This is a genomic window from Stenotrophomonas sp. SMYL8, assembly GCF_036320065.1.
In the GTDB taxonomy this organism is placed as follows: Bacteria; Pseudomonadota; Gammaproteobacteria; order Xanthomonadales; family Xanthomonadaceae; genus Stenotrophomonas; species Stenotrophomonas maltophilia_A.
In genome coordinates this window covers 11,233-67,758 of record NZ_JAWIRR010000021.1, presented here as the reverse complement: position 1 = coordinate 67,758, position 56,526 = coordinate 11,233, and the positions used below count along the sequence as shown (strand labels likewise).

The 56,526-nt window shown below is 67.9% G+C and carries 52 protein-coding genes (1 of these 52 only partly in view); 15 read left to right on the top strand and 37 right to left on the bottom strand.

The genetic code is table 11. The features are described from left to right. Window positions 1-469, top strand: the 3' portion of a protein-coding gene (locus V3B25_RS15870; RefSeq protein WP_329810977.1) for a slipin family protein. Its footprint begins 656 nt before the window's first position; the window shows 469 of its 1,125 coding nt (coding positions 657-1,125); its start codon lies beyond the left edge, outside the window; it ends in the stop codon at window positions 467-469. 56 nt (window positions 470-525) lie between these two features. Next, a complete protein-coding gene (locus tag V3B25_RS15865; protein WP_329810976.1) occupies window positions 526-1,746 on the top strand; it encodes an RtcB family protein in 1,221 nt (406 codons plus the stop codon). 164 nt (window positions 1,747-1,910) lie between these two features. Here the strand turns inward: V3B25_RS15865 and V3B25_RS15860 are convergent, their stop codons facing one another. Together V3B25_RS15860 and V3B25_RS15855 are read right to left on the bottom strand one after the other, a co-directional pair. Then, window positions 1,911-2,816 (bottom strand): NAD(P)/FAD-dependent oxidoreductase, encoded by a 906-nt coding sequence (locus V3B25_RS15860; RefSeq protein ID WP_329810975.1) that lies wholly within the window; start codon window positions 2,814-2,816, stop codon window positions 1,911-1,913. Further along, window positions 2,806-3,261, bottom strand: coding sequence for an Rrf2 family transcriptional regulator (locus tag V3B25_RS15855; RefSeq protein WP_033833804.1), 456 nt, complete (start codon window positions 3,259-3,261; stop codon window positions 2,806-2,808). The genes V3B25_RS15860 and V3B25_RS15855 overlap by 11 nt, the downstream gene beginning before the upstream one ends. Window positions 3,262-3,444: 183 nt before the next feature. Here V3B25_RS15855 and V3B25_RS15850 point away from each other — a divergent pair, with 183 nt between their 5' ends. Continuing rightward, window positions 3,445-5,565: a methyl-accepting chemotaxis protein gene (locus V3B25_RS15850; protein ID WP_329810974.1), complete on the top strand. Its 2,121-nt coding sequence runs from the start codon at window positions 3,445-3,447 to the stop codon at window positions 5,563-5,565. A 197-nt stretch (window positions 5,566-5,762) separates the two neighbouring features. On the opposite strand, the gene V3B25_RS15845 is transcribed toward V3B25_RS15850, so the two are convergent. Further along, window positions 5,763-6,665: a LysR family transcriptional regulator gene (locus V3B25_RS15845; RefSeq protein ID WP_100469913.1), complete on the bottom strand. Its 903-nt coding sequence runs from the start codon at window positions 6,663-6,665 to the stop codon at window positions 5,763-5,765. 107 nt (window positions 6,666-6,772) lie between these two features. Between V3B25_RS15845 and V3B25_RS15840 the strand changes: the two genes are divergently transcribed. Together V3B25_RS15840 and dkgB are read left to right on the top strand one after the other, a co-directional pair. Next, a complete protein-coding gene (locus V3B25_RS15840; protein ID WP_049424175.1) occupies window positions 6,773-7,987 on the top strand; it encodes an MFS transporter in 1,215 nt (404 codons plus the stop codon). Window positions 7,988-8,075: 88 nt separating this feature from the next. After that, on the top strand, window positions 8,076-8,885 hold the full coding sequence (gene dkgB / locus V3B25_RS15835) for a 2,5-didehydrogluconate reductase DkgB (RefSeq protein WP_329810973.1): 810 nt from the start codon (window positions 8,076-8,078) through the stop codon (window positions 8,883-8,885). A gap of 113 nt (window positions 8,886-8,998) precedes the next feature. Here the strand turns inward: dkgB and V3B25_RS15830 are convergent, their stop codons facing one another. After that, a complete protein-coding gene (locus V3B25_RS15830; RefSeq protein ID WP_049424178.1) occupies window positions 8,999-9,706 on the bottom strand; it encodes an alpha/beta hydrolase in 708 nt (235 codons plus the stop codon). A gap of 138 nt (window positions 9,707-9,844) precedes the next feature. Here V3B25_RS15830 and V3B25_RS15825 point away from each other — a divergent pair, with 138 nt between their 5' ends. Then, the gene (locus V3B25_RS15825) at window positions 9,845-10,225 is read left to right on the top strand and encodes a YbjQ family protein (RefSeq protein ID WP_329810972.1); all 381 of its coding nucleotides are present in this window, start codon (window positions 9,845-9,847) and stop codon (window positions 10,223-10,225) included. A gap of 63 nt (window positions 10,226-10,288) precedes the next feature. Here V3B25_RS15825 and V3B25_RS15820 read toward each other — a convergent pair whose 3' ends face one another. Both V3B25_RS15820 and mgtE read right to left on the bottom strand, forming a co-directional pair. Further along, window positions 10,289-13,009, bottom strand: coding sequence for a bifunctional acetate--CoA ligase family protein/GNAT family N-acetyltransferase (locus V3B25_RS15820; protein WP_329810971.1), 2,721 nt, complete (start codon window positions 13,007-13,009; stop codon window positions 10,289-10,291). Window positions 13,010-13,152: 143 nt separating this feature from the next. After that, complete coding sequence (gene mgtE / locus V3B25_RS15815; RefSeq protein ID WP_201117637.1) at window positions 13,153-14,523, bottom strand: magnesium transporter; 1,371 nt, start codon at window positions 14,521-14,523, stop codon at window positions 13,153-13,155. A 344-nt stretch (window positions 14,524-14,867) separates the two neighbouring features. Here mgtE and V3B25_RS15810 point away from each other — a divergent pair, with 344 nt between their 5' ends. Next, on the top strand, window positions 14,868-16,646 hold the full coding sequence (locus tag V3B25_RS15810; protein ID WP_071228580.1) for a monovalent cation:proton antiporter-2 (CPA2) family protein: 1,779 nt from the start codon (window positions 14,868-14,870) through the stop codon (window positions 16,644-16,646). Between the two features lie 74 nt (window positions 16,647-16,720). Here the strand turns inward: V3B25_RS15810 and V3B25_RS15805 are convergent, their stop codons facing one another. The 28 genes from V3B25_RS15805 to V3B25_RS15670 all read right to left on the bottom strand — a co-directional run bounded on the left by V3B25_RS15805 (window position 16,721) and on the right by V3B25_RS15670 (window position 44,171). Further along, the gene (locus V3B25_RS15805) at window positions 16,721-20,059 is read right to left on the bottom strand and encodes an ankyrin repeat domain-containing protein (RefSeq protein WP_329810970.1); all 3,339 of its coding nucleotides are present in this window, start codon (window positions 20,057-20,059) and stop codon (window positions 16,721-16,723) included. Next, a complete protein-coding gene (locus tag V3B25_RS15800; protein ID WP_107431495.1) occupies window positions 20,052-20,312 on the bottom strand; it encodes a YcgL domain-containing protein in 261 nt (86 codons plus the stop codon). Before V3B25_RS15800 ends, V3B25_RS15805 begins: the two co-directional genes overlap by 8 nt. 160 nt (window positions 20,313-20,472) lie before the next feature. After that, complete coding sequence (locus tag V3B25_RS15795; protein ID WP_010482305.1) at window positions 20,473-20,913, bottom strand: hypothetical protein; 441 nt, start codon at window positions 20,911-20,913, stop codon at window positions 20,473-20,475. 62 nt (window positions 20,914-20,975) lie between these two features. After that, a complete protein-coding gene (locus V3B25_RS15790; protein ID WP_032129167.1) occupies window positions 20,976-22,214 on the bottom strand; it encodes a beta-ketoacyl-ACP synthase in 1,239 nt (412 codons plus the stop codon). After that, window positions 22,214-22,945, bottom strand: coding sequence for a 3-ketoacyl-ACP reductase FabG2 (locus V3B25_RS15785; RefSeq protein WP_329810968.1), 732 nt, complete (start codon window positions 22,943-22,945; stop codon window positions 22,214-22,216). Before V3B25_RS15785 ends, V3B25_RS15790 begins: the two co-directional genes overlap by 1 nt. Beyond that, on the bottom strand, window positions 22,942-23,397 hold the full coding sequence (locus tag V3B25_RS15780; RefSeq protein ID WP_032129169.1) for a dehydratase: 456 nt from the start codon (window positions 23,395-23,397) through the stop codon (window positions 22,942-22,944). The genes V3B25_RS15785 and V3B25_RS15780 overlap by 4 nt, the downstream gene beginning before the upstream one ends. Further along, window positions 23,394-24,578 (bottom strand): beta-ketoacyl-ACP synthase, encoded by a 1,185-nt coding sequence (locus V3B25_RS15775; protein WP_012512463.1) that lies wholly within the window; start codon window positions 24,576-24,578, stop codon window positions 23,394-23,396. Before V3B25_RS15775 ends, V3B25_RS15780 begins: the two co-directional genes overlap by 4 nt. Then, window positions 24,575-25,132, bottom strand: a complete 558-nt coding sequence (locus tag V3B25_RS15770) for a DUF3261 domain-containing protein (RefSeq protein WP_329810967.1) — start codon at window positions 25,130-25,132, stop codon at window positions 24,575-24,577. The genes V3B25_RS15775 and V3B25_RS15770 overlap by 4 nt, the downstream gene beginning before the upstream one ends. Further along, window positions 25,120-26,370 carry an NAD(P)/FAD-dependent oxidoreductase gene (locus V3B25_RS15765; protein ID WP_132811020.1) on the bottom strand — a complete coding sequence of 417 codons (1,251 nt, stop codon included), beginning with the start codon at window positions 26,368-26,370 and terminating at the stop codon, window positions 25,120-25,122. Before V3B25_RS15765 ends, V3B25_RS15770 begins: the two co-directional genes overlap by 13 nt. A 52-nt stretch (window positions 26,371-26,422) precedes the next feature. Then, complete coding sequence (locus V3B25_RS15760; protein ID WP_329810966.1) at window positions 26,423-28,798, bottom strand: hypothetical protein; 2,376 nt, start codon at window positions 28,796-28,798, stop codon at window positions 26,423-26,425. Beyond that, entirely contained in the window at window positions 28,770-29,393 is a 624-nt protein-coding gene (locus V3B25_RS15755) for an outer membrane lipoprotein carrier protein LolA (protein ID WP_193391272.1), read from the bottom strand. Before V3B25_RS15755 ends, V3B25_RS15760 begins: the two co-directional genes overlap by 29 nt. 2 nt (window positions 29,394-29,395) lie before the next feature. Next, window positions 29,396-29,827 carry an acyl-CoA thioesterase gene (locus tag V3B25_RS15750; RefSeq protein WP_049424196.1) on the bottom strand — a complete coding sequence of 144 codons (432 nt, stop codon included), beginning with the start codon at window positions 29,825-29,827 and terminating at the stop codon, window positions 29,396-29,398. Then, complete coding sequence (locus tag V3B25_RS15745; protein ID WP_049424198.1) at window positions 29,814-31,364, bottom strand: aromatic amino acid ammonia-lyase; 1,551 nt, start codon at window positions 31,362-31,364, stop codon at window positions 29,814-29,816. The genes V3B25_RS15750 and V3B25_RS15745 overlap by 14 nt, the downstream gene beginning before the upstream one ends. Then, window positions 31,354-32,295, bottom strand: coding sequence for an acyltransferase (locus V3B25_RS15740; protein ID WP_049424200.1), 942 nt, complete (start codon window positions 32,293-32,295; stop codon window positions 31,354-31,356). Before V3B25_RS15740 ends, V3B25_RS15745 begins: the two co-directional genes overlap by 11 nt. 1 nt (window position 32,296) lies before the next feature. Next, window positions 32,297-33,067 carry a glycosyltransferase family 2 protein gene (locus V3B25_RS15735; protein WP_329810965.1) on the bottom strand — a complete coding sequence of 257 codons (771 nt, stop codon included), beginning with the start codon at window positions 33,065-33,067 and terminating at the stop codon, window positions 32,297-32,299. Then, window positions 33,057-34,742, bottom strand: coding sequence for an AMP-binding protein (locus V3B25_RS15730; protein ID WP_329810964.1), 1,686 nt, complete (start codon window positions 34,740-34,742; stop codon window positions 33,057-33,059). Before V3B25_RS15730 ends, V3B25_RS15735 begins: the two co-directional genes overlap by 11 nt. Next, window positions 34,735-35,286 carry a hypothetical protein gene (locus tag V3B25_RS15725; protein ID WP_071228594.1) on the bottom strand — a complete coding sequence of 184 codons (552 nt, stop codon included), beginning with the start codon at window positions 35,284-35,286 and terminating at the stop codon, window positions 34,735-34,737. The genes V3B25_RS15730 and V3B25_RS15725 overlap by 8 nt, the downstream gene beginning before the upstream one ends. 22 nt (window positions 35,287-35,308) lie before the next feature. Then, window positions 35,309-35,566, bottom strand: a complete 258-nt coding sequence (locus V3B25_RS15720; protein WP_006402206.1) for an acyl carrier protein — start codon at window positions 35,564-35,566, stop codon at window positions 35,309-35,311. Window positions 35,567-35,583: 17 nt separating this feature from the next. Continuing rightward, window positions 35,584-35,841 (bottom strand): phosphopantetheine-binding protein, encoded by a 258-nt coding sequence (locus tag V3B25_RS15715; protein ID WP_005411610.1) that lies wholly within the window; start codon window positions 35,839-35,841, stop codon window positions 35,584-35,586. After that, window positions 35,828-36,625, bottom strand: coding sequence for a lysophospholipid acyltransferase family protein (locus V3B25_RS15710; RefSeq protein ID WP_006402207.1), 798 nt, complete (start codon window positions 36,623-36,625; stop codon window positions 35,828-35,830). The genes V3B25_RS15715 and V3B25_RS15710 overlap by 14 nt, the downstream gene beginning before the upstream one ends. Then, on the bottom strand, window positions 36,618-37,361 hold the full coding sequence (locus tag V3B25_RS15705; RefSeq protein ID WP_329810963.1) for a beta-ketoacyl synthase chain length factor: 744 nt from the start codon (window positions 37,359-37,361) through the stop codon (window positions 36,618-36,620). Before V3B25_RS15705 ends, V3B25_RS15710 begins: the two co-directional genes overlap by 8 nt. Before the next feature lie 218 nt (window positions 37,362-37,579). After that, window positions 37,580-38,593: a cytochrome d ubiquinol oxidase subunit II gene (gene cydB, locus V3B25_RS15700; RefSeq protein ID WP_005414876.1), complete on the bottom strand. Its 1,014-nt coding sequence runs from the start codon at window positions 38,591-38,593 to the stop codon at window positions 37,580-37,582. A 1-nt stretch (window position 38,594) separates the two neighbouring features. Continuing rightward, complete coding sequence (locus tag V3B25_RS15695; RefSeq protein WP_201117652.1) at window positions 38,595-39,992, bottom strand: cytochrome ubiquinol oxidase subunit I; 1,398 nt, start codon at window positions 39,990-39,992, stop codon at window positions 38,595-38,597. Window positions 39,993-40,120: 128 nt separating this feature from the next. Then, the gene (locus V3B25_RS15690; protein ID WP_329810962.1) at window positions 40,121-41,320 is read right to left on the bottom strand and encodes an ABC transporter permease; all 1,200 of its coding nucleotides are present in this window, start codon (window positions 41,318-41,320) and stop codon (window positions 40,121-40,123) included. A gap of 1 nt (window position 41,321) precedes the next feature. Next, entirely contained in the window at window positions 41,322-42,617 is a 1,296-nt protein-coding gene (locus V3B25_RS15685; RefSeq protein WP_329810961.1) for an ABC transporter permease, read from the bottom strand. Between the two features lie 321 nt (window positions 42,618-42,938). Continuing rightward, window positions 42,939-43,154, bottom strand: a complete 216-nt coding sequence (locus tag V3B25_RS15680) for a hypothetical protein (RefSeq protein WP_012512479.1) — start codon at window positions 43,152-43,154, stop codon at window positions 42,939-42,941. Next, window positions 43,151-43,804, bottom strand: coding sequence for a sigma-70 family RNA polymerase sigma factor (locus V3B25_RS15675; RefSeq protein ID WP_049424215.1), 654 nt, complete (start codon window positions 43,802-43,804; stop codon window positions 43,151-43,153). Before V3B25_RS15675 ends, V3B25_RS15680 begins: the two co-directional genes overlap by 4 nt. A gap of 37 nt (window positions 43,805-43,841) precedes the next feature. After that, complete coding sequence (locus tag V3B25_RS15670; RefSeq protein WP_005414880.1) at window positions 43,842-44,171, bottom strand: hypothetical protein; 330 nt, start codon at window positions 44,169-44,171, stop codon at window positions 43,842-43,844. A gap of 167 nt (window positions 44,172-44,338) precedes the next feature. On the opposite strand from V3B25_RS15670, the gene V3B25_RS15665 reads away from it, so the two are divergent. Genes V3B25_RS15665 through hemF form a run of 6 tightly spaced genes read left to right on the top strand, consistent with a single transcriptional unit; the run spans window position 44,339 to window position 51,478 of the window. Then, window positions 44,339-46,708: a S9 family peptidase gene (locus V3B25_RS15665; protein ID WP_329810960.1), complete on the top strand. Its 2,370-nt coding sequence runs from the start codon at window positions 44,339-44,341 to the stop codon at window positions 46,706-46,708. Beyond that, a complete protein-coding gene (locus V3B25_RS15660) occupies window positions 46,705-47,124 on the top strand; it encodes an NUDIX domain-containing protein (RefSeq protein ID WP_049424219.1) in 420 nt (139 codons plus the stop codon). Before V3B25_RS15665 ends, V3B25_RS15660 begins: the two co-directional genes overlap by 4 nt. A gap of 30 nt (window positions 47,125-47,154) precedes the next feature. Beyond that, complete coding sequence (locus tag V3B25_RS15655; RefSeq protein WP_049398641.1) at window positions 47,155-47,715, top strand: hypothetical protein; 561 nt, start codon at window positions 47,155-47,157, stop codon at window positions 47,713-47,715. A gap of 36 nt (window positions 47,716-47,751) precedes the next feature. Then, entirely contained in the window at window positions 47,752-48,873 is a 1,122-nt protein-coding gene (locus V3B25_RS15650) for a hypothetical protein (protein ID WP_049424222.1), read from the top strand. A gap of 37 nt (window positions 48,874-48,910) precedes the next feature. After that, the gene (locus V3B25_RS15645; protein WP_329810959.1) at window positions 48,911-50,527 is read left to right on the top strand and encodes a hypothetical protein; all 1,617 of its coding nucleotides are present in this window, start codon (window positions 48,911-48,913) and stop codon (window positions 50,525-50,527) included. A 54-nt stretch (window positions 50,528-50,581) separates the two neighbouring features. Continuing rightward, window positions 50,582-51,478, top strand: a complete 897-nt coding sequence (hemF, locus tag V3B25_RS15640; protein WP_049424225.1) for an oxygen-dependent coproporphyrinogen oxidase — start codon at window positions 50,582-50,584, stop codon at window positions 51,476-51,478. A gap of 83 nt (window positions 51,479-51,561) precedes the next feature. On the opposite strand, the gene V3B25_RS15635 is transcribed toward hemF, so the two are convergent. Then, window positions 51,562-52,041 carry a YetF domain-containing protein gene (locus tag V3B25_RS15635; RefSeq protein WP_049424227.1) on the bottom strand — a complete coding sequence of 160 codons (480 nt, stop codon included), beginning with the start codon at window positions 52,039-52,041 and terminating at the stop codon, window positions 51,562-51,564. 328 nt (window positions 52,042-52,369) lie between these two features. Further along, window positions 52,370-55,144, bottom strand: coding sequence for a DNA polymerase I (gene polA, locus V3B25_RS15630; protein WP_329810958.1), 2,775 nt, complete (start codon window positions 55,142-55,144; stop codon window positions 52,370-52,372). A gap of 98 nt (window positions 55,145-55,242) precedes the next feature. Between polA and V3B25_RS15625 the strand changes: the two genes are divergently transcribed. After that, complete coding sequence (locus V3B25_RS15625) at window positions 55,243-55,527, top strand: DUF2782 domain-containing protein (RefSeq protein WP_005411628.1); 285 nt, start codon at window positions 55,243-55,245, stop codon at window positions 55,525-55,527. Window positions 55,528-55,661: 134 nt separating this feature from the next. Here the strand turns inward: V3B25_RS15625 and V3B25_RS15620 are convergent, their stop codons facing one another. Continuing rightward, window positions 55,662-56,108: a universal stress protein gene (locus tag V3B25_RS15620; RefSeq protein ID WP_005411629.1), complete on the bottom strand. Its 447-nt coding sequence runs from the start codon at window positions 56,106-56,108 to the stop codon at window positions 55,662-55,664. 184 nt (window positions 56,109-56,292) lie between these two features. Here V3B25_RS15620 and V3B25_RS15615 point away from each other — a divergent pair, with 184 nt between their 5' ends. Beyond that, entirely contained in the window at window positions 56,293-56,439 is a 147-nt protein-coding gene (locus V3B25_RS15615) for a hypothetical protein (protein WP_193391270.1), read from the top strand. Window positions 56,440-56,526: the final 87 nt, after the last annotated feature.

Sequence of the window (56,526 nt, the reverse complement as noted above, 5' to 3'; positions counted from 1 at the left end):
CCCGGTGCGTGCACACCGCACGCTCAGCAATGCCGACGAGTTCGTCTACCGGCAGCTGCAGTTCGGCCTGCGCCAGGCGATTGCCGCGCGCAGCCTGGACGAGCTGCTGGGTGACAAGGCGGCACTGGACGGCGAGATCGCCGCCCATGTGCAGGCGGCGATCGAGGGCCACGGCGTGCGGCTGCTCGGCGTGGGCATCAAGGACGTGATCCTGCCGGGTGAGATGAAGGAGATCCTCAACGGTGTGGTGCTGGCCGAGAAGCAGGCCCAGGCCAGCGTGATCCGTCGCCGCGAGGAGGCCAACGCCACGCGTTCGCAGCTCAACACCGCAAAGCTGATCGAGGACAACCCGGTGCTGATGCGCTTGAAGGAGCTGGAGGCACTGGAGAAGGTCACCGAGAAGATCGACAAGCTCACCGTGTTCGGCGGCCTGGATGGCGTGCTGAAGCAGTTGGTGACGATCAGGTAGGGGGTCGCGGCGGCGCAGGGACGCGCCGCCGGCCCATCAAGGACAAACACGAAGACATGGACACTCAACAGAACTATCAATGGCTGCACGCCGAGGGCACCACGCCGATCAAGGGCTGGATCAACGGTGTGCCGCTGGAAGCGCAGGCGCATGAGCAGCTGCGCAACATCGCCGCGATCCCGTTCGTCGGGCCGTGGGTGGCCGTGATGCCGGACGTGCACCTGGGCAAGGGCGCGACCGTGGGCTCGGTGATCCCGACCCGCGGTGCGATCATCCCGGCCGCGGTCGGCGTCGACATCGGCTGCGGCATGGCGGCGGTGCGTACCACGCTGCGTGCCAACGACCTGCCCGATGACCTGCGGCAGCTGCGCAACAGCATCGAGCGCAGCATCCCGGTCGGCAACGGACGCGGCGGCGAGCACCACCGCATGCCCGACAGCATCCATACGCGGCTGGTGCAGTCCGGGCTGGCCGCCGGTCTGGAGAACATCAAGGACAAGCACCGCAGGATCCGCACCGACAAGCTCGACCGCCAGCTGGGTACGCTGGGCGGCGGCAACCACTTCATCGAACTGTGCCTGGACGAGACGGACACGGTGTGGGTGATGCTGCACAGCGGATCGCGCGGCACCGGCAACCTGATCGGCACCTACTTCATCGAGAAGGCGCGCGAGGAACTGGCCCGGCGCGTGCTCGGCTTCCACCTGCCGGACAAGGACCTGGCGTTCTTCATGGAAGGCGAGCCGCTGTTCGATGACTACGTCGAAGCAGTGTCGTGGGCGCAGGACTACGCCCGGCAGAACCGCGAGGCAATGATGTCGCGGGTGCTGGCCGAGATGCGCCACCGGCTGCCGAAGTTCCAGCTGGCGGCGATGGCGGTGAACTGCCACCACAACTACGTGCAGAAGGAGACGCACCACGGCCAGGAGCTGCTGGTGACGCGCAAGGGTGCAGTGAGTGCCCGCGAGGGCGAGCTGGGCATCATTCCCGGCAGCATGGGCACGCGCAGCTACATCGTGCGTGGCAAGGGCAACGCGGACAGCTTCCACAGCTGCAGCCACGGTGCCGGCCGGGTAATGAGCCGTGGCGCTGCGCGCCAGCAGATCACGCTGGCCCAGCACCGCGAGGCCACCGCGCATGTGGAATGCCGCAAGGACAGCGGCGTGCTGGACGAGTCGCCGGCGGCGTACAAGTCGATCGACGATGTGATGGCCGCGCAGCTCGATCTGGTCGACGTGGTGCACACCCTGCGCCAGGTGCTGTGCGTGAAGGGATGATGGAACGGTGCCGGCCTCGGCCGGCACCTGCTCGACGGGCACGGGCGAATGGATGCCCGGGATCCGTAGCGTCGAGCTTGCTCGACTGCTCTTCCACGCCATGCGTGGATGAAACGGCGCCGACCAGGGTCGACATCTACCAGAGCAGCACGTCGCGTCGGGGGTCAGCGCGGCACGCTGTCCTCGGCCACCAGCGCATGATGCACGCCGATCCCCGCACGCACGCCCTCGGCGGTGGCCAGGGTGATGTTGCCGACCGTGGTCGCATCGCCTGCGGCGTACACGTTCCGCACCGAGGTCTGCTTCATCATGTCGACCTCGATCAGCACCCCCAGCGGGCTCTCGACCAATGTGCACCCCAGCTGCTGCACCAGCGGCGTGGCCATCGCCTGGGTAGCCGGCACGAACAACGCCCGCTGTGCGATGCGGCGGCCATCGGCCAGCTCCACTTCCAGCCAGGTCGGCTGGTCGCCCTGCACACCCAGCACGGGTGACGTCTCGATGTGCACGCCACGCTGCTGCATGGCGGCGCGTTCCTCATCGGTGATCTCCAGACCCATGCTGAAGAACGTGACATTGCCCCAGTCGGCGAACAGCGGCGCCTTGCTGGCGGACATCGGATGGCCGCCGAGCAGGCCGATGGCACCACCACCGACTTCATAGCCGTGGCAGTAGGGGCAATGCAGCACGGTGCTGCCCCAGCGCTCGGCCAGTCCGGGCAGTTCCGGCAGCTGGTCGGCGATGCCGCTGGCCAGCAGCAGCTTGCGCGCGGCCAGCACCTGGCCATCGGCGGTACGCACTTCCACGCCTTCGGCGGTGGTGCGGGCGTGCTCCACTTCGGCATGCACCCAACGCACCGTGGGGTAGTCCAGCAGCTGCTGACGCGCGGTCTTCAGCAGCTCGGCGCCGCTGATGCCATCCAGCCCCAGCACCCCGTGCGAATGACTGGCGAAGCGATTGCGCGGTGAACCGGCATCGATGACGGTGACCGGGCGACGGGCACGGGCCAGGATCAGGCCGGCGGCAATGCCGGCGTAGCTGCCGCCGACGATGAGCACATCAGGATTCATGGTGACCTTCCAGGGAACGGTGATGGGCAAGATGGCGGGCGAAGTCGGCGCCGAGCTGGTCCAGCGTGGTCGCCTGCAGGCGCTGCTCAAGCAGCCGCTGCGCCTCGCGCGCGCCTTCGAGCAGGGCGCTGTTGACCAGCTGCTGGATCGGGCAGCCACCGCCGGAATCGCGAGCGCCGACCTGGACCAGCGGCGGTGCTCCCACCGCCAGATAGATGTCATGCAGGGTGATCGCCGCGGCATCGCGTGCCAGCAGGCTGCCGCCGCCGTGACCACGGGTGCTGCGCACCAGGCCGGCCTTGTGCAGCTGTGCCAGCAGACGACGGATCACCACCGGATGGGTCGGCAGGCAGGACGCCAGCTGTTCGGACGTACGCGGTGCGGCATGGCCGACCAGGTGCGCCATCACATGCAGGGCGTCGGAGAGCGGGTTCGCGGATTTCATGTAACGACAATAGTTACATTTAATTCCTCTGTCGAGGGTCTGCTTTCGTTCCATATGGACACATCTGTCCTATGAAACAGTTTCTTCACATCACTAAACGAAACGCGAATGTGATCAATATCCCACTTCAGGGCGTGCGCAGCGGGTCGATACCGCAGTGCCCCTTCCCGAGAGTTCTTCCCCATGAATGCGTCTGTCCGTGCTCCGCGCCTGCAGTCCAAGCTGCTCGGCGCGGTTTCCGTTGGTCTGGCTGTGGTCCTGCTGTGCGCTCTGGCCGGCCTCGCCTCCGCCTGGTTGAAGTTGTCCACCGAGGTTCCGCCCGAAGTCGCGCACAGCCGCGATGCCGAACGCCTGCAGCGCGAGTTCCGCGGCCAGGTGCAGGAATGGAAGAACGTGCTGCTGCGCGGCCACGACGACGCGTTGCGCCAGCGCCACCTGGACGCCTTCGACAGCGAGGGCCGTCTGGTCGAACAGCTGGCCAAGGGCCTGGTCAGCAGCCCGGATGCACGCACGCGCGAACTGGCGCAGGCGTTCATCGGCCTGCACGCGCAGCTGCAGCAGGACTATCACGCGGCGCTGCAGGCGTTCGCCGAGGCCAGCTACGATCCCGCCGCCGGCGACAACCTCGTGCGCGGCAAGGACCGCCCGGTGGCAACCGCGCTGGATGCGTTGAGTACGCACGCCACGCAGGTGGCCGAAGCGGCGGTGGCCGTCCGTTCGCAGCAGGCGCGGCAGACGCTGCTGCTGTGCGCGGCGCTGACCGTGCTGGCCGCCGTGCTGCTGCTGATGGGCCTGGGCTGGTGGCTGCGGCGTGCGGTGGTGCAGCCGGTGCTGGCGGTGGAAGCCGCTGCGCGTGCAGTGGCCGCCGGTGATCTGCAGCATGTTGTGCAGGTGCGCAGCCGCGATGAGATCGGTCGCCTCGCGCAGGCCATGCAGGCGGTGCAGTCCACGCTGCGCGGTGTGCTCGATGCACAGGCCACGATGGCACAGGCGCATGAAGCCGGCACCATCAGCCACCGCATGGATGCCAGTGCCTTCCCCGGCGCGTTCGGCACGATGGTGGCCGACAGCAACGCGCTGGTCGATGCGCACATCCAGGTGAAGCTGCGCGCGATCGCGATCATGGGCCGTTACGCCATCGGTGACCTCAGCCAGGACATGGAACGCCTGCCCGGCGAGAAGGCGGTGATCACCGACGCACTGGATACCGCCAAGGTCAATCTCGGCATGATCAATGGCGAGATCCGCCGCCTGGCCGAAGCCGCTGCCAGGGGTGACTTCAGCCAGCGTGGCGACAGCGCGCGCTTCGAGCATGACTTCCGCGCGATGGTCGACGGCTTGAACCGATTGATGCAGACGACCGAACTGAACCTCGGCGAGGTCTCCAGCATGCTGCGCGCGATTGCCGATGGCCGCCTCGGCGCGCGCATGCATGGCGATTTCCAGGGCGTGTTCGCGCGCATCGCCGGCGATGCCAACACCACCGCCGCGCAGCTGGCGACCATCGTCACCGACATCAAGCACGCCTCCGGCAACATCCACACTGCGGCTGCAGAGATCGCCGCCGGCAACAATGATCTGTCGCGCCGTACCGAGCAGCAGGCGGCCAATCTGGAAGAAACCGCCGCGTCGATGGAAGAACTGACCTCCACCGTGCGCCAGAACGCCGAGCACGCACGCCAGGCCAACCAGCTGGCGATCGGCGCGCACACGGTCGCCTCGCAGGGCGGCAACGTGGTCGGCCAGGTGGTGACGACGATGAGCGCGATCGAAACCTCGTCGCGGCAGATCGCCGAGATCATCAGCGTGATCGATGGCATCGCGTTCCAGACCAACATCCTGGCGCTGAACGCGGCAGTGGAAGCCGCGCGTGCCGGCGAGCAGGGCCGCGGCTTCGCGGTGGTCGCCAGTGAAGTACGCACGCTGGCGCAGCGCTCGGCGGCGGCCGCGAAGGAGATCAAGGCGTTGATCGAAGCCTCGGTTGAGCAGGTCGGACACGGTGCGCAGCGCGTGCGCGAGGCCGGTGACACCATGGCCGAGATCGTGGCATCGGTGCAGCGCGTGACCGACATCATGGCCGAGATTTCGGCGGCCTCGCAGGAGCAGAGCGCGGGTATCGAGCAGGTCAGCCAGACGGTGATCCAGATGGATGGCACCACCCAGCAGAACGCCGCGCTGGTGGAGGAAGCCAGTGCCGCCGCACGCAGCCTGGAACAACAGGCGAACCGGTTGATCGACGCGGTGGATGTGTTCGATCTGTCGACCCCGGCGGCAGCGAAGGACGCATTGGCGCGTGCGGCCTGAGTGATCCGGTTGCCGGCCAGCGGGCGGCACCACCCGTGCGATGTGCCGGCCGCTGCCCGCCCCCGCCCCCCCCCCCTGGGCTCGCGCCCCCCGGTGGCGCGGCCGACGGCTGGATCAGTGCGGACCAACGGTCCGCACCCACCAGAGCAGCCGCACCCACCGGCGCGTGCGGTAGTGCCGGCCGCTGGCCGGCAACCTCAGCGCACGTAATCGCTCTGCGCCATCGCGTCGGCCAGGTAATCCACGAACGAGCTGATCCGCGACGACACGGCGGTGTTGCGGTAATACACCGCATGGATCGGCTGGTACACATCCAGCGTCTGCCCCGCCAGCACCTGCACCAGGGTGCCGGCGCTGCGGTCGCGATCGGTGACGAAGTCAGACAGGCAGGTGATGCCCACACCTTCCACCGCCAGCCGGCGCAGCGTCTCGCCACTGGATACGGCAATATCCGGGCGCACCAGCAGCAGCCCATCCGACTCTCCGGGCAGCGGCCAACGGTTGAGTGATTCCGGCTCGTTGAAGCTGAGCAGCGTGTGCTGGCCCAGTGCGGCGACGCTGGCCGGTTCGCCGTGCCTGGCCAGGTAGGCCGGGCTGGCCACCAGCCGCAGCTGGCAGCGGCCCAGCAGCCGCGCATGCAGGGTGGAGTCGGCCAGCGGGCCGATCCGGATCGCCAGATCGGTGCGCCGTTCGAGCAGGTCGATGTAGCGGTCGGAACTGTTCAACTCCAGCTGCACTTCCGGGTAACGCGCGCGATAGCCGGCCACCAGCGGCGCGATCACGTGCAGCACGAACGGCATCGCCGCATCCACGCGCAGGCGCCCCGCCGGGCGTTCGCGGCGCGCCGCCATCTGTTCCTCGGCCGATTCCACCGCATCGATGATCGCGCGCGCATGGCGCAGGAACGCCTCGCCCTCGGCAGTCAGGTGCAGGCGGCGGGTGGTGCGGGTCAGCAGGGTGATCCCCAGCTTGTCCTCCAGCCGCCCCAGCGCGCGGCTCACACCCGAGGGCGTCTGCCCCAGCTGCTCGGCGGCAGCACTGATCGAACCGCTGTCGATCACCGAAAGGAACGCCTGCATTTCATCGAGAGTGGTTTTCATGCCCCTATTATTGACTGCACGGCAATAGTGATTGGCGTGAAGACCGGTTTTTCAGCAAAGGTCGGCGGCGCAGACTGCGCAGCCTCTTCCTCCTGCTGGACCCTGTCATGATCCGTGGCATTCCCCTCGCCCTGCTGGCGTTGACCCTCGGTGCCTTTGCCATCGGCACCACCGAATTCGTCATCGTCGGCCTGATCCCGACCATCGCCGGCGACCTGCAGGTCAGCCTGCCCTCGGCCGGCCTGCTGGTCTCGCTGTACGCGCTGGGTGTGGCCATCGGTGCGCCGGTGCTGACTGCGCTGACCGGACGCGTACCGCGCAAGCAACTGCTGGTGGCGCTGATGGTGTTGTTCACGCTCGGCAATGTCGTCGCCTGGATGGCACCCGGGTATACCTCGCTGATCATCGCCCGCATCCTCACCGGCCTGGCGCACGGCGTGTTCTTCTCGATCGGCGCGATCATCGCCACCGCCGTGGTGCCGAAGGAGAAGGCGGCCAGCGCGATCGCCATCATGTTCACCGGCCTGACCGTGGCGCTGGTGACCGGCGTGCCGCTGGGCACCTTCATCGGCCAGCATCTGGGCTGGCGCGCGACCTTCCTGGCGGTGGCCGGCCTCGGCGTGGTCGCCCTGATCGGCGCGCTGCTGTTCGTACCGCGCAACCTGCCGCAGAGTGCGCCGGCGAGCCTCCGCCAGCAGCTTGCCGTGCTCGGCCAGCCACGCCTGCTGCTGGTCTATGCGATGACCGCGCTGGGCTACGGTGGCACCTTCCTGGCCTTCACCTATCTGGCGCCGATCCTGCAGGACGTCACCGGCCTTCCGGCCAACGCCGTGAGCCTGGTGCTGCTGGTGTACGGCGTGTCGGTGGCGATCGGCAACCTGTGGGGCGGGCGCATGGCCGACCGCTTGGGTCCGGTGCCCGCGCTGAAGCGCATCTTCGGACTGCTGGCATTGGTGCTGTTCGTGCTCACGTTCACTGCCTACAACACCTGGTTGATGCTGCTGACGGTGCTGGCGCTGGGTGCGGTGGCATTCGGCAACGTGCCCGGCCTGCAGGTCTACGTGGTCAAGCAGGCGCAGCGCTATGCACCGCAGGCCACCGACGTGGCATCGGGCCTGAACATCGCCGCGTTCAACGTCGGCATCGCCATGGGCGCCTCGCTGGGCGGTCTGGTGGTGGAGCACATCGGCCTGATGCATACGCCCTGGCTGGGCGCGCTGGTGGTCGTACTGGCCTACGCGCTGACCGTGCTCAGCGGCCGCCTCGACCGCCGTGATGGCGTCGACCACCGCGCCGACGGCATTGCCGCCACCGCGCATTGATCCATGCAATGCACCGTTGCCGGCATGCATACGGTGCCTGTCCTACCCTCTTCCCTCTGCCACTCCCTTCCCCCCGTTGGAGCTTCCCATGACTGTCCCCGCTTTCGGTCTCGGCACCTTCCGCCTCAAAGACCAGACCGTGATCGACTCGGTGCGCAATGCGCTGGAGGTCGGTTACCGCGCCATCGATACCGCGCAGATCTACGGCAACGAAACCGAGGTCGGCCAGGCCATCGCCGAGTCGGGCGTGCCGCGTGATGATCTGTACCTGACCACCAAGGTGTGGATCACCGAGTTCAAGCGCGATGCGCTGCTGGCCAGCCTGCGTACCAGTCTGGAGAAGCTGCGCACCGACCGCGTCGACCTGGCGCTGATCCACTGGCCGTCGCCGAATGACAAGGTCGATGTGCCGATGGAGGAATACCTGCCGGCACTGGCCGAAGCCAAGGCGCAGGGGCTGACCAAGGCGATCGGCATCTCCAACTTCACCATCGCGCAGACCCGCAAGGCGATCGAGATCCTCGGTGCCGAAGCCATCGCCACCAACCAGATCGAGATCCACCCGTACCTGCAGAACCGCCTGCTGGTGAAGTTCCTGCAGGACAACGGCATCCACATCACCGCCTACATGAGTCTGGCTTATGGCGAAGTGCTGAAGGACCCGGTGATCCAGGCCATTGCCGGCCGTCACCAGCCCACGCCGGCGCAGGTTGCGCTGGCGTGGGCGCTGCAGCAGGGCTTCTCGGTCATTCCGTCGTCGACCAAGCGCGAAAACCTGGCAGCCAACCTGGAAGCAGCGGCCGTGCGCCTGACCGACGAAGACATGGCGCAGATCGCCAAGCTGGATCGCGGCCATCGCCTCGCGAATCCGGAAGGGATTGCCCCGGCCTGGGATTGATCCCAACTGGGGTTACGTATCGGAATCGTAGGTGCCGACCATGGTCGGCACTGGCCTCTGGTCAGTCGATGACACATCGTGCCGACCAAGGTCGGCACCTACCCAAGGCAGAGCTATCCTTCGCCTTGCAGCAACCACCCACGCATGGCCGCACTGACCTCGTCCGGCCTTTCCATCGGTGCCAGGTGCCCGCAATCGGGCACCACCACCAGCTGCGAGTGCGGCACCAGGGCGTGCATCTCCTCGCTCACCGCCAGCGGCGTGATGCGGTCGTTCGCACCGCAGACGATCAGCAGCGGATCGCGGTAGCCGGCCAGCACGTCATGGCCGTCGCGGCGCTCCAGCGCGCTCTGGCGCAGGAACACTTCGGCGCCCAACCGCGCGGTCATGTCGCGCACACGCTGCACCAGCACGTAGTCATCCAGCCGAGAAGCATCGATGTAGCTGCGCATCAGCACGTCACCGAAGCCGTGGAATTTTCCTGGCAAGCGCACGCTGGCACGTTGGCTGCGGCGCTGCTCAGCACGTTCCGGCGAATCGGCATGGATCGAGGTATCGATCAACGCCAGCTTCAGCACGCGCTCGGGCGCGATGCGCAGGATCTGCTGGGCGACGAAGCCGCCGAGCGAGAAACCTGCCAGCGCAAAGCGCTCCGGCGCCTGCGCCAGCACGTCCTCGGTCACGCCCTGCAGGGTTTCGCCGCGGGTCTGGTCGCCCACCGTGCATTCGGCAATGTCGGCCAGGTCAGCCAGCTGTGAGCGCCACAGCTCGGCATCGTTGAGAAGGCCGGGCAGCAGCAACAGGGGGATACGGTCGGTCATGGGGGTATTGTCGCGCCATCACGGTGACGGAGCCATGCCGCAACGGGCGGTTGCATTGTAGAGTCGAGCTTGCTCGACTGCTCCACAGCCAGTCGAGCATGGTTCAACTCTACAGACGGCAACGATACGGACGCGACCATGGCAGACCCCTACAACAGCGGCTCCCCTTCGCCGCCGGCACTGCGCTTCGACGATGCGCTGGTCACCACCGCCTTCGAGCTGCCCGGCCATCGCGTCGTGCGCAACCTCGGCGTGGTGCGTGGCATCACCGTGCGCTCGCGTTCGATCGTCGGCAACTTCCTGGCCGGCATCCAGACGCTCTTCGGTGGCAACATCACCATCTACACCGAGCTGTGCGAACAGGCCCGCGAGGAAACCTACCGCGACATGGTCAAGCACGCGCGGCAGCTGGGCGCCAACGCGATCATCGGCATGCGCTACGACGCCACCGACGTGATGACCGGGCTGACCGAGGTGCTGTGCTATGGCACGGCGGTGGTGGTGGAGCCCCTCCGCTAACCTGGCCGTAGAGTCGAGCTTGCTCGACTGCTTCCCGATGACGACAGTCGAGCAAGCTCGACTCTACAAGTCCGGTGCCGGCACCTCGACCTGCTGCACCGGCAGGGTCACCATCATCACCGTCGGATCGTCTGGATCCAGCTTGGTCTTGAAGCCCAGGCTCTGGCACATCGCCAGCATGGTGCTGTTCTCGCGCAGCACCTGGCCTTCGACCACGTCCAGGCCCAGCCACTTGGCGTACTCGATCATGATCGCCATCAACCGCCAGCCGATGCCGTGGCCCTTCAGGTCCGAACGGATCAGGATGCCGTACTCGCCACGGTGGTAATCGGCATCGGCGTGCAGGCGTACCGCGCCCAGCATTTCGCCGCTGCGTGGCTCGATCGCCACCAGCGCGATCGAGCGTGCGTAGTCGAGCTGGGTCAGGCGCGCGATGAACTCGTGGCTGAAGTGCTTCACCGACTGGAAGAAACGCAGGCGCAGATCCTCGTCACTGACGCGGGCGAAGAACGCACGGAACAGTGCGTCGTCCTCCGGCCGCACCGGGCGCACGAAGGCACGGCCGCCATCGGACAGCTCGATGGTGCGCTCCCACTCCTTCGGGTACGGGAACACCGAGAAACGCGGATGGCCGCGGCCCTTGTGCAGGATGCGCGACGGCGCCACCGCTACGCGGGCATCGAGGGCGAGGATGCCCTTGCCGTCGACCAGCAGCGGGTTGATGTCCAGCGTGCGCACCTCGGGGATATCGGCAGCCAGTTGTGCCAGCTTCACCAGCGCCAGCGCCAGTGCGCGCTCGTCAGCCGCCGGCACGTCACCGTAAGCCTTGAGGATGCGCGAGGCGCGGGTCTGGCCGATCAGCTCATGGGCCAGGCGCAGGTCCAGCGGCGGCAGCGCCAGCGCCTTGTCATTGATCACTTCGACGGCAGTGCCGCCGCGACCGACCACGATCACCGGACCGAACGTCGCGTCATCGGCGATGCCGACGATCAGTTCGCGCGCCTTCGGGCGGACGATGGTCGGCTGTACCAGCAGGCCATCGATGCGTGCATCCGGCCGCAGCTGGCGTGCGCGCGACAGGATCGCGTTGGCCGCGCTCTGCACCGCCGGCAGCGTGGACAGGTTGAGGCGCACGCCATCCACTTCCGACTTGTGCGGAATATCCGGCGAGAGAACCTTCAGTGCGACCGTGGCACCGCGCTCCAGCAGCGGCTGCGCCAGGTCCATCGCCTCGTGCGCATTGCGCGCATGCATCACCGGCGCGGACGGAATGCCATAGGCCTTGAGCAGTTCATGGGTGGCCAGCGGGTCCAGCCACTGCTGGCCGTTGGCCAGGGCGGCATCGACCAGTGCGCGCGCGGCGGCCGTGTCGACACTGAAATCCTGCGGCAGGCTGGGCGGCGTTTCCATCAACGCGTTCTGCGCTTCGCGGTAGCGCACCAGATGCTGGAAGCCACGTACGGCTTCGGCCTCGGTCGGGTAGGTCGGGACGCGTGCCGCGTTGAGCGTGGCCGTGGCCTGGTCGTCGTTGCCCAGCCACACCGCGAAGACCGGCTTGTCGCGGTGATGGCGCGGCCGCAGGCCGAGCGTGCGGGTCAGCGCTTGTGCGGCGTCGGCCGATGACGTGAATGCGGTCGGTACGTTGACGACCATCACCGCATCATTCTCGTTGTCGGCCAGCAGCGCTTCGATGGCCGCGGCATAGCGGTCACCATCGGCATCGACCACGATGTCGACCGGATTGCTGCGCGACCAGCCCTGCGGCAGCACCGCGTCAAGCTTCTCCACCGTGCTGTCGGACAGGTTGGCCAGCGTGCCACGCAATGCGATCAACTGATCCACGGCGAGACGCCCGACACCACCGCCATTGCTGAGGATGGCCAGGCGACGACCGGGGAACGTCCCCAACCGACCCAGCGACTCGGCGGCAGTAAACAGTTCGTCCAGCGCACCCACGCGCAGCAGGCCGGCGCGGTTGAAGGCCGCGCCGTAGACGTCGTCGGCGCGGGCCAGGGCCTGCACATGGGTATCGCGGCTGCCCGGCTGCACGCGCTCGGCACGACCGGACTTCACCACCACCACCGGCTTGGCACGCGCGGCGGCACGCGCGGCCGACATGAACTTGCGCGCATCCTTGATCTGCTCGACGTAGAGCAGGATGGCGCGGGTACGGTAGTCGGTGGCGAAGTAATCGAGCAGGTCGCCGAAGTCGACGTCCATCGTGTCGCCCAGCGAGACCACGGCGGAGAAGCCGACCGAGCGCGCCACACCCCATTCCACCAGCGCAGCGGCAATGGCCGAGGATTCGGAGATCAGCGCGAGGTCACCGGCCTGCGGGAAGTGCGCGGCGATGCTGGCATTGAGCCGTGCATGCGGTGCGATCACGCCCAGGCAGTGCGGGCCAAGGATGCGCAGGCCGTGCTTGCGCGCCACCGTTTCCACCTGTTCCGACAACGAGCCCGGGCCTTCGCCCAGGTGCGCGGTGAGGATGATCGCGGCCTGCACGCCGCGTTCGGCGGCGGTACGCACTACCTGCGGCACGATCGCCGCCGGTGCGGTGATGACGACCAGGTCCGGTACCCAGTCCAGATCCTTCAACCGCTTGATCGTGCGGATGCCATCGATCTCGGCATGCCGCGGGTTGATCCAGGCCACCTTGCCGGGGAAGCCAGTGCCACGCAGGTTGCGCATCACCGCGCGCCCGGCCGAACGCTCACGCGGACTGCCGCCGATCACCGCGACCGACTGCGGACGGAACACGGACTGCAGGTGGTAGGTACTCATGCGCCTACGGTACCCAAAAAAGGGGACGGAGGGGATTAAGTCGTTTGTGCCTCATGTGCCTTGAACGACTTAATCCCCTCCGTCCCCTTTTTGTTCTGCGTGCCGACCAAGGTCGGCACCTGCCGGAGCACGATGGTTCCGACTTACAGCAGCGTGCCGTGCAGGATCATCGCGGCGATGCTGAAGTAGATCACCAGGCCGGTCACGTCCACCAGGGTGGCCACGAACGGGGCCGAGGCACTGGCCGGGTCGAAGCCGAGCCGCTTCAGGATGAACGGCAGCATCGAGCCGGACAGCGAGCCGAAGGTGACGATGCCGACCAGCGCCGCACCGATGGTGATCGCCAGCAGGATCCAGTGCTCGCCGTAGTCATGCAGGCCACCCAGCTGCCAGATCACGATTCGCACGATGGCCAGGCAGCCGAGGATCGCGCCCAGCACCATGCCGGTGGGCACTTCGCGCAGGGCCACCTTCCACCAGTCGCGCAGGCGCAGTTCGCGCAGCGCCAGGCTGCGGATCAGCAGCGAGGTGGCCTGCGAACCGGAGTTGCCGCCCGAACTCATGATCAGTGGGATGAACAGGGTCAGCACCACCGCACGCGCCAGTTCGTCCTCATAGTGCTGCATCGCGCTGGCGGTCAGCATCTCGCCCAGGAACAGCACGCTCAGCCAGCCAGCGCGCTTGCGCAGCATCTCGAAGAAGCCGATCTGCATGTACGGCTTGTCCAGCGCTTCCATGCCGCCGAACTTGTGCGCGTCCTCGGTGGATTCCTCGATCAGCGCATCCAGTACGTCGTCCACGGTGACGATGCCGAGCATCTGCTGCTGGTCGTCGACCACCGGGATCGCCAGCAGGTCGTGGCGACGGATCAGCCGTGCCACTTCTTCCTGGTCCATCAGTGCGTCCACCGTCACCGGTGGATTGACCTGGGCCACGTCCAGGATCGACTCCTCCGGGAGGCCGGTGATCAGCCGGCGCATGGTCACCACCTGCTGCAGCTGCTGGCTGGCCGGGTCCAGCACGTAGATCGCGTACACCGTTTCACGGGTGCGCTCGACCTGGCGGATGTGCTGCAGGGTCTGCGCCACGGTCCAGCTGGCGGGTACCGCCACGTACTCGGTGGTCATCAGCGCGCCGGCGGTGTTCGGCGGGTAGCTGAGCAGCTTCTGGATGGCCTGGCGGGCGTCGGTGCCCAGCAGCGGGATCAACCGGGCGCGTTCTTCCTCATCCAGCTCATGGACGATGTCGGTGGCGCGGTCGTCGGCCATCAAGCCGAGCAGGGCGGCAGCGCGCGCCGGCGGCAGCGCAGCCACCAGTTCGCCGCTGCGGTGCAGTTCCGGCGCTTCCAGCATTTTCACTGCACGCGGCAACGGCAGCGCAGCCAGCGTTTCCGCGGCGCGGGTCAGTTCCAGCGTGTTGAGGAATTCCACCGCATCGGCGGTGTTGAAATTCGCCAGCGGCGCGGCCAGTGCGGCGGCATCGGCCACCGGGCGCAGCAATTGCTTCTGGTTCATCGGGTTTGCCTTGTGGGGGTGCGACCTCGCGCAACGCCAACGCAGGCAAACCGTCCCGATGTCAGGCGGTGGCCATCGCTGGCGTCGAACGAGGTCGACTTCTACTGTCGCTGGACATGGGTTGGGGACTCCGGGATGCGTGTGCCGACGGACGCGCCGCCAGCGGCGGGCAGTCTGGACCCGTGGACCATGCAGGTCAACCCGGTCCCGCCGCGGCAGCACCCTGCCCGCAGGTTGTTCTCGTGCATGCACAGGCCGGCGCGCATAATGGCGCGGTGGTGTTCGCCACGCTTTTCCCAACCCGAACGGACGCACAGCGGCTCCCCCGATGACCAGGTATTCCCATGCATAGCGGTGGTCTGGAACTGGCGCTGGTGCTGCTGCTGGCAGCGGTCATCGCCGTGCCGGTGTTCAAGAAGTTCGGCTTCGGCGCGGTGCTGGGCTACCTGGCGGCCGGCGTGGTGCTGGGCCCGGACGGGCTCGGCTTCGTGCAGGACGCCGACCGCATCCTCGGCGCCGCCGAGATCGGCGTGGTGATGCTGCTGTTCGTGATCGGCCTGGAACTGTCGCCGGCACGCCTGAAGGTGATGCGGCGCTCGGTGTTCGGTGCCGGTGCGGCGCAGGTGGCGCTGTCCGGGCTGGTGCTGGGTGGCCTGCTGCTGCTCGACCATTTCCAATGGAAGAGCGCACTGGTGGTGGGCGTGGCACTGGCGCTGTCGTCCACCGCGGTCGGCCTGCAGCTGCTGTCAGAACACAAGGCGATCAACAGCGACCATGGCCGGCTCGGGTTCGCCATCCTGCTGTTCCAGGACCTGATCGCGATTCCGCTGCTGGCGGCCATCCCGCTGCTGGGCGGGGTAAAGAACGAGACCCTGCGCTGGGAAGACGCCGCCGTGGCCCTCGGCGCGCTGGCGGTGGTGATCCTGTGCGGGCGACCGGTGCTGCGCAAGGTGTTCGGCATCATCGCGCGTACCCGCAGCCCGGAAGTATTCACCGCCACCGCACTGCTGGTGGTGCTGGGCACCGCCTGGTTCATGCAGGAGGCCGGCCTCAGCCCCAGCCTGGGCGCGTTCCTGGCCGGCGTGCTGCTGTCCGATTCGGAGTTCCGGCACGAACTGGAAGCGCAGATCGAGCCGTTCAAGGGGCTGCTGCTGGGCCTGTTCTTCATTGCGGTGGGCATGGGCATCGACCTCGACCGCATCGTTGCCGAGCCGTGGCTGATCGCCGCCGGCGTGGCGATCCTGCTGGTGGTCAAATTCAGCCTGCTGTACGTGATCGGGCGCATCGCAAAGCTCAGTTCACGGCACTCGCTGCTACTGGGCAGCGTGCTGTGGCTGGGCGGCGAGTTCGCCTTCGTGGTGTTCAACGAAGCGCAGCGCGCGCACCTGCTGGGCAACGCCAACCATGACCGTCTGGTGGCGATCGTCGGCCTGTCGATGGCGATCACGCCACTGCTGATGATCGCGCTGCTCAAGCTGCTCGGCCAGGAGAAGGCAACGCCGCGCGAGGCAGCCGAGGCCGACAAGGTGGCGCCGGACAACCGGCCGAAGGTGCTGATCGCCGGCATGGGCCGCTTCGGCCAGGTCATCGCGCGCCTGCTGACCGCGCAGAAGGTGCCGTTCGTGGCACTGGAAGCGAACCCCGATACCGTGGCCGACCTGCGCCGCTTCGGCAACCAGCTGTACTACGGCGACCCGACCCGGCCGGAGATGCTGCGCGCGGCCGGCGGCGAGCACATCGATGTGTTCGTGATCACCGTGGACGACCCGGAGACCAACCTGCGCGCGGTGCGCATGGTGCGCCGGTTGTACCCGGACGCGAAGGTGCTGGCGCGCGCACGCAACCGCCAACATGCGTGGCGCCTGATGGACATGTCGGCCGAACCGTTCCGCGAAGTATTCGGCACCAGCCTGGAGATGAGCGGCCGCGTGCTGACCGCGCTGGGCGTGGCACCGGATGTGGCCGAGCGCCACGTGCAGCGCTTCCGCGAGCACGATGAGCAGCTGCTGCGCGACCAGTACCTGGTGTACGACGACGAGGCAGCGGTGATCCAGACCTCGCGCGACGCACGCAACGACCTGATGCACCTGTTCGAGGCCGACGCGGAAAGCGACGGCAAGTAGGCGTGCCGACCAACGGTCGGCACCCACCACAGATTGCGGTAGTGCCGGCCGCTGGCCGGCACCATTTCCAGGGATCAGCCGTTGTCGCGCAGGAACCGCGCCATCGACGAAACGCCCGGCACGCGCGGTTCGAACTCGCCGGCAACGTCGATGAAGCCACGCATCACCGCGATCTCGCGCGGGCTGCGGTTGAGGCTGTCGCGCACTTCCGGATCGGCACCGGCGCGCAGCAGGCGCTGCACCAGCAGCGGCAGCCCGTGCAGGGCCGCGAGGTGCAGCGGTCCGAAGCCGCGCGGATCACGCACCTCAAGGCTCACGTCTTCGTCCAGCAGGCGTTCCACCGCCGCCATCACCACCTGCTCGTCGCAGGCGGTACCCGGCTCGGCACGCGCACCCAGCAGCAGCAGCAGCGGCGTGACCGAACCGGCGGCGGCCTGGTCCGGTTCGGCACCGGCCAGCAGCAGGGTGTCGAGCAGGGCCAGCAAGCGCGAGCGGTCGCGGGCACTGAAACCGTACAGCGCGGCACAGTGCAGCGGGCCCAGCTGCTGCGCGTCACCGGCATGCACGTCGGCACCGGCGGTGAGCAGGCGCGCGACGATGTCCGGCAGGCCCAGCGCCGAGGCCAGCATCAGCACGGTCACGCCGCCCGGCAGGCGGTGTTCCAGCTTGGCGCCGGCGTCGAGCAGGGCCGAAACGATGTCCACCTGGCGCATGCTGACCGCCGCCGACAGCGGCGTCGCGCCACTGGCAGCGGCGTGCTGCGGATCGGCGCCGCGTGCCAGCAGCAGGTCGGTTACTGCCAGATGGCCACCACCGGCCGCACGCAGCAGCGCGGTGCAGCCCTGTGCGTCGACTGCGTCGACGGCAAATCCCAGATCGATCAGGCGGCGCACCGCATCGACGTCACCGGCCATCGCAGCGGCCGGCAGATCGGCCTCGCGCAGGGTGCGGCGCGGCAACGACCACACCCGCCAGTCGAGCCAGTCGGCCAGGTCACGGCGACCGATCGACAGCGCCACGCCCAGCGGCGTCTGGCCGTCGGCGGCGCGTGCTTCCGGCGAGGCACCGTGCTGCACCAGCAACTTCAGCGCGCCTTCGCGGGCCAATGCGGTGGCCAGATGCAATGCGGTCATGCCATGGCTGTCGCGCGCTTCACGATCGACGCCCGCCTTCAGCAGCGCCTGCTGCAGGCGCAGCCAGCCCAGGCGCACCGCCAGCGACAACGGCGGATCACCGGCCGGCGAAGCCGCGAACGGATCGGCGCCACGCTCCAGCAATTCCAGCGCCAGCTGTTCCAGGCCACGGGCGGCCTGGTCGTGCTGCGCACAGGCCGCCAGGAAGCGCGCCAGGCCACCGCGTCCGGCCGGCGACAAGCCACGCTGCAGCATGACCTGCAACGCCGGCACCGCGTCGATTCCGCGCGACAGCAACGCGAACATCGGCGTATCGGAACAGGCGTCGCGCACGTAGGGATCGGCGCCGTGGCCCAGCAGCCAATCCACCGCGCGCGGCTCCAGCGCCAGCTCGGGGTCGAGCAGCAGGCCGCCCAGTTCTTCCGGCTGGCACAGCTTGGCCAGCGCGGCCATGCCTTCGGTGTTGCCGAAGCCCAGCGCTTCGCGCAGCAGGGTCAGCGGCGGGCGGTCCGGCAGCAGGCCGCTGGCACTGGCGGCTTCGCCACGCTCGGCCAGGCCGTCACTGACCGCGGCCGGCAATGGATAGGACGGATCCAGCAGCGCGACAATCGCCCAGCGTCCGGCTTCGGCAGCGTAGTCCACTGCACGGCGACCGACCGGATCGGTCGCGTCGGCGGCAATGCCCAGCTCCACCAGGCGCTTGACCAGCAATGGCGAGACATCCTCTGCCATCACCGCCAGCTGCACTGCGTTGCGCCCTTCGCCGTCGACGGCAACCAGGTCCGGCTTGTGCGGCAGCAAGTGTTCGACCACCGCGGCACGCCCGGCACGGGCGGCTTCCAGCCAGGGCGTACGCCCCAGTGCATCGCGTGCCTCCAGGTTGGCACCGGCGGCCAGCAGCACGCCGATGATCTCGACGTGGCCGGCCAGCGCCGCCTCGTGCAGCGCGCTGCGGCGCTGGCGATCACGCGCGTCGGCACGCGCCTTGTGCTTGAGCAGCAGCTGCACGCCAGCCGGATCGTCGTCTTCGGTGGCGGCGGCGGCCAGCAGCACCGGGGTGCCCTCTGCCGGTTCGCTGCGCGCACCGCGTTCGAGCAGGAAGCGGGCCAGGCGCCAGTTGCCGACCTGGCAGGCCACGGCCAGCGGCGACCAGCCCTCGTTGTTCAGCGCGTCGACCTCGGCGGCGGCATCGCGCAGCAGCGCGGCCACGCCCGGGTCGGAACTGCGCGCGGCATGGTGCAGCGGGGTGTTGCCATCGCTGTCGATGGCACGCGAATCGGCACCGTTGGCGAGCAGGGTCATCACCGCTTCGGGACGGCCGTGCCAGCTGTCGCGGGTGGCGGCCAGCAGCGGGGTCATGCCCCGGTGCGGCGCATTCACATCGACGCCGCGGGCGATCAGTTCGCGCAGCAGGCGCAGGTCCGGCAGCACCGCCGCCAGCACCGCCAGGCTGCGCTGGTCGCGCCAGTTCGGGTCCGGCAGCGCATACGGATCGGCACCGGCCTGCAGCAGCTGCAGGCCCCGGTCGATGCGGCCATGGCGGGCGGCTTCATACAGGGCCGGGGTCAGCTCCTGCGGCGCCATCGCCTCCAGCGGCGCGGTTTCGGCCGCAGCGGCGAACAACGGTTCGTGCTCGTTGCCGGCGCTGGCCAACGGGCTCGCGCGCAGCGACACCAAGGGTGCCGGCGCCACCCGCTGCAGCAGCAGGTGCAGTACGGGAGACAGCAGCACCACCGCCAGCGCGGCGGGCCAGCGCGCGCCTTCCGGCAACAGGCCCGGCCAGGCCGGCAGCACCACCAGCGCGGCCAGCGCGATCACCAGCGCGGCGACACCGAGACCGCGCCAGGCGGTCAGGTCGCGTCCGGCCAGCGCCTGCCAATGCTGGGCGAGATTGCCATCCAGGCGTTCGACATCGTTCCACAGCGGCCAGGTGCGCCAGGCCGCCAGCAGGCCGGCACTGACCAGCACGCTCAGGCCCAGCACCGCGGCCAGGCTGCCGCTGTCACGCAGCGCCGCCAGCGGCCAGGCCAGCAGCAGCGCCAGCAACAGCGGCGCTGCCGTCCACAACGCCAGCAGCGCCGGCAGGTCCTGGCGCGCGACGATCTTCAGCGGCAGCAGCGCGCGGCTGCGACGCCACCACGACACACCCAGCGCGAACGCCGGCTGCGCCAGTGCCGCAAGGATGGCGCCTGGAACGCCGCCCACAGCGGCGCCAAGCGCCAGCACGGCGCCTACGGCGAAGGCGATCGACAGGGCGCGCGGACGGGACGTGTCAGTCATAGTGGCGCGGCATCAGGCTGGCCACCGATGGCGGCACCTGCAGGTAGAACCCGCGCTCGCTCATTTCGCTGCGGACCTTGTCCGGATCGGCCTGGGCCAGGCGGCGCTGGGCATCCAGGGCCACGTCCAGGACGAAGGCGAGCGTCCCCAGCGAGGTGAGCAGCGGCGCAGGCAGCGCGCTGAAATCATCGCGACGGGGAACGTAGACGTAGGTGTCCGGCTTGAGTTGGCTTTTATAGACGTAGGCGTGCATGTCCGCGGGACGATAACCCGGGAAGAGCCATGATTGTGTCGGAAAGCCGACACCGGGGAAAGCCGTCAGCCGACGATGGCGGCGTGATCGGCGGCGTTTCCCCGGCGGGATTCAGCAATGTGGCGGCGGCGTTCAGCCAACGCCGCCGCCACACGGGCGCTTACTTGACCTTGGCGTAGGTGCCCTTCAGCGCGACACCGGCGAGGATCGCACCGGCATAGCATTCGTAGTTGGTGCTGCTCTTGAACTCGTTCTTCTTGTAGTAGCTGACGATGTCGACCACGGCGTTGGCGCCGCGCGACTTGGCACCGTCCTGCAGCGCGCGCAGCGCCGACAGCGCGACCCAGCGGCAGGCCTCGGCATCGCTCTTGTTGGCGGCGTTGGTCTTCTTGTTGGTCACGTCTTCGCCCAGGCGCTGCTGCACGCTGACCGGCTGGCCGGCCAGGTAGAAGCGGACGCTGCCGTCGATGCCGGCGTCCTTGGCAGCCTGCGAACTGACCAGTTCCTGCAGGGACTGCTCCACGCGGGTATCGCGGGCAGAAGCGGTGGAGGCCAGGGCCAGCAGTGCGGTGGCCGTGGCGATCATCAGGGTGCGGCGCATCGGAACATCTCCTTGTCGAGGGTGCGGGTAAGTTGCGGGAACAGCGGCGGTGGGGCGGTGGATCACTCGCGCCAGCGGCGGAACACCAGCGAGGTGTTGATGCCGCCGAAGGCGAAGTTGTTGCTCATCACGTACTCGGCCTGCAGTTCGCGGCCTTGGCCGGTGATGAAGTCGAGCTGGCCACAGCGTGGATCGACCTCGGCCAGGTTCAGGGTGGGCGCGAACCAGCCGGCGCGCATCATCTCGATGCTCATCCAGGCCTCGAACGCACCGCAGGCACCCAGCATGTGGCCGACGTAGCTCTTCAGCGAGCTGATCGGCATGCGGCTGCCGAACACCTGCGCGGTGGCCTGGGTCTCGGCGATGTCGCCGTGATCGGTGGCGGTGCCGTGGGCGTTGACGTAGTCGATCTGTGCCGCGTCCAGGCCGGCATCCTCCAGCGCCAGGCGCATGGCCTGGGCCATGGTGTCGGCACTGGGCTGGGTGACGTGCTGGCCATCGCTGTTGGTGCCGTAGCCGACCACCTCGGCAAGGATGGTGGCGCCACGTGCCTGCGCGTGCTCCAGGTCTTCCAGGATCAGCGTACAGGCACCCTCGCCCAGCACCAGGCCATCGCGGCCGGCATCGAACGGGCGCGGCGTGGTCTGCGGCGCATCATTGCGCACGCTGGTGGCGAACAGGGTGTCGAACACTGCCGCGGCAGTGGCATCGAGCTGCTCGGCACCGCCAGCCACCATCACCGTCTGCTTGCCGCTGCGGATCGCTTCGTAGGCCGCGCCCACGCCCTGGCTGCCCGAGGTGCAGGCACTGGAGGTGGTGTAGACGCGCCCGGACAAACCAAAGAACACACCGATGTTGACCGGCGCGGTGTGGCTCATCATCTTCAGGTAGGTGGTGGCACTGATGCCGTCGGTGGTGAATTCGTTGAGCATGCGGCCGAATTCACCGGTGGCCTCGTGGCTGCCCGAGGACGAGCCGTAGGCCACGCCGGTGCGGCCACTGCGCAGCACCGGGTGCTCGTGCAGGCCAGCCTCGCGCAGTGCCACCTCGGTGGCGCGCACCGACATGATTGCGACCTTGCCCATCGAGCGGGTGGTCTTGCGGTTGTAGTTCGGCGGCAGCTCGAAGTCCTGCGCCGGCGCGGCCAGCTTGGTGTTCAGGCCAGCGTAGACATCCCATTCGGGCATCGTGCGCACGGCATTGCGGCAGCTGCGCAGGTGCGCTTCGATGGTGGGCCAGTCGTGGCCGAGCGGACTGATGGCGGCCGCACCGGTGACCACCACGCGACGATCGGCAGCCATCAGAGCATGCCTCCGTTCACCGAGATCACCTGGCGGGTGATGTAGCCGGCCGGCTCGGACAGCAGGAACGCCACCGTGGCCGCCACTTCGTCGGGATGACCGACGCGGCCGGCGGGAATCAGCTTGAGCGCGTGTTCGATCACTTCATCGTTGAGCATTTCGGTCTCGATCAGGCCCGGGGCCACGCAGTTGACGGTGATCTGGCGGCTGGCCAGTTCCAGTGCCAGCGCCTTGGTGGCACCGATGATGCCGGCCTTGGCGGCACTGTAGTTGACCTGGCCGCGGTTGCCGGCCAGCCCGGACACCGACGACAGGGTGACGATGCGGCCCGGCTTGCGCCGCCGCACCATCGGCATGATCAGCGGATGCAGCACGTTGTAGAAGCCATCCAGGTTGGTGTGGATGACCTGGTCCCAATCCTCCGCCGACAGTGCCGGGAAGGCGCCATCACGGGCGATGCCGGCATTGCAGACCACGCCGTAGTACGCGCCGTGCGCTTCGACATCGGCCTCCAGCGCGGCGCGTGCGGCCTCGCGGTCGGCTACGTCGAACGCCAGCACGCGGGCCTGCTGGCCCAAGGCCTGGATCTCGGCCATCACGGCCTGTGCCTCTTCCACGCGGCTGCGGCAATGCACCACCACGTCGAAGCCGTCGCGCGCGATGCGCAGCGCGATGGCCCGGCCGATACCCCGGCTGGCGCCGGTCACCAGCACGCTTCGATTCCCTGTCATGCCTGTCCACTCTCCAGATAGGCCATCGCGTCGGCCGGTTCGAACACCGACACGTTGGCTGTCGCCCATTCGTCCTCGCCCGCCAGGATGCGGCAGGCGAACATCCCCAATCCATTGTCACCCAACAGCTCGCAGCGCGCCTGTACGCGCAGCCGCGAACCGCTGGGGAAGCTGCTGCGCGCGCTGCTGTAGCGGCGGCTGCCGAGCAGGAAGCCCAGCTGCGGCGGCTTGCCGGCCGCACGCGCGCGGCAGCCGGCCCAGGCCGCGATGGCCTGCGCCATGTATTCGATGCCGACCCACGCCGGCACTTCGCCGTTCTCCACGAACAGGCCGGATTCGGGCACCACCAGTTCAGCCTCGAGGGTGTCCTGGTCCCACTGCGTGATGCGCTCCAGCAGGCACATGTCCTGGCGGTGCGGCACCACGTCCTCGATCGCGTACAGCGTGTTCATCGACGCTCCAGTGCCAGCACGGCATTGCTGCCGCCGAAGGCGAACGAATTGCTCAGCACCCGCCGCGGCGCCTGCGCCAGGCAGGAGCCCGGCGCGACCAGCGGCAGCACCGGCAGTGCGGGGTCGGGCACGCCGTCCCACCAGTGCGGCGGCAGCTGCTGCTGTGGGTTCTCGGCCAGCAGGATCCAGCACAGCGCCGCCTCGATCGCGCCCGAGGCACCCAGCGTATGGCCGGTCAGCGGCTTGGTCGAACTGGCCGGCACGCCATTGCCCAGCACCTGCGAGACCGCCAGGCTTTCCATCGCATCGTTGTGCCCGGTGGCGGTGCCATGCAGGTTCACGTAATCCACTTCGTCGGCGCCCCAGCCGGCGCGCAGCAGCGCCTGCTGGAGGGCGTCGATGGCCCCCATCCCCTGCGGATCGGGGGCGGACATGTGATGGGCATCGGCCGATTCGCCCCACCCGGCCAGGCACACCGGACCCGGCTCGCGGGTAAGCAGGAACAGCGCGGCGCCCTCGCCGATGTTGATGCCGGCGCGGTGCTGCGAGAACGGATTGCAGCGCAGTGCCGACACCGATTCCAACGCGCTGAAGCCGGCCACGGTGAAGCGGCACAGCGAATCGGCACCGCCGGCAATCACTGCATCGACGATGCCGGCGCGCAGCATGCGCGCGGCCGACATCAGCGCCTTGGCGCTGGACGAGCAGGCGGTGGACAGGGTCCATGCCGGCCCCTGTGCACCACTGCGCTGGCGCACGAACTGCGCGGCGGTGCCCATTTCCTGCTGGGCGTAATCGAAGCCCTGCGGCCACTGGCCCTGTTCGGCGTGGGTGCGCAGGGCCTGCTCGGATTCACCAATGCCCGAGGTGCTGGTGCCCAGCACCACCGCCACACGCTCGGCACCATGGCGGGCGATCGCGGCGGCCACCGCTGGTGCGATCTGCGCCAGTGCCACGTCCAGCAGGGCGTTGTTGCGCCCGCGCAGGGCCACCGGCAGGTCCTCCAGCGCCGGCAGCGGCGTGCGCACCTCTCCCAGCGCCAGGGTGCGCCCCGGCAGCAGGCTGTCGTTGTCGCTGAGCCCGCCCGGCACATCGGCGAACATCGCCGACGCGACCGCGGCGCGGCCATCGCCGAGCGCGCAGACCACGCCCAGGTCGTTCAGGTAGATCGGTGCACTCATCGGTCCTGCCCGGCCATGTCGATCGATTCGATGCGCAGCGCATAGCCTTCGGCGCGGTTGTCCAGCTGCACGCTGCCATCGTCCAGGCGCTGCAGCTGCAGCCACACCGTGCCGTCACGCGACAGGCGGCGCTGGTGGCCGTCGTCGCTGACCTGCCAACCGGCCGGCAGCGCGGCGGCAATGGCCGCGGTCGGCCACAGCGCGAACTGCAGGTCATCCAGCACACGCTCGGCACGTACCTGCGGCGGCAGCCACGGTGCGCGCTGCTGGGTCAGCTGCTGGCCGTCCCACTGCAGGCGCACGCCGGTCTGGCCCATCGCCTGCACCGCCAGCTGCACCTGCTGCGCATCGGCTTCCAGCAGAGCATCCAGGTCGCGCTCATGCGTACCGAAACGGAAATGCAGCTGCTGCTGCAATGCCAGCGGCGCCGGCAGGCTGGCCGGCGACAGGCGCAGCGGCGGCAGTTCCACCAATGGCTTTGGCGTGCGGCCGGCACAGGCGGCCAGCAGCAGGCACAGCAGCACGGCCGCGGTACGGGCGATCAGGCGCTGCACAGCTGCTCCAGCACGCGCATGCGGCGGCCGCTTTCGTCGGCCACATACGGGTTGTTGGTGTCCCAGGCGTAGCCGGCCAGGATGGAACTGATCATGTCGCGTACTTCGGGCTGCTGCTGCGGGTGGTAGATGATCTTCTGGAAGCCGCCCTCGTACCAGCTTTCAACGAAGCGGCGGAAGGTCTTCACGCCGGCACGCAGCGGGATCGAGAATTCAGCTTCCCAGTCGACGGTTTCACCGGCATAGCGGCGCGCCAGGCATTCGCTGGCCAGCTGCGCGGACTTGAAGGCGATGGTGACGCCGGAGGAGAACACCGGGTCAAGGAACTCGCCGGCATTGCCCAGCAGGGCGTAGCCCGGGCCCCACAACGAGCTGACATTGGCCGAGTAACCGGTGATGCGACGCACCGGCAGCACCGCCCATTCGGCGTTGGCCAGCAGCCGGGTCAGGTTGGGGTCCTCGCCAACGATGGCCTGCAGCTTCTGCAGGTCGTCGCCTTCGTAGCGTTCGAAGAACGATGGCTCGGCGACCACGCCCAGCGAGCAGCAGCCGTTGGAGAACGGGATCGTCCAGTACCAGACGTCGATGTGCTCGGGATGGGTGGTGATCAGGATCTTGTTGCGATCGAAGTCCGCTTCGGCCGGAATGTTGTCGCGCACGTGGCAGAAGATCGCGCCGCGCACCGGGAAGTTGGACGGCGATTCCAGCTGCAGCAGGCGCGGCAGCAGGCGTGCGAAACCGGATGCATCGAGGATGAAATCGGCTTCGATGCGGTACTCGCTGCCGTCCGGACGGCGCACGGTCACCGCCGGCTGCTCGCCCGGCTCGACCGCAAGCACTTCATCGCCGAAGCGCAGCGTGGTGCCCATGCGCTCGGCACCGCGCGCCAGCACGTTGTCGAAGTCGGCGCGCTGCACCTGGTAGGTGGTGCCCCAGCCTGGCGAGAACTTCTTCCTGAAGTCGAACGCGGTGCGCGCCTCGCCATGCACGAAGGCGGCGCCGTTCTTGTGCTGGAAGCCCGCTTCGACCACGTCCTGCAGCAGCCCGGCTGCTTCGATGTACTCCATGCTCTGCGGCAGCAGGCTTTCGCCGATGGAGAAGCGCGGGAACTGCTGGCGCTCCAGCATCAGCACCTGTCGGCCCTGCTGGCGCAGCATCGCCGCGGCCACGGAGCCGGCCGGGCCTGCGCCGATGATCAGGATTTCAGTGCGTTCGACAGCATCCACAGCAGTACTCATCGGGGCGTCCTTGTTGCTCGATCAGGGGAAAGAAGAAAAGCGGAAGGCGGACTCAGGCCGGCGGCAGGTCATGCGGTGGCGGCCGGAACAGTGGCGAGATCAGCCAGACCAGGCCGATGCCGAACAGCAGGGTCAGGCCGAACGCGCGCAGCGCCGGGGTCTGCGACAGGCCCAGCAGGCCGAACGACAGCCAGGTGCTGGCCGCACCCACGCAGACCGCCAGCCATGCGCTGGCATCGCCACGGTGTTCGATCAGGAAGATGCCGTAGTCGATGCCCATGCCCAGCAGCAGCATCAGTGCCAGCACGTTGAACAGCTGCAGCGGCTGGCCGAACAGACCCAGCAGGCCCAGGGTCAAGGCACCGGCAATCAGGGTCGGCGCGAACACGCGCCAGGCCTGGCGGCGGTAGCGCAGCCACAGCGCGCCGAACACCAGCACGATGCCGACCAGCAGCAGCCCACCCATCAGCTTGCGGTAGTGGCCCAGCAGCGTGGAGAAGTCGGCGGTGCGGTCTACCCAGCGCACACCCGGCAGGCCTTCGGCCGCACCCTGCAGGGTGGCCAGCGCATCGGCGCGCGACAGGTCATCGACCATCACCACGCTGATCATCTGCCCACCGACCTCGCCCACCCACAGATGACGGAACGGCTGCGAGGCCGGCGAGGCCAGGAAGGCTTCGGCGCTGAGCGGCGCTGCCGCGAACTGCGGTCGCTGCAGCGGTTCGCCCACGGCCTCGGACACGGCCGACAGCACGCCGGGTTCCACCCTCGCGGTCAGCGCGGCATCGGCCTGCTGGCGCGACGGCGACGGCAGCCAATCGCTGATCGCGCGATAGCCACCAATGCGCTTGTCGTTGGCCAATACACGCAGGCGTTCGGTCAGCGCTTCTTCGCGCTGCAGCAGCTGCGCGGCATCGGCACCCTGCACCAGGTAGAACTGCGCCGGGCTGGGCATGCCCAGCAACTGGCTCAGGCGGATCTGCTGCGCCATCAATGCCGGCGGCGACGACTGCAGGCTGCGCAGGTCGTCGTTGCTCTGCAGGCGCGCGATGCCGACGGCAGACAGTGCCAACGTGATCACCACGAACATCGTCACCGCGCGGCGGCCATGCAGGCGCGGGAAACGCTCCAGCGTGTTGCCCAGCCACTGCGAGAAGCGGGTCTGGCGGATCTCGCCACCATCCAGCCACGGGAACCAGAAGATCACCGTGAGGAAGGCGGCAGCCAGGCCGACCACTGAGAACAGCGCCATCTGGCGCAGGCCCGGGAACGGGGCCAGGCCCAATGCCAGGTAGGCCAGCGCACTGGTCAGCAGGGCCAGCCACAGGCCAGGCAGCAGATGCCGCAACAGTTTCCAGCGACGATCGGCCGGCTCGGCCTGGCGCGAGGCGAACCAGTGAATGCCGTAGTCCTCGGCCACGCCCACCAGCGATGCACCGAACACCAGGGTCAGCACGTGCACCTTGCCGAACACCAGCACGGTCACCGCCAGCGCCACGCCACAACCGATCAGCAGTGAGGCGGCGACCAGCAGGATCGGCCGCAGCGAGCGGAATGCCAGCCACACCAGCAGCAGCACCGCCACCAGCGAACCCCAACCGATGGTGTTGATCTCCTGGTTGGCCTGCACCGCGGCGGCCTCGGCATGCAGCGGCACGCCGGCGTGCAGGATTTCCAGCTCGGGCGCCGCCGCCCTGGCGGCCTGCCCGGCGCGCTCCAGCAGGCCATCGAGATGGCGCTCACCATCGAGCTGGAACGCCGAACCCGGCGTGTCGAACTGCAGCGCGGCCCAATGCTTGCCTTCGGCCTCGAGCAGGCCGTCGTCCCCCAGCCGCAATCCTGCACCCTGTGCCTGCTGCTGCCACCATTGCGGCCACAGCGACAACGGGTCTTGCCGCCAGTCGGTCAGGCGCGGCGCGCCCATCGGGCCGTACAGCGCAGCCAAGGCCTGCTCGGCCAGCGCGCCCGGCTCGCTGCCCTGCAGCTGCTCGCGCTGGGCCGGGGTCAGCAGGCGGTCACGGTACGGCGCGTAGAACGCGCGCGCTTCATCGAACCAGCCTTCAATCGAGCCGCTGGGCACCAGCAGGGCGCGATCGGCGTCCTTGGCCATGGCTGCGGCAAAAGCCGCCTGCGCACGCTTGGCGGCAGCGCCGTCCTTGCTGCCCATCAGCACCACCACCTGCCGCGAGCTGCCATCGGCAATGCGCCGGGTGACATCGCTCAACAGGCGGTCGTGTGCATCCTGCGGCAGCAGGGCGAGGATGTCGGTGTCGATCCGCGATTGCTGGCTCCACAGGCGCCACTGCTGCGCGCCCATTACCAGCAGCACCAGCAGCCAGGCGATGCCCAGCCAGTGCCACCAGCGCCGCAACCGGTCCGGTGCGTTCGATGCCGCGGCCTCACTCAAAGCGGCGGGCCTCGTCGGCATTGAGCGTGGCCGGCGTCTCGCTCAACGCGCTGAACTGGATCTGCGTGCGGTCCTTGTTGGCCTCCACGATCTCGACCTGGCGCACGTAGCGGTCGCCCTGCAGGGTCAGCGATTCGAAAGCCTTGGCCAGCATCGCCGACTTCGGCGTCAGGCGCAGCCGCCAGCCTTGTCCTTCACGGCTGGCCGTCACGTTGAACTGGCTGGACAGCGCCTGCACGTCGCCACTCATCAGCGCGAACATGATCGCGTTCACCGAACGCATCGCCGGTTGCTGCCGTGCATCCAGCTCGACGCGGGTGCTGCCATCGCGCTGGCGGCTGAGGATGCGGTCGGCGGTGACCACCACCTCGGAGGGGAACGGCTTGAGCGTGGACCAGATCACGCCGTGCTGGCGCGCGACCACGAACCGGCCCTGCGAGCGCAACGGGTTCTTGAAGCCGCTGACCTGCTTTTCCTGGCTGAACTGGCCGCGCAGCACGTCCGGCCGCGCCACCGCGTGGGTGATCGCATCGATGGCGGGGTCGGCCGCCTGCACCTGCGGTGCGGCAACGAACATCAGCGCGCACAGCAGCACGCTCGGAAGACGGGCAAGCATGTTCACGGCGCAGGCACTCCCAGGCGTTCCCACAGTACCGGCGGGCACTGGTACAGCATTTCCTTGCTGGCCGCGTCCACCGCGACCTGGATGGTCATCGCGCGGGTCAGCACCTGGCCGCTCTGCGCATCGACGATTTCGTACTCGATCTTCAGCCGGTTCTCCCATTCCACGATGCGCGCGATCACGCGCAGCGCCTGGTTGAACAGCAGCGGGCGCACGTACTTCACCCGGGCATCGACCACCGGCCACAGGTAGCCCGATTCGAGCATCTGCGGGTAATCGTAGTCGTAGCGCCCGAGCAGCGCACAGCGCGCGATCTCGAAGTACTTGAAGTAGTTGCCATGCCAGACCACGTTCATCGGATCGCAGTCATGGAAGGCGGGGCTCAGCGCAATCTCGCCGACCCGTTCGATGGCCTCATTCACCGGCATACAGCTCCCAACGTTGCGCGCGGATCTCCACCAGCAGTTCCCGCAGTTCGCGATCCAGCGCGCGGTCTTCTTCAACCAGGGCGATGCGCTGCCCGAGGTCGGCGTACATGTCGGCCAGACTGCCATGCAGCTGCGCGTTCAGGCCAACCCGTTCGCGCAGCGCCAGGCCCTGGCGGGCGGCGATCAGCATCGCGGCCACCACCTGTTCAGTCAGCTCGATCACGCGCAGGCAGTCGCGCGCGGCGATGGTGCCCATGCTGACCTTGTCCTGGTTGTGGCACTCGGTGGAACGCGAGAACACACTGGCCGGCATGGTCTGCTTGAGCGCTTCGGCAGTCCAGGCCGAAACACTGATCTGCAGCGCCTTCAGGCCATGGTTGATGGCTGCGCGCGGGCCGGTGGCCGCCGACAGGTTGGCCGGCAGGCCGTGGTTGTAGCGGGCATCAACCACCAGTGCCAGCTGCCGGTCGAGCAGATCGGCAACGTTGGCCACGGTGTTCTTCAGGGTGTCCATCGCCAGCGCGATGTGGCCGCCGTAGAAGTGGCCGCCGTGCAGGATACGCTCGCCGTCGGCATCGATCAGCGGGTTGTCGTTGGCGCTGTTCAGCTCGGTTTCGATCAGCTGGCGCAGGAACGGCAGGCTGTCCTCCAGCACGCCGATCACGTGCGGTGCGCAGCGCAGCGAATAGCGGTCCTGCAGGCGCTGTTCATTGCGCGGCGGACGCTCGCTGTGCAGGTCGCTGCGCAGGCGCGCGGCGATGCGGCCCTGGCCCGGGTGCGGCTTGGCGGCGAACAGGGTTTCGTCGAAGTGATGCGCGTTGCCGTCGCTGGCCAGCACGTTGAACGCGGTCAGCCGCGTGGCCATGCGCGCCAGGTAATCGGCACGCTGCCAGGCCAGGCAGGCCAGGCCGGTCATCACGGCGGTACCGTTCATGATCGCCAGGCCTTCCTTCGGCCGCAGCTTCAGCGGGGTCATGCCGATCTTCGCCAGCACATCCGCCGCCGGCTGCACGCGGCCGTCGTGCAGCACCTCGCGCTCGCCGCACAGCACCGCGGCCACGTACGACAGCGGGGTCAGGTCGCCACTGGCACCGACCGAGCCTTCGGCCGGAATCATCGGCAGTACATCGTGCTGCAGCAGCCTGGCCAGGCCTTCCAGCAGCGGCACACTGACACCGGACATGCCGCGCACCAGCGACGCCAGGCGCGCGGCCAGTACCGCACGGGTCTCGACCGGGTCCAGGTAACGGCCCAGGCCACAGCCGTGGTAGGTGTACAGGTGGTGCGGCAGCTCAGCCACCAGCGCCGGCGGGATGTTCACCGTGCACGAGTCACCGTAGCCGGTGGTCACGCCGTAGATCACGCCGTCCTCGCGCAGCAGGCGGTCGAGGAAATCGGCACCGCGCTGGATGTGCGCGCGGAACGCCGGCGCGTCGCTCAGTGCGGCCTCGCACTGGCGCTGGGCCAGAGCAACCACGTCTTCAATGGTCAACGGTGCATCGCCAAAGCGGCACACGGGTACGGCGTCAGTCGTCATGCGGAGCCTGATCCCAGAAGGGGAAGAAGTTGAACCAGTCCAACGGGGACTGGATGACCTGGAGTTCCAGCCAGCGCGCGAAGCGCTGTGCCTGTTCGGCCAGTGCGGCATCGCGCGAGCCACGCGGCAGCACGATGCGTTCGGCGAACTGTTCAAACGCAACGCGATAACCCTCGCCCTGGTGCAGGCAGGCCATCGTGTAGACCGGGCAGCCCAGCGCGGCGGCGAGCACATAGGCGCCGATCGGGAACGGCGCGCGGTGGCCAAGGAAATCGGCGGTGACGCTGCGGCCGCCCTGCACCGGCGTGCGGTCGCCGACGATGGCGACGAAGCCACCGGCCGCCACGCGCTCGGCCAGCATCACTGCCGTGGCCGGGCCCATTTCGGTTACCTGCACCAGCTCCACCGCCGCCAGCGGGTCCAGCCGCTGCAGCAGGCGGTTGAAGCGCTGCGCATGCGCGGTGTGCACCAGCACGGTGATGCGGAACCCCGGCACCTGTTCGGCCAGTACCTGGCACAGCTCCAGGCAGCCGATGTGCGCGGTGAGGATCAGCCCGCCTTCGCGGCGCGCGATCTTCTCCAGCACCAGGTCGCGATGCAGGTGGATGCGTTCGGCCGGATAGCGCCCGCCCAGGCCGAGGATCTTGTCCAGCATCGTATCGGCGAAGGCGAAGAAATGGCGCAGGCTGTCACCCCGGGTCGGCGTGCGGCCGAGCACGCCGCTGTATGCCTGCAGCCGCTGCAGGTACTGCATCGAGGCCTGGCGGCCGACGCGGTTGCCCAGCCAATGGCAGGCCACCACCGGCCACACGCACAGGCGGAACGGCCAGCGCCCGAACCAGCGGTGCACCCAGCACAGGAACAGCACGCCGGCCACCGAGGTGGATTCGCCGATGTCGGCCCAGTGCGGGGCCCCCTGCGCGGCCGCCATCTCAGCGCTGCCCCCGCAGGCGGCGCCACAGCAGGCACGGTGCGCGCCAGAGCATGCCGAAGAACAAGCGGGTGTGCATGCGGCTGATGCGCACGTTGTCGCGCCACACATCGAAGTGCGAGACGCCATCGGATGGATAGGTCACGCGCGTGGCCAGGTGCTCGACCGGCAGGTGCCGCCAGTACAGGCGCACCATCACTTCGGTATCGAAATCCATGCGCCGGCCGATGGTTTCTTCACCGATCAGGCGCAGCACCGGCGGCAGCGGATACACGCGGAAGCCGCACATGGTGTCGCGCAGATGCAGCGACAGCGTGTTGATCCAGACCCAGATGTGGGTCGCGTAGCGGCCATACAGGCGCGCCTTGGGAACGCTGGCGTCGTAGGCCGGAATGCCACAGATCACCGCCTCGGGATGGGCGCGCGCCGCTTCGATGAAGCGTGGCAGATCGCGGGTATCGTGCTGGCCGTCGGCATCGATCTGCAGCACGTGGCTGTAGCCTCGCGCGCCGGCTTCGGCGAAACCGGCCAGCATCGCCCCGCCCTTGCCCTGGTTGACGTCCAGGCGCAGCAGGTCGACGCCCTGGCGCTGTGCCAGCGAACGCAATGCTGCCGCGCACGCCTCATGCGAGCCATCGTCGATCAGCAGGCATGGCAGGCCGGCGGCCTGCACGCCGTCGACCACCGCCGCGATGGCGTGCTCGTGGTCGTAGACGGGAATCACCACCAGTGGCGCGAACGCGGCACCGGCAACGGCCGGATCAGTCCGCATCGGCGAAGACCACTTTGCCGCTGGCATGCACGCCGTGGCTGGACGTGTAACGGAAGGCCAGCACGCTGCGTGTGGCATCCCAATCCAGCTGCAGGGTCAGCTCATCGCCCGGGCGGGCAACGTGCTGGAACTTCACCGCATCCATGCGCAGGAATGCTGCCGGCATCGCGAACACCTGGCGGCCAAAACGCACCGCCCAGTCCAGCTGCGCCACGCCGGGCAGGATCGCCGCCTGCGGGAAGTGGCCCTGGAACGGCCGCAGCGCCGGGTCCAGAGTCATCCGCAGCGTGGCGCTGGCCGCATCGCGGTGATCCCAGACCGGCACCGGCATCAGCGGCTGGAACAGCGCTGCCAGTGCCGCCTGGGTGACTTTGCCCTGTGCGTTGATCGGCAGCGCCGGCACCAGCCGCCAGCGGCGCGGTCGGGTGACCGCGTCATGAGCCTGTGCCAAGCGTGTGCCAAGGCGCTGGCCCAGCGCGCGGCGCGTGGCCTCACCGCCCTCCAGCAGCGTCGGGTCGGCCGGTACCACCACCGCGGCCAGCTGCTCGCGCTGCCCGGGCAGCACCAGCACGCGCACGTCATCCACTTCGGCGTCTTCGCGCAACGCACGTTCCAGTGCATCCAGCGAAACGCGGCGCTCTTCAATCTTGACGATGCGGTCGGCGCGGCCCAGCAGGCGGAAGCGGCCATCGGCCAACGCTTCAACGCGGTCCTGGGTACGCCACCAATCCGGGGTTTCCAGATGTGCGGAGGCCACCGCCAGGCAGCCCTCCTCGATGCGCCACTGCACGCCGGGCAGCGGCTGCCACGGCGGCAGGTCGGTGTCCCAGCGGCGCCAGGCGATGCCGCCGGTCTCGCTGCTGCCATAGACCTCGGTCGGGGCCACGCCCAGCCACTGCCGCACCTGGCGTGCGGCGTCTTCCCGCAGCGGGCCACCGGAGGAGAATACCGCGCGCAGGCGGCCATGCAGGCTGGCCCAGTCGAGCTGCTCGGGCAGGCGCTTGAGGTGGGCCGGGGTCGCGACCAGCACCGTATCGGTACCGGCCAGCGCACCCACCAGATCTTCGTGGAAGAACCGGCGTGGATGGATCAGGCGGCCGGCAGCCAGCGGCCACAGCACACGGAACAGCAGGCCATAGATGTGCTGGTGCGACACCGTGCCATGCACCTGCACGCCTTCCAGCTGCGTGCCGAACGCAGCCTGCAGTGCGTCCACCTCGCGCGTCAGCTGGTCCATGCGCTTGTTGATCGCACTGGGTTGTCCGGTGCTGCCGGAGGTGAACACGCACAGCTCGCAGGCGCGCTCGTCCAGCGCCTGAAGACCCTCGTCCGGTGCGGCGTCCAGCGCCGCCAGCGGACGATAATCGGCGGACACGTCGCCTGCGAAACCACTCACCTGCGGCTGCAGCGCCTGCAGCGTGGCCGGCAGATTGTCGGCAGCCAGGAACACCCGCTTGCCGGCATGCCAGGCACCGAACAACGCAGCGGCAAAGGCCACCGCATCATCGAAATACAGGGCCCAGTCACGGCCTTCGGCCGCCGCAAACGCGGCGCGCCAGGCCAGTACGCGCTGGCGGAAGCGGGCGTGGTCGATCACCTCGCCATCGCAGACGCCAACACTTCGATGCGGCCGCGCCTCCAGCAGCAGCCGGTCCAGGGCAATCCACTCAGCCATGCGCGTGCGCCGCCTTCACCCGCCGCCGCACCAGCCACTCACCTGCGAACAACACGCCCATCATCACGTACGCCAACAATCCGTTGTAGAGCATCCAGGCCCGGTCCGACGCGTACAGCGCGGTCAGCAGGGCCAGGCTGCCGTTGAGAACGAAGAAGCCGCACCACACCTGGGTGACGCGGCGGGTATAGGCCACCGCGAACGGGGGCAGGTCCGGTTCCTGCAGCCGTGCCAGACGTTCCACCAGCGGCGGGCCGAAACGCAGGCTGGTACCGAATACCGCCAGCATCACTGCGTTGACCAGCGCCGGGTACAGCTTCAGCGGCAGGGCCTGGTTGAGCACGGTGGCCAGCACCGCCAGCAGGCCGGTGCCGGCGGCCGCGGCCCACCACAGCGGCTGGCGCGTACTCAGCGCGCGCAGCAGGGCCAGGGTGAACAGCAGCAGCGACAACCAGCGTGGCTCGAAGCGGCCCATCGCCAGGTACACCAGCACCGGGTAGGCCAGCGAGATCGCAGCCACCACGACCGTGCGTGCGCGTGCCATGGTGGAGCCGCCGGCGCTGCGGTCAGGCGGCTGCCTGGTCCGGCAGCAGCCTGTGCACCACATCGACGATGTCCTGCACGGTACGCACGGCCTTGAACGCTTCCGGCTGCAGGTTGCGGCCGAGCAACGGCTTCAGCTGCACGATCAGGTCGACCGCGTCGATGCTGTCGATGTCCAGGTCGTCGTACAGGCGGGCCTCGGGGGTGATCCGGGCGGTTTCGATCTCGAAGCTGTCGGTCAGGATGCTGACGATGCGTTCGAACAGTTCATTCTTGGTCATGGCAGGTCCTGGCACCGTTACGACTGGCGGGCGGCGACGAACTCGCCGAGCGCGCGCACGCTGGAGAAATGGCGACGGGTTTCTTCCGAATCGGCCGAGAGGCTCACACCGTACTTCTTCTGCAGCGCCAGGCCCAGCTCCAGCGCGTCGATCGAATCCAGGCCGAGGCCCTCGACGAACAGTGGGGCGGTCGGATCGATGTCCTCCGGCGTGATGTCCTCCAGCGAAAGGGAGGAAATGATCAATTCCTTGATCTCGTGCTCAAGTGCTTGCACGGTTCGGATCTCCAGACAGGTCGAAATAACGAGAAAGGTGCTCGGTGACGCGACGGGCTGCCAAGGCATCCCCCCTTGGCGAGTCGTCTTCGGCCAGAAATGGCGCGATCGGGATATCTTCGCCGATCTGCAGCCGAACGTGAAAGCGACGTGAGGGGACACGATACCACTTCTGCCCCTTGGTCAGCGTTGGCGGGCTGCAGGTGATCCGCACCGGGGTGACGTCCAGGCGGCCCCGTACGGCGATGTTGGCGGCCCCACGCTGCAGCCGCGGCGGCTGCCCGGGCACGCTGCGGGTGCCCTCCGGGAAGATCACCAGGGTGCCGCCGGCATGCACCGCGGCCACGCAGTCATCGACCAGGCCGGCGCCATCGTCATTGGAGATGTAGCCGGCGGCCCGTACCGGACCGCGCATGAACGGGTTGCAGGCCACGGCCCGCTTGACCACGCAGTCGGCGTTGGGCAGCAGCGAGATCAGGCAGACCACGTCGATCAGGGTCGGGTGATTGGCCAGTACCAGCAGGCCGTCGCGCTGCAGGCGTTCACCGCCCTCGATCTCGTACGTCATCACCCCCAGCCCGCGCATCAGCCGCAGGTGGCTGGCGAAGGCGGCCTGGACCACGCGCCGGGCGCGGCGGCGGCGGACCACCGGGTCGCGCATCAGCAACAGCACCGGCATCACCAGCACGCCCAGCAGCAGGCCGCCCAGGCCAAATGCGACAAAGCTCAGGCCGGTGCCAAACACCCGCCAGGCATGGTCGAGGCGGCGCAGCAGCTCAGCCACGGCGGCTCCAGCGCCAGCGCTGGCCGTGGGCCACGTGTTCCAGCGCCGGCGCGCCGGACAACAGGAACCGGTGCAGGTCCAGCGCATGCGGCAGCAGGCCGGGCGCAGTGCTGGCCTGGGCGTCGGCCGGCTGCCACTGCAGCGACAGCGTCGGTCGGCCCTCTGCCGGGACGGTCAGGCGCCAGCACCAGGCAAAGAACGGGTCGGGTTCGTCGGCGAACGTCGCGTAAATTTCCGGAAGTGGCGACTCATAGACCACCACCCGCACCTCGCGGGCACCCTCGGCCAGCAGGCCGACGGCCTCCAGGCAGGCCGTCTCCACCGTGGCCTGGCCCGCCGCCAGCGCCAGGTAGTTGCCGCGGTGGCCGCGGGCGATGGAATACAGCGCGGCAATCGCGTTGTGCACGGACAGGCCGAATCCGGTCGGCGACAACGGCTGGTCGCCGACCAGCGCGCCCAGCAGGTCCATCGAACGGGCCACGTCGCCGTGGCGGCTGGCGAACACCAGCGGCACGTCACTGTCGGCGCCCTGCCCGTCCTCGCACCAGCACGCGGCCTGGATCGCCATCCGGCCCAGCCGCTCGATGCGGCGGCGCTGCATCGCCGGCACTTCGGCCAGCGCCGGCGTGTCCGCGCCATGCGGCGGGTACGGCGCATCGGCCCAGCCCAGCCACTGGCTACGCTCACTCAGGCCGGGCGCCCAGGCGGCCCAGTCGACGATGGAGAATTCGATCATTTAGCGATGGTGCTTCAACGGGAGAACGATAGGCACGAGCCATTACGGCGACGCGCGGCGGCCCCCCCGTTCCTGCAGCCGTGCGTCCGTCCAGGACGTCGCCGGCTGCCCCCCTGGCCGCCGGAAAGGAGCGCACGCTAGCACGTCCCGCGCAGGGTGTGCAGGTTTCACATTCCCCAACACGGGGCCCGGCACCGGCAGGCCCCGTCTTCAATCGATCAGTGGTAACCGGTGTCGGCGTGCACCTTGCCGCGGAATACCCGGTAGGACCACGCCGTATAGCCGAGGATGACCGGCAGCAATATGACCAGCCCGACCAGCGTGAAGCCGAGCGACGACGCCGGCGCGGCGGCCTGCCACAGGGTCATCGACGGTGGCAGCAGATAAGGCCACATGCCCAGCACCAGGCCGAGGAAGCCGAGCACGAACAGGGCCAGGCTGAGCAGGAACGGCGGCAGGTCGCGGCGCGGGTGGGTGGCACTGCGCCACAGCGCGGCGGCCACCGCCAGGGTCAGCAGCGGCACCGGCGACAGCCACCAGAAGTTGCCGTCGCTGAACCAGCGCGCCATCAGGCGCGAATCGAGGAACGGCAGCCAACTGCTGACCAGGCCCATCGCCGCGATCACCGCCACCACCAGTGGCCGGGTCATCTGCCGCGCCAGCGCCTGCACGCGCCCTTCGGTCTTCAGGATCAGCCAGGTGCTGCCCAGCAGCGCATAGCCGGCCACCAGTGCGGCACCGGTCAGCATCGCGAACGGGCTGAACCAGGCAAACGGCCCGCCCTGATAGACACCGTCCACCAGCGGGATGCCCTGCACCAGGGTGCCGAGGATCACGCCCTGCGCAAACGTGGCCAACAGCGAACCGAGGCCGAACGCCACGCTCCACAACCGGCGCGATCGATGCGCCTTGAAGCGGAACTCGAAGGCCACGCCGCGGAATACCAGCGCCACCACCAGCAGCAGCACCGGCAGGTACAGCGCCGACAGCAGCACCGCATACGCCTTCGGGAACGCCGCCAGCAGGCCGGCGCCACCGAGCACCAGCCAGGTCTCGTTGCCGTCCCAGATCGGCGCGGCGGTGTTCATCATCAGGTCCAGCTGTTCCTCGTCCTCGGCGAACGGGGCAAGGATGCCGATGCCGAGCACGAAGCCGTCCAGCACCACGTACATCAGCACGCCGAAGCCGATCACCGCGAACCACGCCACCGGCAGCCAGGTCATCAGGTCCATGTCAGCGCTCCTCCAGCGGTTCATCGGCGGCCGACAACGGACGTGCCGGGGTATGGCTGCCATGGTCCAGCGACGGCCCCTCGGCATACGGCTGCGGCCCGTGGCGCAGGATCTTCACCAGGTACCAGATGCCCCAGCCGAACACGAAGGCATAGCCAACCACATAGACACCCAGCGACAACGCCGTCATCCACGCACTCTGCGGGCCGACCGCATCAGCGGTGCGCAGCACGCCATACACCACCCACGGCTGGCGCCCCATCTCGGTGACGAACCAACCCGACAGCAGTGCGATGAAACCGCTGGGCAGCATCCAGTTCCAGCCGCACAGCAGCCACGGCGAATCCAGCAGCTTCCTGCGCCACAGCTGGAAAGCCGACGCCCAGGCCAGCAGCAGCATCAGCGTGCCCAACCCGACCATGATGCGGAAGGCGAAGAACACCGGCGTCACCGGCGGCCGCTCGCTGGCCGGCACCGAGGTGAGCGGATCGAAGGTGCCGTCCAGGCTGTGGGTGAGGATCACGCTGCCCAGCTTCGGGATGGCGACTTCGAAGTCGTTGCGCTCTTCCTTCTCGTTCGGCAGCGCGAACACCACCAGCGGCACGCCCTCGCCTTCCTGGGTTTCATGCCAGTGCGCTTCCATCGCCGCGATCTTCATCGGCTGATGCTTGAGCGTGTTCAGGCCATGCATGTCGCCGACGAAGATCTGTACCGGCACCGTCAGCGCCGCGAACGCCACCGCCGCGATCAGCATGCGCCGTCCGGCCTCGACATGTGTGCCCTTGCGCAGGTACCACGCGCCGACGCCACCGATCACGAAACAGGTGGTGATGAACGAGCCCAGCGCCATGTGGGCCAGGCGATAGGGGAACGAGGGGTTGAACACCACCTGCCACCAGTCCACCGGATGCACGATGCCGTTGACCATCTCGTAGCCGGCCGGTGTATGCAGCCAGCTGTTGGACGACAGGATCCAGAACGTGGAGAACAGCGTGCCCAGCGCCACCATGCAGGTGGAGAAGAAATGCAGGCGCGGCGAGACCCGGCCCCAGCCGAACATCATCACGCCGAGGAAGCTGGCTTCCAGGAAGAACGCGGTCAGCACCTCATAGGTCAGCAACGGACCGATGACCGTGCCGGCCACCTCGCTCAGCCGCGGCCAGTTGGTGCCGAACTGGAAGGCCATGACGATGCCGCTGACCACGCCCATGCCGAACGACACGGCGAAGATCTTCTGCCAGAAGAAATACAGCTCGCGCCACACGGGCAACTTCGTGCGCAGCCACCGCCATTCGATGAAGGCCAGCCAGCTGGCCGTACCGATGGTGAAGGCGGGGAACAGCACGTGGAAACTGATGACGAATCCGAACTGGATCCGGGACAACAACAACGCGTCCAAGGGACGCCTCCTGCCTGTGACCGGTGGGATACCGGACCACTTTAGGAGGATTTCGTTAAGCCGGGATGCGACCGGGTGACGCGCTGCTTCACTTTGTCGCAGGGAAGCTGGATGACAGGATGAACGGGCTACAGGGGCTTCAGCAGGGTCAAGGGCGGCTCCTTGGCGATTCGCCGGGCCCGGGGTACCAATGCAGTCAAGCAGGCCGCCATCACCAGCACGACAGCGCTCGATATCGAGAACCACAGTGAACCTGTGATGCCATCCTGTGGCGGCCCTATCCACTGCAACGACAACGCGCCGAGCAGGGCGCCCAGTGTGGTGAACAGTGAAACTTCGGACATGATTTCGGCAAAGATCACTGAGCCGCGAGCACCCAGTGTCCGTCGAACCCCAATGGAGTGCCGGCGCCGATCAAGCCAGGCGCCAACGACCCCGGAAACTCCGGCCATCAGCACACCGAGAACGATGGCCGTCATGACCGCGAGCACGGTCGTAGCGAAGCGATCAGCTTTGACGTAGGCGTCGCGATATCCCGCCAGCGTCTCGACACCGGTCGAATTCACGATCCGATAGGGCCGCTGCAGCGCATCGACAGTGCGATCAAGCGATGAACGATCAACGTCCGACTTCCACTTCGCCAGATAATAGCGACTGGCGCCCGTGGGAAGGCCAGGAAGCAGCGCCCACTGCGAGTCCCGCTCATTGCCTCCTGGTGCCGGTCCAGCAACAGACGCAAATACGCCCACGATGACCCGGCTGCTGCCGGGGCCGAAATACAGGTGGCGGCCAACAGCACTCTCCGTTCCGAACAGACGGGCAGCCAGCGCTTCACTGATCAGCACTACCGGAGCACCTTCAGCCATGTCGTCCTCTGTGGCATCCCGTCCCAGGACGATTCCCGCGCCCAGCATCGCCAGCAAGCCAGAGCTGGCAGTTGCCACGGGAATGCGATCACATCCAGCAACGTCTGTCGTACCCGCGTTCATCGAGTACGCCATGGCCGACTCGCTGGTGCACACGCCGTATCGATGGGCTCTTCCCCCGAACGGAACAGCGTCGCTCACAACCGTGTCCTGAACACCGGGCAGCCGGATCGCGGACAGGTCTGCCCGCAGCACTGCAGCATCAGCGCCTTCTTCGACATCCGAGACCCTGACCACACCAATCGATACTGCGTCCCGGATGCTGCGGGTGTTCAATCTGGCGAAGCTGTCCAGCACAGATTGCAGTGCGAACGCACATGCCAGGCTTGCAAGCGCAGCCTGCACTGCAAGCAGTGCGGCGCTTCCCAGATGTCGTCGAGTCTCCCTCATTGATTCGAACATTTCAGGCAGCCCCCTTCGCGAAGGCACTCGACAGTGAGCTGACCCTGCAGATTTCAAACGATGGGACAAATGAACAGAGCAACGTCGTGACGACTCCCAGACCAGCCGCCATCAGCATTGCTCCGGCATGCATCGCTGTTATCGCGCTGGGCAGAACGTCTCCCGCAGCAACCACCCGGATTCCCAGCGTATAGGTGACGACAGCGAGCGCACTGCTTGCGACGCCCGCCGCGATGGATTCCCACATGAGCTGGATGAACACGTCTCGGCGTCGCGCTCCCAGTGCACGTCGAATCGCGAGCTCCCGCCGACGGCGCCCCAGACTGAAGCTCAGCAGCGCCGCCGCGTTGACGATGCACACGCCGAGAAGGATCAGCGACAACCGAAGCTGCATCCTGGCCTGCTCCGGAACCAATCCCAGCCTGTCCAGCCAATCCATCAACGGCCAGAGTGCCACCTGCTGGGCGCCTGGCTCGATCCGAAGCCCCTTATCCTGCGCATAGGCGTTCAGATTCGCGCGGTAAGCGGCGACATCATCTGCGGTGGGCAGCCACGCCCACAATTGAAGCCAGGAAACATTGGCCCCTGCAGGATCCGTGTCCTGGTCACCACCCCAGATCGCCGTCCCGTCCACAACGGTCAGCTTGTCTGCGATTGCGGTTTCAAGCGGCAGGTAGATCTCGTCAGGCTCCACAAACGGTCTGCGTGTGAGGTCTCCCTGAAACATAGGCACCGGATGCCAATCCTCCGCGACACCCACCACGGTATAGGTGCGTCTGCCCAGTTCCAACCGATGACCAACGCAGTCCTGTGCACACTCGCGCTCTGCGAGCGCACGCGACAGAACCACGATTCGACTCGCAGCATGCCCCTCCTCGGCGGTCCATGCGCGCCCTTGAACAACGGCAATGCCGAGGACACTGAAGACTTCGGACGTGGCGAACCTGGCGCGCAATCTTGCACTGGGCTCTCCCGGCCGGGAGAGCGTCACCGCGCCCCCTGCCATTGCTGCCTGCTTCCACGTCCGGCCTTGGTTCAGAAGCACCTTCGCGTCTGGCCAGGTCAGTGACTGACCAGGATCCGGAGAGCCACTGCGCAGTGCATCTGGACGCGCGTCAAGGTAGGGGCGGAACAATGCCGAGCTCCGGCCTGGAGCGGGATCCGACGATGCCTGGAGAACAATGGAAAGCATCACGGTGGTGATCCCTACCCCCGCACCCAGCATGAGAGCGATTGCCAGATGAGTGCCGACTCGCTGCTTGAATCGGGCAAGCGAAAGCTGGACGTAGTAGAGCATCATCCAACTGCATCCGGCATTGGCTTACTCGCGCACCTGTCCATGTGATTCTCACTCCATGCCTTTGGAAGCTGATGGTTGAGAATCTCTGATTGTGAAACTGCGCCTCAAGTAGAGACCTGGGATTTGCAACTTTCCTCAGGAAACACACGCAGCTCGTAGGTCCTGGATAGAGCCATCGCCACCGACGACGAGACCGAGGTGACGGAATCTGACGCAGAAGACTAACTATCGATTTGCAGACAACGCCCGATGCTTGGCCATCTGATCAGGTGTTGGAGGAAAAAGCGTCCAGAATCAGGTGCAGGCGTCAGTGTTTTTCTAGACCCAGAAATACCACACAGCCGCCGCCACCAACGCCCCCAACAACACCACCTGCACCACCACATAACCCACGCCACTGTCGCGCGATTCAGCGGCAATGCGCTTCTGCAGCGCCTCGCTCACATCCGGCGTTTCTTCCTGCTGCGTCTGCTCACGCAACGCCTGCGCCAGCGCGCGTTCTTCCGCATCGCGAGGGTCGGTCGATGGGCTCACAGCAGTTCTCCGGCGGCGGCATGCCGCGTCAGTTCCTGCTTCAGGACCTGGCGCGCGCGGTGCAGGTGGCTCTTGATGGTACCGCGCGCCAGCCCCGTCACCTGTTCGATCTCGGCCAGATCGAAATCCTCCAGGTAATGCAGGCCGACGATCAGGCGCTGCGGTGCACTCAACCGTTCCAGCGCTGTGCCGAGCTGGCGCCCTGCCTGCAGGGTCTCGCTCAGTTCAGCCGGCCCCGGACCTTCATCGCCAACGCCCAGTTCCTCGGGCACTTCCACCGCCACCATCCATTGCGCCTCCAGCCGCCGCCGGCGCAGGTGCTGCAGCGCGGTGGTGTAGGCCACCCGGGATACCCAGGTGCGCAGCGAGGATTCAAAGCGGAACCGGTGCAGCTGGCGGAACACGGCCAGGAAGGTCTCCTGCAGCAGGTCGGCGACCTGGTCGCGGTCGCCGACCATGCGTCCGATCACATGCGCGCAGGTGCGCTGGTGGGTCTCGACCAGTTGCGAAAACGCCGCCTGCGAGCCGTCGATGATGGCCCGCACCAGGGCCTGGTCCGCATCCAGCGGTGCGGCGGGTGCCGCCATCGCCGCTGCTTCGTGGCGACGACGGCCCCGCAGTGCCGACAGTGCTTCGCCGAGCAGGCTCATCTGCGCGGCGCCCCCTGTGCCCGTGGCATGGGCCGGCTCAGCCCTTGCGTGCGGCAGGACGGGTGAAGTGCCAGGCCAGCAGCTGGCCCAGGCCAGCACTGCCGACCAGCGCGGCGGCGGCGCCGAAGGTCAGGTCACGGGCACCGATGGCTTCCAGCAGGGCCATGGCCAGGGCCAGGCAGACCAGGCTGATGCCCCAGCGCAGCGCGCCCTGGCGGCGGCGCTCTTCTTCCAGCACGGCCAGCGAGCGGATCACTTCCTCCGGCACGTGCGGGGCCACCAGCTTGCTGCGGGCGCGGGCATCGGCAATGGCGTGGATCGCGTAGGCGATGCAGATGAAGAGGGTGATCGGGATCAGTTCCTGCATGGTCGGGCTCCTGTTCGGTGGATGATGCGGGTTCAGAAGAATGGATGCGCAACCCCGGCCACCGGTTGCACCACTTTGCCAATCCCGCCGCCATGACCTGTGGCCCCTGCCCCGGGCCCTTGCGGCTGCTACGCTTGGCCGGTTTCCTCTTCTGGTGCCGTCCGCCCATGTCCCGAGTGCTGCCCCTGTCCCTCCTGCTGTCGGCCGTGCTGGCCGCACCGGCTGCGCATGCCGCGCCGACGCCGATCACCATCGAACAGGCCATGGCCGACCCGGACTGGATCGGTCCGCCGGTCGAGAAGGCCTGGTGGTCGTGGAACAGCCAGCAGGTGGAATACCAGCTCAAGCGCAGCGGCAGCCCGGTGCGCGATACCTTCCGCCAGCCGGTGGCGGGTGGCGTGGCCGCACAGGTGGCCGATGACCAGCGCGGCACCCTGGACGTGGCCGAGCCGGTCTACGACCGCAGCCGCAGCCGCAGCGCCTTCGTCCGCAATGGCGACGTGTTCGTGCGCGACCTGCGCAGCGGCGCGCTGACCCAGCTGACCCGCAGCAACGAGCGCGCGGGCAACGTGAACTTTGCTGCCGACAATGGCGTGATCTGGCGCGTTGGCCAGAACTGGTTCCACTGGACCGCCGCCAGCGGTGTGCAGCAGGTGGCCAGCCTGAAGGCCGAGAAGGATCCGCGCACGCCGCCGAAGGCCGACGTGCTGCGCGACCAGCAGCTGCGCACGCTGGAAACCCTGCGCCGCGACCGCGACCAGCGCGAAGCACTGAAGGACCAGGACCAGCGCTGGCGCCAGGCCGACCCGACCCGCGCACCGGGCCCGGTGTACCTGGGCACCGACGTGGAGATCGCCGACAGCGTGCTGTCGCCGGACCTGACCCACCTGATCGTGGTGACCAAGCCGAAGGACTTCGACGACGGCCGTGGCGGCAAGATGCCGCTGTACGTGACCGAGTCGGGGTACGAGGAAACCGAAGACACCCGCACCCGCGTCGGCCGCAACGGCTTCGAACCGCACACCCTGTGGTATGTGGACGTGCGCACCGGCAAGGCCGAGAAGGTCTCGCTGTCCAGCCTGCCTGGCATCAGCACCGATCCGCTGGCCGAGCTGCGCCGCAAGGCCGGCAAGGACGCGCTGAAGGGCGAGCGCAGCCTGCAGGTGATGAGCGACTTCATGGGCGGTGGCATCCGCTGGAGCCCCGATGGCCAGCAGGCCGCGGTGATGCTGCGTGCCAACGACAACAAGGACCGCTGGATCATCAGCGTCAACGCTGCCGATGGCCGCGTGCAGAACCGCCATCGCCTGACCGACAACGGCTGGATCAACTGGGGCTTCAATGATTTCGGCTGGATGGCCGATGGCCGCACGTTGTGGCTGTTGTCGGAGGAATCGGGCTTCTCGCACCTGTACACCCAGGCCGGCACCGCCAAGCCGCAGGCGCTGACCAGCGGCAAGTGGGAAACCTCGGCACCGGTGCCGTCGGCCGATGGCAAGGGCTTCTACTTCCTGTGCAACCAGCAGGCACCGCATGACTACGAAGTCTGCGCGGTCGACACCGGCAGCCGCCAGGTGCGCGAGCTGACCAGCCTCAACGGCGTGGAAGACTTCTCGTTGTCGCCGGACGGCCAGCAGCTGCTGGTGCGCTACTCCGGCGCCTACCTGCCGCCGCAGCTGGCCGTGCTGCCAAGCACCGGTGGCCAGGCCCGCGTGCGGACCGACACCCGCACCGCCGACTACAAGGCGCGCCAGTGGATCCAGCCGAAGCTGGTGGCAGTGCCGTCCAAGCATGGCGCCGGCGTGGTATGGGCCAAGTACTACGAACCGGAAAACAAGGAACCGGGGAAGAAGTACCCGATCGTGATGTTCGTGCACGGCGCCGGCTACCTGCAGAACGTGCACCAGCGCTACCCGGCCTACTTCCGCGAGCAGATGTTCCACAACCTGCTGGTGCAGAAGGGCTACATCGTGCTGGACATGGATTACCGCGGCAGCGAGGGCTACGGCCGCGACTGGCGTACGGCGATCTACCGCAACATGGGCCACCCGGAACTGGAAGATTACAAGGATGGCCTGGACTGGCTGGTCGACACCCAGCAGGGTGACCGTGACCATGCCGGCATCTACGGCGGTTCCTACGGCGGCTTCATGACCTTCATGGCGCTGTTCCGCTCGCCGGGCACGTTCAAGGCCGGCGCCGCGCTGCGCCCGGTGGTCGACTGGCACCAGTACAACCACGGCTACACCAGCAACATCCTCAACACCCCGGACATCGATCCGGAGGCGTACCGCGTGTCCTCGCCGATCGAGTACGCGCAGAACCTGCAGGACAACCTGCTGATTGCCCACGGCATGATGGATGACAACGTGTTCTTCCAGGACTCGGTGAACCTGACCCAGCGCCTGATCGAACTGCACAAGGACAACTGGTCGATCGCTCCGTACCCGCTGGAGCGCCACGGCTACGTCCGCGCCGATTCCTGGCTGGACCAGTACAAGCGCATCCTCAAGCTGTTCGAGCAGAACCTGAAGTGAGCAACGCCGCGGCCACGATCCACATCGTGGCCGCGGTCATCCTGGATGACCGCGGCCGGGCGCTGGTGGTGCGCAAGCACGGCGCTGACCGTTTCATCCAGCCGGGCGGCAAACCCGAAGCCGGCGAAGCACCGCTGCAGGCGCTGGCCCGCGAGCTGGACGAGGAACTCGGCGTGCAGCTGTGCACCGATGCCTCCATCGCGCTGGGCACGTTCCAGGACTGGGCGGTGAACGAGCCTGGCCACCGCGTGCAGGCCCAGGCCTGGTGGGTGCAGGTGGACGGCATGCCACAGGCACGCGCGGAGATCGCCGAACTGGCCTGGGTGCCGCTGCAGCCACCGCACGGCCTGCCCTTGGCACCGCTGAGCGAACACCATATCCTGCCGGCCGTCGCCACCCGGGTGACGGCCCGCTGAGCGCGCGGGCACCGATTGCAAGGACACCGGATGTCAATGTCGATCCCGCCGATTCCTTCGCTGGTCCAACCGACCTATCACGCTTGGGTGCGCCCGATCGCACACGCCTCGTTCTGGCTGTCACTGCTGCTCACGGTCTACTTCGTGATGCAGGGACTGCTGCTGTGGCCGCTGCACAACCTTCCGATCTGGCACCTGGTTGAGAGGGAAGTACAACTCCAGCACCTGCACAGCCTGATCTGGCTTCTGGCGCATCCGGTGGCCGCGTCGATGATCGTCGCACTGCTGTGCCTTGCCTCGACGCTGGCCAGCTGGGGACTGCTACGCGAGCGCAGCTGGGGCCTGTGGAGCTTTGTGGCGATCCTGCTGATGAGTGCATTGACCAACTTTGCGATCGCCGGGTGGCTGGACGTGTTCATGCGCGACGTCATCCCGTTTCTCTCCGACGACGCCGTCCTGCAACAGGAACTCCATCTGAAACGCTGGTTGATCACGCTGACCATGGTGGCCATGTCGTTCGTACTCCTCGGCCTGCAGGGTTGGCTGGCCTGGCGCCTGCTGCGACCAGACATCCGCTCGCGCTTCCACTGAGCCACACCCCTTTTCCCGCACGACAAGGACCGTCGCATGCGCTTGCTGACCCTTCTCACCGCGCTGCTGCTGTTCGCCGCGCTGCCTGCCGCCGCCGATGCGCTGCGCTGTGGCGAATACCGCAGCACCGACGGTGGCATGGCGCTGATATTCACATCACCCAGCACCGGCTACCGCCACGACGACGGCAGCGAGCCGGAGCCGCTGTGGGTCGATCGCAGTGCGGCGCAGGCCCGCCTGGTCATGCTCGACGATGGCGTGGCGCTGCCGGTCCGGATCAGTGCCGATGGGCAGCGCATCGAGCACGACGGGGTGGTGCTCTACACCCTGCGCCAGTCCCGCACCTGCGCCAGTGAGCCCAGCGCGATGGACGGCAGCTGCCGCGTCGCCGGCAGCCACTGCGTTGCACGGCTGCCCACGGCCTCACCCGGCCAGGCCCAGCGTGCGTGCAGCGAAGGCGTTGGCGCGGGCTGCTCGGCGCTGCTGCGCCAGCTTCGCGATGGAACACCTGTAGTCGGCAGCGATGACACCAGCCCCGCGCGCTTCGAACGCCCGCCCATCTGCCGCGAACACACGCCCGGCCATGACCCGCAGGCCTGCGAGACGCTGACCGGCGATGCGCTGGCCGCCGCCATACAGAAGGTCGGTGAACGCCTGCAACAGGAAGACGAAGACATGCCGGATTCACCGCTTCCGGCCGCTGCACGCGATCGCCTGCAGCAGTTGTGCCTGCAGCACCGCAGTGGGCGCTTCTGCGTCGAAGTAGCCGCACAGCAACTGATCGCGCTGGAGCCCGCATTGGCGGTGCAGGCGCTGCAGGTAGTCTGCGATGCCGGCCGCACCAGCGCCTGCGAACGCATTGCACCGCTGCGCGGTCCCGGCGCCGACCTGCGCCTCGTCCCGGCCCAGCAGGTGCCCTGCGGCCGCTATCAGGCCGATGGAGGCGTGATCGACAGGCTCGACTTCGGCGATGGCACCCGGGCCCGCCTGCAGAACGGCGCCATCCACCTGCAGCAGAACGGCGAAACCCTTGTGCTGCGCCAGCTCGGCAACGGCGACCTGCTCGGCATGGACAACCAGACGGCCTACCAGCGTTACCGGCCACTGCCCGGCACGGCACAATGCACGCCCCCGCGCGAGGGCCAGGGTTCGCCGTAGCGCCAGGAGCTTCCCGTTCGATCGTCAAGGAGACGACATGCATTCACCCGCACCGCGCCGCCGCTGGCTGGCCTGGGCCCTGCTGCTGGCCGCGCCGATGGCCGCCGCACAGTCACCACAATGCGGCCTGTTCAAGGCCGACGAAGGCAGCGGCACGCTGCGCATCAGCTCACCGAACCGCGGCGAGCAGAAGCACTTCGGCAGTGCGCCGTCTCCGGTCGCGTTCCAGCAGATCGACGGAAAGCTGCAGCTGGTGAACCTGGAGTACGGCCTGCCCAGCGCGCTGCAGGTGCGCGATCGTGGCCGCACGGTCGAGGTGGATGGCACGGTCTACCTCCTGCAGGCGCCCGCACAGTGCGCCGCAGCCGCCACGCCGGCTGCAGGCAGCTGCCTGGCTGATGCGGCGGCGTGCCTGGACAACCGTCGCGAAGCGACCCCGGCCGCGCTGGAAGCAGGGTGCCGGGAAGGCGTGCCCGGCATGTGCCTGCAACTGGCCGATCGTTGGCACGAGGAGGCCAAACCCACGGTCGAGGCCGATCCCGCCCTGGCAAAGGCAGCGCTCGACGCCGCCCTGTCCGGCATCAAACTACCCGCCGCCTGTGACAACGGTGGCTTCGAACAGGGAACCCCGGCGTGTGCCGCCGCACTCGAGGCCGACCCGGCAGTGCAGGAGCAGCTGGTCAAGGCCGCGATGACGGCCGCCATGACCGAAGCCATGGTGACGATGACGGCACCGACCGTGCCGGTGATCATTCCAGCTGAGCGGCGGCAACAGTTGTTGCGGTTGTGCCGCGAGGTACCGCACGGCGGCTTCTGCACCCGCGTGGCTGAGCTGTCCTGGGACGCGGGAGATCCCCAGCAGGCGGTGCAGGCCCTGGCTGCGGCCTGCACCCCCGGCAATGACACCGCCACCTGCGAGCGCCTGCCGGCGTTGCAGGCGGTGGGCGCATCGTTGCAGCCGCAACCGGCAACGGTCCTGCCCTGCGGCAATTACCGGTCCGACGGCGGCCTGATGGACACGCTGGACTTCGGCGATGCCGGCCTGGTCGGTGTGGGCTGGAGCAGCCATCTTCGCGCACGCGTCGAAGCGGGCGACATCCGCATCCACCACGACCGGGACGGCGACTTCGTGCTGCGCCCGCTGCCCGGCGGCCAGTTGCTGGGCCTGGATAACTGGACCCGCTTCCAGGTGTTCGTCCCCACCGGCGAGAGCCCGACCCGGTGCAGTGCACCGAAGCAGTTCAAGGTGCTGCCACTGCCGCAGGATTGCCCGCTGGCGCTGGTCAACGAGGGCGGTGCCGAAGCCTGCTGCGCGCAGGGCAAGCTGCAGGGCTGCAACATTCTCGGCAACCGCCTTGCGCTGTCCGGCGACTGGCTGCAGGCTGCCGGGCACTACACCACGGTCTGCCGCGCCGGCGTGCGCGAAGGGTGCGAGAACCTGGTGACCGCGCAGGGCAACGGCGCGGAACTGGACGCACGGGCAACCCTGGAGCAGCTGTGCAAGGCCGACCGCAGCGGCCTGCATGTGGCCTGCGACGTGCTCGGCACCCAGAACTGGGAGCTGATCACGCTGGGTGGTGCTCTGCAGAAGGCGGTTGACGAGGCGGCCGTGGACGACGCTCCGGCGCCGCGCAACTCCAACCGCAAGCGCTGAGCCGGCCAGGGCCTGCCCGCAGCTTCGAGCGGGCCCTGCGGTAAAGTACGCGCCATGAACGAATTCGAGCGCGTGCGCGCCTATCTCACCGACCTGCAGGACCGCATCTGTGCGGCGATCGAGGCCGTCGATGGCCAGGCCCGCTTCCAGGAAGACCTGTGGCAGCGTGCCGAGGGCGGTGGCGGGCGTACCCGCGTGCTGCGCGACGGTGCGGTGTTCGAGCAGGCCGGCATCGGCTTCTCCGACGTGGCCGGCAGCCGCCTGCCGCCATCGGCCTCGGCCAACCGTCCGGAACTGGCTGGCGCCTCCTGGCGTGCCACTGGCGTGTCGCTGGTGTTCCACCCGCTCAACCCCTACGTGCCGACCACGCATGCCAACGTGCGCTTCTTCCAGGCGCAGCGCGACGGCGAAGTGGTGGCCAGCTGGTTCGGCGGTGGCTTCGACCTGACCCCGTTCTATCCGTTCGACGAGGACGTGCAGCACTGGCACCGGGTCGCGCGCGACCTGTGCGCCCCGTTCGGCGAAGAACGCTATGCCGCGCACAAGCGCTGGTGCGACGAGTACTTCTTCCTGCGCCACCGCAATGAAACGCGCGGCGTCGGCGGCCTGTTCTTCGACGACCTGCACGGCGACTTCGAGCGCGATTTCGACTATCTGCGCGCGGTCGGCGATGGCTTCCTTGATGCCTACCTGCCGATCGTGCAGCAGCGCAAGGACACCGCCTACGGCGAGCGCGAGCGCGAGTTCCAGCTGTACCGACGCGGCCGCTATGTGGAATTCAACCTGGTCTACGACCGCGGCACGCTGTTTGGCCTGCAGAGTGGTGGCCGCAGCGAAAGCATCCTGATGAGCCTGCCGCCGCGGGTGCGCTGGGAGTACGGCTTCACCCCGGAAGCGGGTAGCGCCGAGGCACGCCTGGCCGATTACCTGGTGCCGCGCGACTGGCTCTGATGGATGTCGTCGCGCTGGGCAAGGGCCTGGTGGGCACGCGTAGGCGGTGAAGGGCGGCCGAGCCTGGGCCCGGCGCTACAAGATCAGCTGTGCTTCCGCGCGATGATCGTGATGTGCCCGGTCGTCTCCAGCAGCGCGACCTGCACGTCTTCGATCCTCAGCCCGCCCTGCTGGCGCAGCGCGGCGTCGAAATCGGCCGGGCTGATCAGTTCGCGGCGGAGAACACCCTCCAGCAGCCGGCCATCACGCGCGATCACGGTGGGCTCTCCTTCGATCATCCGCTCCATGCGGCGATTCCGGGTGGTCAGCCAGCCCACCCCGTAATTCAGCACGATCAGGGTGGCCGCCAGCAGCAGGCCTCCGCCCAGCGAGGTGTCCGTGCCCAGCAGCGCGTTCTGTACCGCGTTGCCCAGCAACACGATCAGCAGCACGTCGAAGGGCGTGATCTGTCCCAGAGCCCGCTTGCCACCGAGCCGGACCATGCCGAGCACCACGACATACACCACCACCGCGCGCAGGATGAACTCCCACCACGGCATGGCCAGTGCGAACAGGTCGGGCATTGTCTTCCCCTGCGGAGCGGTGGCCCAGCGTGGCGCAGGCCATGGCGTCTGGCAACGGCACAAATAAAAAGCCCCGCTGACCAGGGGGAGGTCAACGGGGCCGGGGAACGGGCACTTGGGGAGGAGTCCCCGTTCCGAGATCTGCTCCAGGGGATGGGAGAGATCCACAACAGGCGTTGCGCCTGTTGAGAGTTATAGAAGCACTCCGAACACTAACGGTTCGTGAAGGGGCCCAATTTAATGAACCTCCATCAGGGCAACATTCATGATTGAGTCAGAAACCTCTGACGAATGAACGAATTCACGTCGTTTTCGGCCTGAAACACCCTCAGTGTGCTTCGTCCCAGTTGTTGCCGATGCCGGTATCGACCACCAGCGGCACCCGCAGTTTGGCCGCTTGCGACATGCGCTCGACCACCTGCAAACGCAACTCCTCGACGAAACTGCTTTCGGTTTCGAACACCAGTTCATCGTGCACCTGCAGGATCATCCGTGCCGGCGCGCCGCTGTCACGCAGCCACTGGTCCACGTCCACCATCGCACGCTTGATGATGTCGGCGGCGGTGCCCTGCATCGGCGCGTTGATCGCGGCGCGCTCGGCACCGGCGCGCAGGCCCTGGTTACGTGCATGAATGTCGTTCAGGTACAGGCGGCGGCCGAACAGGGTTTCCACATAGCCCTGGTCGCGGGCCTGCTGGCGCATCCGCTCCATGAAATCACGCACGCCCGGGTAGCGGCTGAAGTACAGCGCCACGTAGTCCTGCGCCTGGCCACGGTCGATGCCCAGGTTGCGCGCCAGGCCGAAGGCGCTCATGCCGTACATCAGGCCGAAGTTGATGGCCTTGGCCGCGCGGCGCTCGTTCGGGGTCACTTCCTCCAGCGTGCGCCCGAACACCTCGGCGGCAGTGGCGCGGTGCACGTCGGCGCCCTGCTCGAAGGCACGCACCAGGCCCGGGTCCTCGGACAGGTGGGCCATGATCCGCAGCTCGATCTGCGAATAGTCGGCCGCCAGCAGCTGGAAGCCCTCCGGGGCGATGAACGCACGGCGGATGCGGCGGCCATCCTCGGTGCGGATCGGGATGTTCTGCAGGTTCGGGTCTGACGAGGACAGGCGGCCGGTGGCGGCACCGGACTGGTGGTAGCTGGTATGCACCCGGCCGGTGTCCGGGTTGACCATCTCCGGCAGCTTGTCGGTGTAGGTGCTGCGCAGCTTGGCCAGGCCCCGGTAGTCCAGGATCACTCGCGGCAGCTCGTGCTGGTCGGCGATCGCCTCCAGCGCCTCTTCATTGGTGCTGGGCTGACCCTTCGGGGTCTTCACCACCGCCGGCAGCTTCAGCTCATCGAACAGCACCGCCTGCAGCTGCTTGGGCGAATCCAGGTTGAAGCTGCGGCCGGCCAGCTCGGTGGCCTTCTGCTGCGCGGCCAGCATGCGCGAGGACAGGTCCTGGCTCTGCCGGCGCAGTTCGTCGGTGTCGATCCGCACGCCATTGGCTTCGATGCGGGTCAGCACCGGCACCAGCGGCATCTCGATGTCGCGGTACACGCTGTCCAGCGCCGGCTCGGCCAGCAGCTGCGGCTGCAGCGCGTGGTGCAGGCGCAGGGTGACGTCGGCGTCCTCGGCCGCATAGCGGCTGGCTTCGTCGATGCCCACCTGCGAGAACGGAATCTGCTTGGCGCCCTTGCCGGCCACGTCCTCGAACTTGATGGTGTTGTAGCCCAGGTAACGCAGGGCCAGTGAATCCATGTCGTGGCGGGTGGCGGTGGAATTGAGCACGAAGCTCTCGAGCATGGTGTCGTCGTGGTAGCCCTGCACCTCCACGCCGTGGCGGCGCAGCACATGCAGGTCGTACTTGCCATGCTGGCCCAGCTTCTTCTTCGCCGGGTCCTGCAGCACCGGGCGCAGTGCGTCCAGCACCTGCTGCATCGGCAGCTGCGCCGGCGCGCCCGGGTAATCGTGGCCGACCGGAATATAGGCGGCCTTGCCCGGCTCGACCGCCAGGCTGATGCCCACCAGGCGCGCACGCATCGCGTCCAGCGCATCGGTTTCGGTATCGAAGCTGATCAGCTCGGCCTGCTGCAGGCGCTCGACCCAGGCCTGCAGCTGCTCGGCGGTCAACACGGTCTCGTATTCACCCGGTGCGGCCAACGCCGGATCCAGCGTGCCAGCGGCTGGCGCCTCAGCGCTGCCACGCGCGAAGCCGGCCGCAGTGCCGCGCAGGCTCGGGGTCGCCTCGCTGGCGGCCACCGGTGCCGGCACCGGCGCACCCAGCTCCTTCAGCGCCTGGGTGAAGCCGTAGCGCGCATACAGCTCGGTCAGCTCCGGCACGTCCTGCTCGCGCAGGGCCAGCGTGGTCGGGCTGACGTCCAGCTCTACGTCGGTGCGGATGGTCACCAGCTCGCGGTTCAGCGGCAGGCGCTCCAGCGCGGCGCGCAGGTTCTCGCCGATCTTGCCCTTCATGGTTGGCGCGGCGGCCATCACCCCGTCCAGGTGCTGGTACTCGGCCAGCCACTTGGCGGCGGTCTTCGGCCCGCATTTCTCCACGCCCGGCACGTTGTCGACGGTGTCGCCCATCAGCGCCAGCAGGTCGATGATCTGGTCGGCGCGCACGCCGAACTTCTCCATCACTGCGGCATCGGAATCCATGCGGCTGCCGGTCATGGTGTTGACCAGCTCGATGCCCGGGCGCACCAGCTGGGCAAAGTCCTTGTCGCCGGTGGAGATGGTCACCTTCAGTTCCTGTGCCACGCCCTGCAGGGCCAGCGTGCCGATCACATCGTCGGCTTCCACGCCGGGAATGCGCAGGATGCTGATGCCCAGCGCTTCGACGATGCGGCACATCGGCTCGACCTGGCTGCGCAGCTCATCGGGCATCGGCGGGCGGTTGGCCTTGTACTGGTCATACAGGTCATCGCGGAAGGTCTTGCCCGGCGCATCGACCACGAACGCCACGTAGGCCGGGCGCTCCTTCAGTGTCGAGCGCAGCATGTTGACCACGCCGAACAGCGCGCCGGTGGGTTCGCCCTGTGCATTGGACAGGGGCGGCAGCGCGTGGAACGCGCGGTACAGGTAACTGGACCCGTCGATCAGGACTAATCTGCTCATGGGTCGATTCTACGCGCCCGTGCCTGCACTGCGACGACACGGCACAGCCGCGGCGATGGGGCATAATCAAGGCTCTTTCCAGGCAAAGGCCCCCGCCGATGAAGACCCTGATGCTGGCTTCCCTGCTCCTGCTCGCTGGCTGCGCCAGCATGGGTGGCGCGGGCGCTCCCCCGGTGGACGTCAAGGGCGCGGATGTGTCCAAGCGCACCATGGACAACGGCGATGTCATCGAGGAATACCGCGTGTCCGGCCAGCTGCGCATGGTCAAGGTGACCCCGTCGCGCGGTGCCCCGTTCTACATGTACGACAAGAACGGCGATGGCCGTTTCGACAACGACAAGGACGGCGTGTCGCCGGTGTACTGGAAGCTGTACAGCTGGTGATGTGACCGGGGTCGGATCCCTGCGATTCAGTAGATCCACGCCATGCGTGGATGGGCCCCTGCCGGCCCCACAAAAGATGACGCCGGCGCGCATCCTGCGGCCGGCGTCGGGTCCCCTCCCCGGGAACGCTTGTATCAGCGGATGACCAGCACCGGCAGCGTGCTGCGTGCCAGCACTTCGGCGGTCTGGCTGCCCAGCAGCACACGGGTCACGCCACGGCGGCCATGCGAGGTCATCACGATCAGGTCGCTGTTGCGCTCGCCGGCGGTCTCGATGATGCCGTCAGCCGCATAGCGGTCCAGCACGTGCACCGGGTTGGCGGTAATGCCCTGCTCGGCGGCCTTGGCCAGCGCCGGCTGCAGCACCTTCTGCGCACCTTCCTCGCGGTCGGCCTTGTATTCAGGGCTGTTCATGTAACCCACGCTCCAGCCCATGGCGTCGTACATGCCGACGGCCCACGGCTCGGAGACAGTCACGATATCGACCTCGGCGTTGAGGTCCTTGGCCAGCTCCAGGCCCTTGGCCAGGCCCTTGTCGGCCAGCTCGGATCCGTCGGTGGCAATCAGGATGCGCTTGTACATGGTGAGGCTCCGTAGCGATCTGCCAGATGGGAACGACACCATTGCACACCGGATGTGCAGGCCGTGCCTTGAGCAGAATCAATCCGGCGCCGCGCATTGGCGTGTGCGCACCGCCCGCTTGCGTACCCGGACACTGCAGCGCAAGCTGGGTGGGCGGCGGCACCGCCGCCTTGGGAGAACCCGCATGCAGGACAGCAAGCCGACATCACGAAGCCCCCTCAGGATCATCCTGTGGAGCCTCATCGCCGCCTTCGTGCTGTTCTGCGGCGGCTACTACCTGGGCAAGGATCTGGCCCAGCGCGACAGCGCCAGGCAGTCAGCCGGCCGATAGCCTGCTGCCGTAGAGTCGAGGGGGGGGGGGGGGGGGTGGGGCCACAAACAACGCGGGGCCACCCCCCGCCTCCACGTGCCCCCCCTG

Excerpts from the sequence above, each read along its gene's own strand:
- V3B25_RS15810 (WP_071228580.1), top strand. The coding sequence starts at position 14,868 with ATGCATAGCGGTGGTCTGGAACTGGCGCTGGTGCTGCTGCTGGCAGCG.
- V3B25_RS15730 (WP_329810964.1), bottom strand. The coding sequence starts at position 34,742 with ATGGCTGAGTGGATTGCCCTGGACCGGCTGCTGCTGGAGGCGCGGCCG.
- V3B25_RS15670 (WP_005414880.1), bottom strand. The coding sequence starts at position 44,171 with ATGCAGGAACTGATCCCGATCACCCTCTTCATCTGCATCGCCTACGCG.
- V3B25_RS15765 (WP_132811020.1), bottom strand. The coding sequence starts at position 26,370 with ATGAGTACTGCTGTGGATGCTGTCGAACGCACTGAAATCCTGATCATC.
- V3B25_RS15635 (WP_049424227.1), bottom strand. The coding sequence starts at position 52,041 with ATGCCCGACCTGTTCGCACTGGCCATGCCGTGGTGGGAGTTCATCCTG.
- V3B25_RS15615 (WP_193391270.1), top strand. The coding sequence starts at position 56,293 with ATGCAGGACAGCAAGCCGACATCACGAAGCCCCCTCAGGATCATCCTG.
- mgtE (WP_201117637.1), bottom strand. The coding sequence starts at position 14,523 with ATGAACCAGAAGCAATTGCTGCGCCCGGTGGCCGATGCCGCCGCACTG.
- cydB (WP_005414876.1), bottom strand. The coding sequence starts at position 38,593 with ATGGACCTGATGACCTGGCTGCCGGTGGCGTGGTTCGCGGTGATCGGC.
- V3B25_RS15665 (WP_329810960.1), top strand. The coding sequence starts at position 44,339 with ATGTCCCGAGTGCTGCCCCTGTCCCTCCTGCTGTCGGCCGTGCTGGCC.
- V3B25_RS15735 (WP_329810965.1), bottom strand. The coding sequence starts at position 33,067 with ATGCGGACTGATCCGGCCGTTGCCGGTGCCGCGTTCGCGCCACTGGTG.
- V3B25_RS15745 (WP_049424198.1), bottom strand. The coding sequence starts at position 31,364 with ATGACGACTGACGCCGTACCCGTGTGCCGCTTTGGCGATGCACCGTTG.
- V3B25_RS15785 (WP_329810968.1), bottom strand. The coding sequence starts at position 22,945 with ATGACAGGGAATCGAAGCGTGCTGGTGACCGGCGCCAGCCGGGGTATC.
- V3B25_RS15855 (WP_033833804.1), bottom strand. The coding sequence starts at position 3,261 with ATGAAATCCGCGAACCCGCTCTCCGACGCCCTGCATGTGATGGCGCAC.
- V3B25_RS15780 (WP_032129169.1), bottom strand. The coding sequence starts at position 23,397 with ATGAACACGCTGTACGCGATCGAGGACGTGGTGCCGCACCGCCAGGAC.
- V3B25_RS15820 (WP_329810971.1), bottom strand. The coding sequence starts at position 13,009 with ATGAGTACCTACCACCTGCAGTCCGTGTTCCGTCCGCAGTCGGTCGCG.
- V3B25_RS15625 (WP_005411628.1), top strand. The coding sequence starts at position 55,243 with ATGAAGACCCTGATGCTGGCTTCCCTGCTCCTGCTCGCTGGCTGCGCC.
- V3B25_RS15720 (WP_006402206.1), bottom strand. The coding sequence starts at position 35,566 with ATGACCAAGAATGAACTGTTCGAACGCATCGTCAGCATCCTGACCGAC.
- V3B25_RS15800 (WP_107431495.1), bottom strand. The coding sequence starts at position 20,312 with ATGCACGCCTACGTCTATAAAAGCCAACTCAAGCCGGACACCTACGTC.
- V3B25_RS15805 (WP_329810970.1), bottom strand. The coding sequence starts at position 20,059 with ATGACTGACACGTCCCGTCCGCGCGCCCTGTCGATCGCCTTCGCCGTA.
- V3B25_RS15655 (WP_049398641.1), top strand. The coding sequence starts at position 47,155 with ATGTCAATGTCGATCCCGCCGATTCCTTCGCTGGTCCAACCGACCTAT.
- V3B25_RS15865 (WP_329810976.1), top strand. The coding sequence starts at position 526 with ATGGACACTCAACAGAACTATCAATGGCTGCACGCCGAGGGCACCACG.
- V3B25_RS15705 (WP_329810963.1), bottom strand. The coding sequence starts at position 37,361 with ATGATCGAATTCTCCATCGTCGACTGGGCCGCCTGGGCGCCCGGCCTG.
- V3B25_RS15840 (WP_049424175.1), top strand. The coding sequence starts at position 6,773 with ATGATCCGTGGCATTCCCCTCGCCCTGCTGGCGTTGACCCTCGGTGCC.
- V3B25_RS15790 (WP_032129167.1), bottom strand. The coding sequence starts at position 22,214 with ATGGCTGCCGATCGTCGCGTGGTGGTCACCGGTGCGGCCGCCATCAGT.
- V3B25_RS15725 (WP_071228594.1), bottom strand. The coding sequence starts at position 35,286 with ATGGCACGCGCACGCACGGTCGTGGTGGCTGCGATCTCGCTGGCCTAC.
- V3B25_RS15620 (WP_005411629.1), bottom strand. The coding sequence starts at position 56,108 with ATGTACAAGCGCATCCTGATTGCCACCGACGGATCCGAGCTGGCCGAC.
- V3B25_RS15760 (WP_329810966.1), bottom strand. The coding sequence starts at position 28,798 with ATGCCGACGAGGCCCGCCGCTTTGAGTGAGGCCGCGGCATCGAACGCA.
- V3B25_RS15795 (WP_010482305.1), bottom strand. The coding sequence starts at position 20,913 with ATGCGCCGCACCCTGATGATCGCCACGGCCACCGCACTGCTGGCCCTG.
- V3B25_RS15750 (WP_049424196.1), bottom strand. The coding sequence starts at position 29,827 with ATGCCGGTGAATGAGGCCATCGAACGGGTCGGCGAGATTGCGCTGAGC.
- dkgB (WP_329810973.1), top strand. The coding sequence starts at position 8,076 with ATGACTGTCCCCGCTTTCGGTCTCGGCACCTTCCGCCTCAAAGACCAG.
- V3B25_RS15740 (WP_049424200.1), bottom strand. The coding sequence starts at position 32,295 with ATGGCGGCCGCGCAGGGGGCCCCGCACTGGGCCGACATCGGCGAATCC.
- V3B25_RS15645 (WP_329810959.1), top strand. The coding sequence starts at position 48,911 with ATGCATTCACCCGCACCGCGCCGCCGCTGGCTGGCCTGGGCCCTGCTG.
- V3B25_RS15830 (WP_049424178.1), bottom strand. The coding sequence starts at position 9,706 with ATGACCGACCGTATCCCCCTGTTGCTGCTGCCCGGCCTTCTCAACGAT.
- V3B25_RS15755 (WP_193391272.1), bottom strand. The coding sequence starts at position 29,393 with ATGCTTGCCCGTCTTCCGAGCGTGCTGCTGTGCGCGCTGATGTTCGTT.
- V3B25_RS15690 (WP_329810962.1), bottom strand. The coding sequence starts at position 41,320 with ATGTTCGAATCAATGAGGGAGACTCGACGACATCTGGGAAGCGCCGCA.
- V3B25_RS15775 (WP_012512463.1), bottom strand. The coding sequence starts at position 24,578 with ATGAGTGCACCGATCTACCTGAACGACCTGGGCGTGGTCTGCGCGCTC.
- V3B25_RS15650 (WP_049424222.1), top strand. The coding sequence starts at position 47,752 with ATGCGCTTGCTGACCCTTCTCACCGCGCTGCTGCTGTTCGCCGCGCTG.
- hemF (WP_049424225.1), top strand. The coding sequence starts at position 50,582 with ATGAACGAATTCGAGCGCGTGCGCGCCTATCTCACCGACCTGCAGGAC.
- V3B25_RS15860 (WP_329810975.1), bottom strand. The coding sequence starts at position 2,816 with ATGAATCCTGATGTGCTCATCGTCGGCGGCAGCTACGCCGGCATTGCC.
- V3B25_RS15825 (WP_329810972.1), top strand. The coding sequence starts at position 9,845 with ATGGCAGACCCCTACAACAGCGGCTCCCCTTCGCCGCCGGCACTGCGC.
- V3B25_RS15850 (WP_329810974.1), top strand. The coding sequence starts at position 3,445 with ATGAATGCGTCTGTCCGTGCTCCGCGCCTGCAGTCCAAGCTGCTCGGC.
- V3B25_RS15675 (WP_049424215.1), bottom strand. The coding sequence starts at position 43,804 with ATGAGCCTGCTCGGCGAAGCACTGTCGGCACTGCGGGGCCGTCGTCGC.
- V3B25_RS15845 (WP_100469913.1), bottom strand. The coding sequence starts at position 6,665 with ATGAAAACCACTCTCGATGAAATGCAGGCGTTCCTTTCGGTGATCGAC.
- V3B25_RS15685 (WP_329810961.1), bottom strand. The coding sequence starts at position 42,617 with ATGCTCTACTACGTCCAGCTTTCGCTTGCCCGATTCAAGCAGCGAGTC.
- polA (WP_329810958.1), bottom strand. The coding sequence starts at position 55,144 with ATGAGCAGATTAGTCCTGATCGACGGGTCCAGTTACCTGTACCGCGCG.